The following is a 57,671-nucleotide window of genomic DNA, read 5'->3' as shown; positions in this document are numbered from 1 at the left end:
GGTCTGGGAATGACCAGCAACTGATAGAGTTTTACAAAGCAAATTTAAAGCTTGAACCAATCTACAAAGCAAAACTGGTTAATCTTTATTTGACGCAAAAAGACATAAAGTCCGCAGAACTCTATAGAAATACCTATTCTGAGAGTGATTTGGAGCAGCCAGAATTCATATTGACCAATGCGCGCCTCGATTATCAAAAGAAAAACTACATTCAAGCATTAGAAAATCTCGATTTGTACTTGGACGAAGGCGGTGAAGAGGGACAATTCCACTTGTTAAAAGGGAAAATTCTCGCCCAGCAGAAACGTTTTCCAGAAGCCATCGAGCAGTTCGAAGAAAGCCGGAAGCAAGGCGCTTCTGACAGAGAAGCGGGCAACAATATTGCCGTGGTTAAGATGATGCAGTCCGATTACCTTGGAGCAACAGATACTTTATACGACTTGTACTTAGCCAGCCCTAGCGATAAGAAAGTGCGATCGAACCTGATTATTTCTTCGGTAAACGCTGACCGTCCTGACATTGCGTTAGAAGTACTTCGACATACCAACAGTGATGAACAGGCGCGAAAGCAACTTGCAGCATTAATGCGCTCTATCAAAAAGAACAAAAGGAGCGAAAGTTCAGTGAGACAGTCAACAGCAAAATCGTCATTTAACTCAAGAGGGGCTGGTGCTAGTTTCGTTGCACCAACGACAAAGGTTAGTCGCCTTGCTACCGGTAACGAGTTTCAACAGGCGAAAAATAGCCTTGATGGTTCAGAACTTGACCCAAAGAAATTGAAACCAGGAGTATTGCCAACTTATCGTGTCCAAGTGTTAGCGACTTATACTGCAATCCCCTCTGATTTTCTGAATTATCTAAAGACCAATTATGGAACCGTCTATTCATACACACACGGCTTATGGAAGCGTTATTGTATCGGCGAGTTCAATGATCTAGATGAAGCCAAGACCTTTCTTTCTCGCTTAGATATCAAAGGCGCATTCGTCGTTGATTACACGAAGAAAAGGTACGTTAGACTATGAATCGCTCAAAACAAAAAGGCTCGTTGACGATAGAGGCTGCGATGGGCATTCCCTTGTTTCTGGCGATTATTTTTGGCTGGGTCGAGATTTGTATCCTGACATTTAATATGAGCATGACTGACCATGCATTGACCACTGCAGTAATGCGTACCAAAAAAGCAGGTGATTCAAGCAATAGCAACACGGTTAACTATGGTCAAATGATCAAAGATGAAATGAACAAAGCCGGAGGCGCATTGTGGAGCAATGGTGTAAAGCCTGGCAGTGTCAAAATTCGGGTTGATTACTTCAAAGACTATGATGGATTCTTAAAGTGCACCGACGCGTATCAATCTTCTAAAGAGTGCCCTGAAAAAAAAGACCAACCGGAAGACATGGCACTGGCAGTGTATAACCTTGAATATACCTATGATCCTTTAGTATCAATTTGGTTTCCAGACATGGTCATTAGAAGAGAAGTGATCACCATTCAGGAGTACGAGCGTTGTTCGTTCAAGATTGGGCAGGGGGCTGGTTGTGCGAGTTAAACAAACAGGTTCTTTTGCTGTGGAGTTGGCGTTAGTCCTAGTGTTCGCTTCTGGTTTGTTTTTAGTTGTCGTGAATTACATGTTGGCTATCAACAAAAAAGGTCAGTTGGACAGAGCTTCATATTCTCTTACGACGATTCTATCTGAAAGAAAACAATTGTTTAGTTCGGATCTGGACATATGTGCAGGGAATTGCCGTAAAACAGAGCAAACCACGTATTCAATTGCTTCAGCATCGATGAAACGCATGATACCAAACTTTGACAAATCTAAGTTTGGTATGCGTATCGATGAGATTCGTTTAGAAGAGACACTGTTGCCTAGTGGTAAAACTCATTACAAACGCGTCCAAAAAACGCTGACTAAAGGGGCAATTCATGGCTGCGATTTTCCAAATATGAGCGACATAACCAAAGATAAGGCGATTGAATTATTACCAATAACCTCTCGTGGTCGGAGATTGCCTTTGTATCAAGTGTCATTGTGCTATGAGATTCCGGTGAATCTATTGGGTGTAGCTAATGGTGAGGTTCTACGCCTGTTAAGCACTTCTTATTCGTTCGCGAGGGTCTAGGATGAGAACAATTAAGAAACAGAATGGTGTGGCAGGAATCCTTTTTATAGGTTTGCTGCCCATCATGGTCATCTTTATGGCTTTTTCGATGCAAATGGCGCAACAAATGTTGGCCCATGCTCGTGTCTTGGAAGCGGCGGAAGTGTCAAGCTTAGCTTTAATTGCAAGTCCAAAAGAAACGGAAGACGACAACGTTAAATACGCACGTCAGTTAGTGGATCGATATGTCGTTGACAACATTAATGATGTCGACGTTGAAGTGTACACACGTAAATGCGAATACAAAGATGGCTGTGTTCAGGCGAGTGGGGAGTTGGCACCGTTTAGTGACTTTGTTGTCAGTGCAAAAGCGGAACACAAATCATGGATCGCTTATGAAGAAGCAGACTTGAAGCCTGAGTTTGAAGTCGCTGGTCAATCGGTGACTCGAAAATATCTTCCACAGCCAGTAGATGTTTACTTTATCGCTGATTTCAGTGGTTCGATGAAGCATCACTGGAAAGGGGGAAAATCAAAGCTAGATGTTGTTAAACAAACGATCGAGCGAGTGGTTGAAGATATTGAAAACTTCAACACCGAAGAGAAAAGTCGAATTGCGTTAATGGGGTACAACCCAATGCACGTCAAGCAGACTGGAACGGTATATTTGAATGCTTACGGTTATCGCAGGTCGTGGCCTCGGAAAGTTGCCTACAATTTTGCACGAAACACAGCTGGTCAAACAGTTGCCAAGATGTTCGACCAGCCAATCGTTTACTCAAAGGTACAAGAGTATGTGTCTGGAATGTCACGCATAGAAGTTAATTCTCTTGTGCAGAATAACGATCGGTTTGTGGACTATTACAAGTTTTACGATATTCCACTTACTGAAGATTACTCCAATTTTAAGAGAAGACTATCAAACACATCTCTAGGTGCTGAAGGTGGTACTTCTTCTTGGAATGGGATTATCGCTGCTGCACAAGAAGCGAATCGAGCAACAAATATTAACCCAGAGCAGGTATTTATCGTTTTATCTGATGGTGCCGATAATGACGAAGGCTATCTACAACGATTGGTCAACCAAGGTCTATGCAAAAAGCTACGCTCAACTATATCTGCTAAAAGGAATCGATTCCAAAGCAAAACAGGTAGTGCGGGCAAAACCAAAGTCACCATGGGAGTAATTGGCGTGGACTACCGAGTTAAAGAGTCGGATGGATTTGGTGATTGTTTTGGTCGGAAAAACATTTACCACGCCAGAGATGGTGACGACGTTTACAAATATATTTTAAACCTAATCAACGAAGAAACAGGAAGACTTAAGGATTAACATGAAATACCCAGTAATTATTACTTCAATCTTACTATCGCCGCTGGGTTATGCGAACTGCTTGGGTAGTGTCGATGAATTTATAACATCAACTACCTTAGTCTCTTCTCATATAGTCAAAACTCAGGTTTCTGGCCATTTAACTCAGCGTGAACAAATGCTTGAAAATACTGTATTGAACAGCAATCGCGATGTGGTTCATGTTGAAGCTAGAGATGAACTGTGTTTTTACGACAAAGAGACACAATCTTTAGTACTTAACTACGGTATTGATATTTACAGGCTGTCGCCTAGCCATAAGCAGGTACTAGAGCAGTATTTAGGATTGGTTAGTGACAAAGCACAGATCTATATCGAAGGGCATGCAGACAGTTTAGGTGGTGAGGTTTACAATAAAGCGCTGTCTGCTCGACGAGCTAAACAGGTAGCAAAGTATCTAAAAAACGATTTAAATCAGGGTAACAGAATTGTGGAACATGCTTTTGGAGAAAGCTCTCCCATTTGTAACCTTACTGAAAATTCGGTGACTGGCTGCAATCGTCGTGTAGTGATAACCGTTAAATCGTGATGCGCTGTCTAATCTTTGCTTGTTTGTGTATTTTGTGGGCGTCGGCGATGAGTGGATTACTTTAAACAAAAGAGCCAGCATAGAGTGCTGGCTTTTTTTCATCTATAGAAACTCAGCGTTCAACGAATTGCCAAACTTATTTACTGTTAATCGGCAGGGATGGTTCGGCTCCCCATTCAGTCCATGAACCATCATATACTGCGAGATTTTGATAGCCGCACAAATGGGCCGCTAATAGGACGATACAAGCTGTGACACCTGAACCGCAACTAAACAGAGTTTGATTTGCTTGTTGCGACAGTGAGCTTCCCAAGATTGTTTGCAACTCTTCAATAGGCTTAACCTTATGTCCGTCCATGAGTTCAGCAAATGGTTGACAGACAGAGTTAGGAATATGACCGCTTCGAATGCCCGGCCTTGGTTCAGCGACTTCACTGTTAAAGCGAGCTCTAGAACGTGCGTCGACAGTTAGGCTTTGGCTATTGTCAATTTGTTCGAGTACGTAGTTGGCATCAACAAAGTATCTTGGATTGAGCTTGCCTGAGAAATCACCAGTGGATTCACTTTTTCGATACGTTTTTGTGACTGGCAGACCCCCGGACTTCCATTCTGTTAAACCGCCATCAAGGATATAGACTTGCTGATGACCCATTGCGCGGAACATCCACCATGCTCTTGGTGAAGCGAAGGTGCCGCTGTTGTCATATATAACAATGATGGAGTCGTTGTTGATACCCAGACCTTGCGCCAAGGTATTGAATCGCTCTTCAGTTGGCATCATATGTGGTAAAGAAGCGTTTGGGTCACAAAACTCTTTGTCGTAATCGAATCTTAAGCTGTTTGGAATGAGGTGAGTTTTATCTTTTTCTACTTCGCCGGGAATCTGAAAATCAATACTGGCATCTAAAATTACCAGCTTCTCGTCGTCCATTAACTTATTGAGATCATTAGGGGTAATCAGTGGTGACATTGGCTATCCTTATGTTTTTGAAAGGCATAAGGATTAAGCTACACGACCACTCTATCACAAGCAACCGTGTAGACCTTGAAACTGAATTGTACGCTAAGCGATTTTAAATCGCTTCATCTGCAAATCGAGATACTGCGCGACTTCAGCGAGCTCGTGTGCAGAGTCGGCGACATGTTTGACCGTCTCACTGTTTTCCCTAGTGATGTTATAGGTTTCAGTAATGTTCTCGCTAACCGTCGTCGTCACCATACACTGTTCTTCTACGGCGGCAGCTATTTGCGTGTTAGTGTCACCGAGTTCATCAATAGTGCTGTGTATTGCGGAAATATTCTCTGATGCTGATTTAGCCTGTACCGCTGCCTTGGTTACGGTTTCGTGACTTGAATCAATGGATTGCCTTGCAGAGTCGGCACCAGATTGGAGTGAATGAATCATTGAATCAATCTGACCTGTAGCTTCTTGGGTTCTTTTCGCCAACGAACGCACTTCATCGGCGACCACCGCGAAGCCTCGACCTTGATCACCTGCGCGCGCTGCCTCAATTGCTGCATTGAGGGCAAGTAGGTTGGTTTGCTCTGCTACGCCTTGTATCACTTCCAAAATACTACCGATATTCATCGATTCATCGTACAGTTCACCTACTTGAGTTGAACCAACTTTCATCGCTTTCTCGGCGTTTTCTATTGCCTCAAGCGTGCTCTCTACTTCTTTAAGGCTGCTATTGACGTTGGTCGTCGCTGATTGAGTGAATGAGGCAGCGTCTGAAGCACTTTGTGAAATCTCTGCAGTGCTAGTTGAAAGCTGTTGAACAGAAGACGAAATCTGCTCCATTTCATGGCTAAGCTGATTTGATGATTGATTGGTGGTGTGAGTTATAGCTGAAAGCTCTTCTGACATCTGTCCAACTTTAATACAAGAATCGTTTACCTTTCCGACGATATCGCGTAACGAAAGAATCGTGGTGCGCATGTTTTTGAGAAGTTCAGCTATTTCATCTTTGCCTTTAATCTCGACATCATTAGAAAGGTCGCCCTCTGCTAGTTGAGAGGAAATCTGTTTAACTTTATCTATCCCAATACGGATTGAGCGGGTAATTGCAAGAGCAGTGACTATCCCTACAATGAACGCAAGGATCGCGAGCGAGATGATAATTTCTATAGTGTCATTTTTTGCTTCCAACAGGTCGTTAGAAAGTACGTGTTGCTCTTCGACAGATTCTAACTTTATCAGCTCTAGTTCTTTTGAGATATCAAGCCCGAGTGCCAACATTTCTTTCTCAGCAATATGTTGTGTTTCTCGAAGTTTAACAACCTCTTCAAACCCAGTAGCGTAGGCAATACGTTGTTCAAGGAATTCATTTAGCAATTCGGTATCTCGACTACTGGTGATGTAGTTGCGGAACTTATCTTCAAGTGCTGGCAACTCGGAACCAAAATAGTTTCTCACTTCAGCCGCAACTTCCGCTTTCTCATTGTGCAGATAGTTCAATACTGCGATATTGGCGAGCAAGAACTTCTCCATGATCAAAGACGAATAGTATTCAATATCTGCATTAGACGCATCGTGTGCAGCTTCAATCATCTGCTCTAGATCGTAAATGGCCTTTTTCTCCAATTCGACCATTTCAACATAAACTTTATGTTCTACTGCCTCAGTTGATTGCTTAACGATTTGAAATGATTCGTCAAATAAATTGACCTCTTTGAAGACGGTTTCTAAATGTTTTTTACGTAGAGGGTCTGTGGTGGCTTTCAAATCATCAGAGACCATTTTACGCAATTTAGAGAGACGACTTTCGTAAATAGAGAGCTGCTGTTGAGACAATGTGTTGGCGTATTGAAGGGCACTTAGACGGACTTTGAGAAAATTAGCTTGTATTTCCCCAGCCAAAGCGGTTTCTGTGGAAAGTTCTCCATAATGCTCAAAGTTATGTGCGGCTGTTACCATACCCTTGTAGCTATAGAGAATTGCCACGAGGAAAAACAAAAGACAGACAGCAAAACCAAGGCGTATTTTATTGGCAATAGTAAGATTCAACATAAGCGTCCCTGCCCGTATAGTGTGCTAAATGACCTACTGGTACTTTAAATAAGCTTATACGCAAATTGATATTTATCTAATTTGTGCACCACGTTACTCATAACGAGGTAGACAGGACGAGAAGCGATAGTTGCTACTTTTGCTAATTACATTTTGTTCTTTGAGTAGGGATATGACTGAGCCTTTAGGGCATGGAGTAGAGGTTGGGGCGGTGACGAGTACGGTGTCGCCGTTGTCCAGCTGAACATTTAAATAGCGACGCTGGCCATCTAAAGATTGAGTGAGAGTCTGAGAAACGACAACACCATTAATGGACCTATTTTGAGTGGGTGGTAGAAGGTAGATCAGCAGGATTAAAGCTAGTGACAGGGTAACTAAAGCAGTAAGGAAAATTTTGGGATTGTTCATCAACAAGTCTTCGTTCCTTACTGCTTACAAAGTTAACCACAAACAGGGCAATTTGGCATTTTCATTAAGTTCATTTCACGCCAAGACATGCTCATTGCGTCAAGCATCAGGATCTTACCTTGTTTTGGCGTTCCATAATTGGCAATTACCTTTATCGCTTCCATGGCTTGTACTGCGCCAATGATGCCAACGACGGGGGACATAACTCCGGCTTCAACACAGCTTAAGGCGGCGTTACCAAATAGTGCACTTAAACACTGATAGCAAGGCTGGCTGTCATCTTGGTAAATAAAGACACTGACTTGACCTTCCATTCGGATAGCAGCTCCGGACACTAATGGTGTTTTTAGAGCATAGCAAAGCTTGTTAAGTTGATTTCTGGTTTCAACATTGTCTGAGGCATCGAGAACCAAGCTGTGATTTGCTATCAGTACGGAAAGCTCTTCATCAGTTAGCCTTTTATCGATCGTTTCAACTTGAAGGTGCGGGTTCAGCTGTTTGAGCGAGTTAGACGCAGATAAAACCTTCTTAGTCCCAACATCAGCATCGTGATGTAATACTTGTCGTTGAAGGTTAGAAAGCTCAACCACATCATCATCAATCAGGGTGAGTTTTCCGATGCCTGCGGTTGCCAAGTACTGACTAGAGGCGCAGCCCAAGCCGCCAGCTCCCAATATCAACACTGAGGCTTGTTTCAATGCTTCTTGACCGTCAAAGTCAAACTGCTTAAGAATGATTTGACGGTTGTATCGTAGCATTTCTTGATCAGATAAGATCTCCAAACGTCACCTCTAGTATAGGGTCGGGTTGAACAGCTGAATGTTGACTGTCTCACCGACTTCAACACTGCCACGCTCACGCTCAAGAACGACAAAGCAGTTAGCTAAGCTCATAGAACGGAATGCGCCTGAACTTTGGTTGCCAGTGGTTTCGACAACAAATTTGCCATCTTCGATTGAGTAGATGCCACGTTGATAGTCTGTACGACCAGGTGCTTTTTTAAATGCGCTGCGTGTCGTCGCAGGAATAGACTCAGGCGCTGCCCACTCCGTATGTCCAGCTAATTTAGCCAGTAGTGGCTGTACTAGCACATACATGGTTAATACGGCTGATACAGGGTTACCAGGCAAACCACAGAACCAAGCAGTAGATAGTTTGCCGAATGCGAAAGGTTTACCCGGTTTAATTGCCAGTTTCCAAAAACCGATTTGCCCAAGTTCTTCAAGAATGTCTTTAGTGTAATCGGCTTCACCGACGCTAACGCCGCCCGAAGTCACCACCACATCCGCGAGAGTTTGCGCTTTTTCAAACGTCGCTTTGAGGGTTTCAGGACAATCAGGAATAATTCCAAGATCAATGGCTTCACAACCAAAGTTTTCAATCAGTGGCTTAATACCGTAACGGTTACTGTCGTAGATCTGACCTTCAGCTAATGGTTCACCGAGTGGTTTCAGCTCATCACCTGTCGAGAAAAAGGCAACGCGCGGTTTACGTACAACGGTTACATGGCTGATGCCCAAAGTAGCAATCATAGGGATATCACGAGAGGTGAGACGAAAGCCTTTGTTAAGAACAACGTCACCTTGCTTGATATCGTCACCTATAGGTCGGATGTTGTTCTGCGGTTTAACGTCGCTCTGATTGAACTGGATCCCTTGTTCGAGTACTTCGGTGTTCTCTTGCATAATCACTGCATCACAACCGTCTGGAATCTTTGCTCCGGTCATAATACGAATACATGTTCCTTGCGGCCATTCACCATCAAACGGTTGACCTGCAAAAGACTTTCCAACCAGTGGCATAACATTGTTTTGTGCGAGATCCGCTAGGCGAAGCGCGTAGCCATCCATTGCTGAATTATCAAAAGGAGGGACAAAAATAGGAGAAAGAATGTCTTCTGCTAAGACAAAACCAATAGCTTCAGCAAGTGGGAGTTGTAAGGTCGTTTGGATAGGTTTGATTGGCGACAGCATTTTATCCATCGCTTCTTCGATTGGCATCAAGCCAGGTGCGTCACAGCATCCCATAAATAATCCTACTCTTTTATTATTGTTAGCTAATCAGGTCACTCTACCACAGAAAGCCTTGTGCAATAATGACCTCCGATAAAATATGGGTGTAATTATTCAAAAATCCGAGTATCCTTGTCAGCCATCCTAAAGGGGTAAATGAGAGGAAGTGGTATGTCAGGTCTTAGCGAATCCGCAAAGTTGGTAAAAGATGCGCTAGAACGTCGAGGATTAGAGACGCCAATGGCTCCTAATCAGTTCAATCGAGAAGAGAAAAAAGAGAAAATTCAGCACCATATGCGTGAAATTCTCTCTCTACTAGAGCTTGACCTTACCGATGACAGTCTTGAAGAAACACCGCATCGTATTGCGAAGATGTATGTGGATGAAATCTTCTCTGGTTTAGACTATTCAAACTTCCCTAAAATCACGGTGATCGAAAACAAAATGGACGTGAGCGAAATGGTTCGCGTCAAAGATATTACCGTGACAAGTACCTGTGAGCATCACCTTGTAACGATTGATGGGCGAGCGGCGGTCGCTTACATCCCTCGCGGTAAGATCATCGGTCTTTCGAAAATTAATCGCATTGTTCGCTTTTTCGCGCAGCGCCCACAAGTTCAAGAACGTATGACGCAGCAGATTTTGGTAGCTCTACAAACTCTATTAGAATCGGATGATGTGGCGGTAACAATCGATGCAACGCATTACTGCGTTAAGTCGCGTGGCGTTATGGATGCGACTAGCGAAACAACCACGACTGCTTTAGGCGGCATTTTTAAATCTAATCCGGCAACAAGACACGAGTTTCTTCACGGGATTCGATAGGGCAGCGATTAGGTTATCGGCTTATTCAAAACCGCTTCTATTGAGGCGGTTTTTACTTTTTTAAATCGAGGGTAATACCAATCAGAACAAATATCTGGTCATTCTTGCTAGTTAAAATCGCTGATAGCTGCGTTATAGATTTTATAGGTAGATCAACTAGCTATCTGCAATCTATGCCTTGCTCTAAGCGATTTTTCCTGCGCAATTATCTGAGCAGCTATTTATCCCGATTGGTATAAGATACTTTCGATAAACCACTAAGGTTAATATTGTGACGACTTCATTCAAGACGCTTGGTCTTCGTAGCGAACTGCTAGAAACACTCGATAGCTTGGGCTACACCCAAATGACGCCTATTCAGCAGCAGGCTCTACCAATGGTATTGGCAGGCAAAGATGTGATTGGTCAGGGAAAAACAGGTTCAGGTAAGACAGCGACGTTTTCATTGGGCTTATTGAGCAACCTAAACGTACAACGATTCCGAGTTCAGACCTTGGTACTTTGTCCGACTCGTGAGCTTGCTGACCAAGTGGCGAAAGAGATTCGTACCTTAGCGCGTGGCATTCATAACATTAAGGTTCTGACCCTATGTGGCGGGATGCCAATGGGCCCCCAAATTGGTTCATTAGAGCATGGCGCACATATTTTGGTGGGTACGCCAGGTCGAATCCTAGACCATATGTCAAAAGGTCGAATTAGCCTTGATGAGCTCAATACTCTTGTGCTTGATGAAGCAGACCGAATGCTTGAGATGGGTTTTGAAGAGGCGATCGATACCATTATCGAAGTAGCACCGAGCAAGCGTCAAACACTTCTGTTCAGTGCGACTTTCCCAGATAATATTGAATCACTTTCCGCCAAGGTAATGGTTAACCCAGAAATGGTAAAAGTGGAATCGACGCATCAAAAGAGCACTATTGAGCAGAGTTTCTTCAAGCTAGATACAACCGAAGTACGTGACGACGCGTTAGAAACGCTATTGCTGACTCATAAACCTGAATCTTCAGTGGTGTTCTGTAACACTAAGAAAGAAGTTCAGAACGTGACTGATGAGTTAAGCCATCGAGGCTTTAGCGTGGTTGAGCTGCATGGTGATATGGAGCAACGTGAACGCGAACAGGCGTTAACCATGTTTGCCAACAAAAGTATTTCAATTCTGGTTGCGACGGACGTTGCGGCGCGTGGCTTGGACGTTGACAACCTTGATGCCGTATTTAACTTTGAGCTATCACGTGACCCTGAGGTGCATGTTCACCGTATTGGCCGTACAGGGCGCGCAGGCTCAAAAGGGATGGCATTTAGTTTCTATAGTGAGAAAGAAGAGTATCGTGTGGCTCGTATCGATGAGTACATGGATATTGCCATCACACCTTCACAATTGCCTGAAAAGCCAGTTGAGCGTCCTTTTTATCCTAAGATGCAAACCATACAAATCCTGGGTGGCAAAAAGCAGAAAGTACGCGCAGGGGACATCTTAGGAGCACTGACCAAGCAAGCGGGGCTCGATGGTAAGAAGATCGGTAAGATCAACATTTTGCCTATGGTCTCTTATGTCGCCGTTGAACATAACATTGTTAAACCTGCCCTTAAACAGCTTCAGACCGGTAAAATGAAAGGTCGTAACTTCAAAGCCCGAGTTATGAAATAAAAGCCGCAATAGTTAAAACCCCAGTAGGCGAAGAGCCACTGGGGTTTTATTTTTTCTTCGGCAAGATTTGTTAGCCGTTAATCAGTAAACTTATAGACGAAACCAAGACTTGCTACCCAACCTAAGTCACGCTGCACCAGTGGGCTATTTGAGTCGTGGTGTTGTAGCTCAAGCTTAGCTAAGCCAAGCCAATCTGGTGTGAGGGTATAGATACCAATCAAACCTGCTTGATAAACCCAAGATTGCTTCGCTTCAAATGCACTGAATCGAGACTGACTCGCTTCGAGAGGGCTAACGTTATAAAGGTGCTGTGAGAGTTTTTTGTCACGGTAGTCGACCTCAACATATGGGGTGAGAGTAAAGTTGTCGAAAGGCAAATCTAACGTTCGACCCAGGTGAAGTTGAACTTCATAGCCTTTATGCTCACTTGTGACATCATGAAGAAAGGTTAATCGCGCACCCACCGTACCGATTGTAACACCCAGCTCGCCATTGCCATCGCGATCTTGAATGCCACTTGGAAGGTCATCAAAATCGTTAGATACTTCTGAAAATCGCCATTGACCTGAAATACCAAGATACGGCAACACGGAAACGTTAACTAAGCTGCCATCAATGAAGCCATATTTGCCGTTATAAAATAGATTCGGTTCTGCAGAGGCTTGTCCCTTATCACCGTCAGTAAATACAGATTGGCCGAAAGTGCCGCTCGCTCCAACAAAACCAAAATCATAGTACTGCTCGTTAGCGTTTGCATGAGCATTGGTAACGCCAAAGGTAGTCGCGAGTACTCCTAATGTAACTGCTTTGATATTTAAACTCATTGTGATTCTCCTTATCTTCACAAATAGGAGAAAGGGTATTGAGCTAATAAATTGCATCAAAACAGAAAAAACAATAAATAACTTTGATGTAAGACTAGATAAGAAAAGAGCCAATCCGGATGGGAATTGGCTCCTTGGTCGACGTTTGGATGGATTAACTGTCGAATAAGTATAGGTACTCTGCGTAGCCTTCTTTTTCTAACTCTGAAACAGGGATGAATTTCATCGCCGCAGAGTTCATACAGTAGCGCAGGCCTGTTGGCGCAGGGCCGTCTTTAAATACATGACCTAAGTGAGAATCAGCAAAGCGGCTTCTGACTTCAGTTCTTGGATAAAGCAGGTGATAGTCTGTTTTAGTGACAATGTAACCTTCATTAATCGGCTTGGTAAAACTCGGCCAACCTGTACCTGACTTATATTTATCCGTCGATGAGAATAGTGGCTCGCCAGAAACGATATCGACGTAAATGCCCGCCTCTTTGTTATCCCAGTATTCATTGTTGAAGGCACGCTCTGTCCCTTCTTTCTGAGTGACATAGTACTGTAAATCGGTCAGCTTCGCCTTGATCTGCTTATCTGAAGGCTTATTGTACGCTTTGATGTTGGCGACAGCATTTTTCTCATCAATCAATTGGCGCAATGTGACCGGATTTTCTTCGCGATCATCACCAAAGATTTCATCAAGATACTGGTCACGACCCGAAGCATATCGATAGTAGTTGTAACGAACTTTATTACGCTTGTAATAGTCTTGGTGGTAGTTCTCTGCCGGCCAGAACTTTTCGAATTTAATCAGTTCTGTTTTTAATGGTTTCTTGAAGATACCTACTGCATCGATCTCTGCCATAAACTGCTCAGCGATCATTTTTTGTTCATCGTTATGATAAAAGATCGCAGGTCGATAGTGACGCCCGCGGTCGACAAATGAACCTTTATTGTCCGTAGGATCGATATGGCGGAAGAACTGGTCGAGAATCTGTTCATAGCTAACCGCTTTTGGATCATATTTTACTTCTATGACTTCAATATGGCCGGATTTTCCTGACGATACTTGCTTATAGGTTGGGTTTTGTAAATCGCCACCTGAATACCCAGAAACAACGTCCAATACGCCATTAAACTTTTCTAGGTCTGACTCTGTACACCAAAAACAGCCTCCTGCGAGTGTGGCAACTTCGTATCCTTTTGAAGTTGTGGTTTTTTGCATGTCACTTTCTGCGGTACCTACAAAAGAGGCAAGGGCAGCTACGGCTGCGAGAGCGGATAGGACAAACTTAAACTTCACTTTCATATCAACCTCATCGATTGTTTTCGTTATCGATTAATAAGAACGGGTTAAGCAGTAAAAAATTACCAAATAGATACAAGTTTTATCCATATTCGCTGAAAAGGGATCAAAAAAAGACGCCAATATAGGCGTCTTTGTATGATTTCTTGGTTGTACTGACAAGGGTTATCCTAAAGCGGGTAGGAAACCTGCTGTGATAAGAATCTGTGCGCCGATGATCAGGACGCCCACAGTACTTCCAACCGCGAGACCTAGATTACCACCAAGCACCTGATAGTGCTCTGAATCAGATTGAGCACGCGCCTTCTTTACCATCAATATTGGTAAAAAGATTGCGAGAACGACAAGTGCAATAGCGGCATAACCAAGCGCCATGATAAAGCCCTGCGGGTAGAAGAGAGCAAATCCCATTGGAGGAAGGAAAGTAATTATACCAACCAGAGCGCGTGAGTTGCCTTTTCCCTGCTTCTTCAGGGTATCACCTAAGAATTCAAACAAGCCTAAACTTACACCCAAGAAAGAGGTCAGTAGGGCTAAGTCGGCGAAAATACCAATAGTTTGGCCTAGGTTAGAAGCGTGCACTGTTGTTGCAAGGGTTGAAATTAATGCACTAAGACCTTGGTTTTCAAGCAACGTAGATTGGTTAACAACGCCAAGCGTTACCACTTGCCAAAATACATAAATAATTAGAGGGATAGCAGAACCGACCAAAATCGCTTTACGTAGTGAAGGGGTATGACCATCAAGGTAATTCACAATGGCAGGAATGCTGCCGTGAAATCCAAATGAAGTGAAGATCACAGGAATGGCTGCGATGACCAATCCTTGTTCTACAGGCATGCTCAAAAGGTAAGACTCTGTGACGTTTGGCGCTAAGAAAGTGAGTACCATCGCCATGGCGACAATCTTAACCAAAAATAGCACTCTGTTCACTTTATCTACCGTAGCGGTGCCAATAGTCACAACAGACGCAACGATGAGGGTGAAAATTAAAGTCGATGTCGTGTTCGAAACTTCTATGTTGGTGAAACCGGCAATACGGTCAGCAAATTGAGCACCGCCCCCAGCAATGTAGGCAGCACACAGGGCATAGAATAAGAACATCATGGCAAAACTCGCAACCCACTTGCCTTTGGTGCCAAGAAACTGCTTGGCTAACGTATGCAAGGTCGCATTTTGTTCAGCATGCTGGTGGACTTCAATCATTAACAGCGCGGTGTAAGCCATTAGGGCCCACAATGAGATCATGATCATTAGAGATGTAGAGAAACCGATTCCGGCGGATGCGAGTGGCAGTACCAGCATGCCTGCACCAATAGTGGTGCCTGCAATGATCAAAGTACTACCCAATACCTTTGATTTTGTCATTGTATAATAATCTTTACGTTGTAATGTACTTTTGTAGCTATATAGGCTAATAAATATTCAGGGCATGGTATTAATAACTACCAATGGTGCGATTGTGTAAAATAATTCAAACGTAATCAAGCTTTTTGTACAGTTAAATTACCATTGGTGTAAACAATATTGTACGTAGTGGCATTAGCCTGCGACGTAATCGTTTACTTGGGATTGGTTTCAAATCGTGGTCAAAATTTACTTTTCCCTTTCAAAAAACTGTCATATAAGTGGTTTAAAAAGGAACAATGGAACCACATATTCAAGTAGAGACTTGTTTATGGGTCTTAAGAAGTGTTTTTATTAAGGAGGTCAGAATGAGTGACCAATCAGTAAACGAAGAATGCCTTGAGCTATTAGATGCGATGGAAATTGGCTTTGAGCTCTCAGACTACGAGCAGTCAATTGAAGAACTCGCAGAAGAAATCTTCAAATAACAATTCTTCAACGATGATATTGCTACTAATGTAGCCGACAGAAAGAGCCAGTGCATTTGCGCTGGCTTTGTGCTTTTATTGAAGAGGTAGACATTATTGCAAGGCTATTCGATTGAACTATCTCGCCCATTTACATATTGCAGATCATTGCGACTCGAACTTACTCGGCAACTTGTTGGGTGACTTTGTAAAAGGTAATCCTGACTCTCAGTTCCCTAACAATGTTTCCCAAGGCGTGCGCCTGCACCGATATGTCGATTCATTCACAGACCATCATGAGAACGTTCTCGAAGTAAAAGGCTTGTTTCCCAATGGAGTAAGGCGCTTTTCAGGTATCGCTTTGGATATGTTTTGGGACCACTGCTTAGCGAATCAATGGAGTCAGTTCCACTCAAGCACACTGAATGAGTTTTGCCAACAAGCAGAGCATCGAGTGTCTCTCGACAGCCACAATGAACTGCCAGAACGGTTTTTACGTGTCTCCACTGCGATGTGGCAAGGACGCTGGTTGGAGTCTTATCAACATCTAGACAATATTGAATATGCTTTGCAACGAATGTCTGCTCGTTCCCCGAGAATGTCACGGTTGAGTGACTGTTTTCCCCATATTGAGCGAAATTATGACCACTTGGTTGAGACATTCTCCACCTTCTACCCTGATGTGCTAACTGCGAGCAAAAGTTTTTGATAGAATCGTCCGCCTTGCAATTAAAGGTTACGCGCATGTCGACACAATTTGAAGCACTAGGGCTTTGCTCAACACTTACCCAAACCACTGACAAACTCGGTTTTAGCCAACCAACCGAAGTACAGGCTCAGGCTATTCCACATGTTCTTGAGGGTGCAGATGTCCTTGCTGGTGCTCAGACCGGAACGGGTAAAACCGCGGCCTTTGGCCTGCCAATATTGCACAAGCTACTCGCGTCCGATGTGAAGCGCGATCCTCAAAGCAACGATGTTCTCGCTCTGGTCCTTGTCCCTACCCGTGAGTTAGCTCAACAGGTGTACGATAACTTAGTTCAATATGCCCAAGAGACGACAATAAAAATCGTCACTGCCTACGGTGGTACGAGCATGAACGTACAAACTCGTAACCTAAGCGAGGGTTGCGATATTCTGATTGCTACACCTGGGCGTCTGCTCGATCATATGTTCTGCAAAAACATCAACTTGTTCAAAACGCTATACTTGGTACTGGATGAAGCAGACCGAATGTTGGATATGGGCTTTATGCCAGATATCAAACGCATCCTTAAGCGCTGCAATGAAGACCGTCAAACTCTGTTCTTTTCTGCAACCTTTGATAAACGTATCAAAACTATCGCTTATAAAATACTGAATGAGCCGGTAGAAGTTCAAGTTACACCTTCAAACAGTACTGCTGAAACGGTGAAGCAGATGGTGTATCCGGTTGATAAAAAGCGCAAAGCGGAACTATTGGCATACCTGATTGGCTCAAGAAATTGGCAACAAGTGTTGGTGTTCACCAAAACTAAGCAAGGGAGTGATGCACTCGCGAAGGAGCTTAAACTTGATGGGATCAAAGCAGCTTCAATTAATGGAGATAAAAGCCAAGGAGCGCGCCAGAAAGCGCTGGATGACTTCAAGTCAGGCCAAATTCGAGCGCTAATTGCAACCGATGTGGCCGCTCGTGGTCTCGATATTCAGCAGCTTGAACAGGTTGTTAACTTCGATATGCCATACAAAGCGGAGGACTACGTTCATCGTATCGGTCGAACTGGTCGCGCCGGAAAAGAAGGATTCGCGGTATCGCTAATGAGCCGCGATGAAGAGTACCTTCTTGAAGCAATAGAACGCTTATTGGACAGCAAACTACCTCAAGAATGGCTTCAAGGCTTTGAACCAAGTTTGATTGAAGAAGTAGAAACTGAAAAAACGCCACGTCGTAAAGGTCGTAACTCAGACAAGCGCAAAATGAAGGCGAAACTTAAGATTCACGCCAATCGAGGTAAAAGAAAATAGCGCAAAAAAGAGGGCTCTGGTTGGTAACAACAGAGCCTTTTTATTATGGAATTAATATTTAGGGACGAGTTAGTGAAATTGTCACTCATTACATTAAAAGACGCTGAAGCCTTACTGGAGTTTGAGTTGGAAAACAAAACTTGGTTCGAGGAGTTCATTCCTCCACGCGAAGAAGGTTTCTATTCAATACAAGGTGTACAGCAACATATCCGGGAGTTCTTACTCGACTATCAATGTAATGAAATGATCCCGTTGCTGATTAAGAGTCTTGATAACCAAATCATCGGCAGAATCAATTTGACCAATCTCGACTCGGCGCGTCGCAGTGCACATCTGGGGTATCGCGTTGGAAAAGCGTCAACTAATCAAGGAGTAGCGAAGTGGGCAGTGTCGGAAGTGACGAAATTGGTCAAAGATAAAGGATTAAAAAAAGTTTTTGCGTATGCAGCATTAGAAAACCCTGCATCACAAAAGGTGCTCACAAATAATGGCTTTAAGCCCGTCAAAGTTGTTCATGACTATGCAGAATTGCATGGTTCACCTATCGACTGTATCGAGTTTAAACTTGTGGTTGAGTAAGTTTGGTCGAGTTAAACAAAATACGATTAAAACAATCTCATACATATATTTTTCTTTATTATCAATGAACTAAAGTACTAATTTACTCAAAAGTGAGCGGTGTGGTTGGAGTCACTTTCTTGACTTAACCTTCGCATAGACTATTACTTAGCGATAGTACAAAGGTTTATCTATAGATTCATGGGGGCTATGATGAGATTACTTTTGATATTGCTTACTACACTGTCGCTGTCGAGTGTTGTGGTCGCTAAAACAGATATTACTGTTTACGGTGACGATACTTACCCGCCTTATTCCTATGTTGAAAGTGGTAGGTTAACCGGAATTTATACCGTTATCCTAGAAAACATTTTCGCCAAAATGCCTGATTACAACGTTACCTTGAAAGGGACACCTTGGAAGCGAGGTTTATCCCAAATTGAAGGGAGCAAAATATTCGCACTTTACCCACCCTATAAACGCCCAGAGCAAAGACCCTATATGGAATACGATGTTCCGATCTTAGACGAGAAACTGGTTGTCGTATGTCAAAAATCTGTTTTAAGCAGTCCTAAGCCAAATTGGCCTGGGGATTATATGGGCCTCACTATTGGCAATAATGCGGGTTTTTCGGCTGGTGGGGATGAGTTTTGGTCAGCAGTAAAAGCAGGGAAGATTAAGGTAACCGAAACAAAGGGTACGCCTAAAAATCTACTTAAGCTGATCGCTGGTCGCATTGACTGCTACATGAATGATGCTCTGTCCATTCAGTGGGAACTTAAAAAGCTGCAAAATGAAGGTAAGTATGATGGTCAAAGTGTAGTTGAAGGTGCAACTATAAGTTCCGAGCAAGGCTTCTTAGGTATTGTTACCAACGGGGCTGCTTTTCCTTACAAAGAAAGTTTCAAAACTGAATATCACAAAATACTATCTGAAATGAAACAAAGTGGTGAAATAGATAGAATCGTAAATGACTTCATCAAGTAAACGGATTAGGAAAAAAACGGAAGCCTCGGCTTCCGTTTTTTATTTTAGGCGTATTGAGCAACCATGATTTCCCAACTCTTCCTTTGCGTCGCAAGTTCTTGTTTCATTTGCTGGTAGCGAAGTTTAAGCAGAGACTTCTCGTATTTTTTTGCAAGATCATTTCTTTTCGCTTCCAACACTTGCTTCTTTACATCATAGTAATCGGACATTTTGCCCATTAGCGCTTCAAACTCTTTATTTAGTGCGTCATTAAGCAGTGCGGCGTTTGGCAGCTTACTAATATTGCGAGAGGCAGTGCTTAGCGCTTGCTTGGCACGCGCTTTTTCAATTTTAAGTTTGGGCGTAACACGAAGCTTTTTTGTAAGCCCAAGCCAAGAGCAAGATTTGATTAACCATTTGGTTGGATCATATTGCCACCAGTAGATGCCATTTCGGTAGTCGTTCTCAAAAATGTGGTGGTAGTTGTGGTAACCCTCACCAAACGTAAATACAGCAAGCACAGCATTATCACGAGCGGTATTCTTGTCTGTATAGGGCTGGCTGCCCCAAATGTGGGCCAAAGAGTTTATAAAAAACGTTGAGTGATGGCTAAGTACCAACCTCAAAGCGCCAACAATTAGTAGCATACCTAAGATATCGCCGTGCAATAATCCAAGAGCGATAGGAATACCAAAGTTAGTCGCAATGGCTAAAGGTACATAGTACTTATGCTGCCACATAACAATTTTGTCTTTCTGTAAATCTCTGCAGTTGCTGTAATTATCATACGTGTTCGCGTTGTACTCACGCAGCATCCAGCCTATATGAGAAAACCAAAAACCACGTTTCGCAGAGTACGGGTCTTTATCGTTATTATCGACGTGTTTATGGTGAATACGATGGTCAGAGGTCCAATGTAGCGCACTGTTTTGTAAAGCGAACGCGCCGCCTAAGGCGAAAAGGAAGCGTAGAGACCAATGAGCTTCGTAGGTTTTGTGTGACCACAGCCGATGGTAACCAGCGGTAATAGAGAGATTACTAAAAGAAAACGCGACTAAAAACCAAACGAGATGCTCGAGGCCATAACCCGATGTCACGCCATACCAAGGAACGATAGCAACAGCGACAATAAAAGAGGATAAAAAGATAAATATGTTTAACCAAATCAGAGGTGGTTTGCTTGAGCCCGACATGGTGATTTCCTTTCAGCTAACAGTTGTTCGCTAGAATATCAGCGTACATGTGTAAGTCAAACGAAATTAGAGAGTTTGATGTCTAACTCACGCCTTAGGTGAATATATTATGTAACCAAATTTGTAGCTGCTAATTATCCTAAATAACGATGCATTTTGTTACGCGATCTGTTTCAGAACGTTTGGCTTTTAGTTAAATGTTTTATAGTATGAAGAGGTAAGCAATCCTTACAGGAAGTAATAAGGAACTATAAATGGAATTAAAAGTAGCTGAATATAGCGACTTTGAACGCATTGCTACTCTGCATGCACAAAGCTGGAAGCAATTTTACCAAGGAATTTTAGGCAAAGACTTTCTAGAGAACGAAGTGCTCGATGAAAGAGTGGCTATATGGCAAACACGTCTTATTAATCCTCCCTTTAACCAACATGTCCTTCTAATTGAAGAAGGTGGGTTACTATGCGGTTTTATCTGCGCGTTTGGTAATCACGACTTTGAGAAAGGCACCATAATTGACGCATTGCATGTCGACCCTTCTTATAGAGGGAGAGGTGTTGGGGTTAAACTACTTTCGGAAATGGCGAAGTGGATCGCACAATACTTCCCCGATAACGGCGTTTACCTTGAAGTTATGAAAGACAACAAACAAGCTGTGGACTTCTATGAACACCTCGGCGGTGACTGTCATCTAGAGCGATTATGGAATGCTCCGTGTGGTAATAAAGTTCCAGAGTTAGTCTATACATGGGAATCAGGAAATGATTTGGCGCGCAGCGTTGAATCTCACATAAAGTTAGACGTTGTAACATGTTGAAACAAATAAGCCTATAACCCTGATATTTCTCGGACATTTGCTTTATGGCCGTTAGGTAGTTTTAGATAAGCCCATTTTTTAATTACCTAACGGTCTATTCATGAAAAAAACGATACTCTTCACAGCGCTCAGTAGTGCGCTATTTCTCGTAGGATGCGGCGAAACTACACAAGGAAAAAACCAAGTTCCAGCGCAATTGGTTGTTGCTGAACAAGCGACATCTACCTCTCATCAACAAAGCAAATCGTATATCGGTCGTGTCGAGGCGGTTGAAGATACCAACATCACAGCACAAATCACCGGCTACTTGAAGTCTCGTCATTTCGAAGAAGGTCAGATGGTCGAACAAGGACAGCTTCTTTACACCATTGAGCCGTCTTCTTTCGAAGCGCAGTTAGCGAGTGCAAAAGCTGAATTAGCTCAAGCAAAAGCGAATCTTAAAAAAGCTGAACTTGATTTTAAGCGTGGTGAAAACCTGTTACCTAAAGGCAGTATTTCACAGTCTGAATTCGACAACCTAAACGCTGCATTGCTTGGTGCTAAGGCTCAAGTAGAAGCGGGTAAAGCACAATTGCATTTGGCTGAAGTCAACCTTTCATATACCCAGATCAAAGCCCCATTCTCAGGCCGAATTGCACAAAGCAAAGTGAGCACTGGTGATCTCGTTTCTCCGCAGTCAGGTATTCTCACCACGCTAGTTAGCTTAGATCCAATCCATACAGCCTTCAGTGTTAGTGAGCGCGAGCGTCTTGATCTGGGAATGGACAGAATTAAAGGGGATGGCGATGTTGATCTAGTCGAAGTGCAAGTTGTACTTGAAAACGGTCAACCTTATGAATATCTAGGTCAGCTTGATTTTCTTGGAAATCGTATTGACCTTAATACTGGCACACTTGCTATGCGTGCCGTAGTAAACAACCCAGACTATCGTTTACTTCCAGGGCAACATATACGTGTTGAGTTGCGTGAGAAAGAAGCGACTGATGTGGTAGTTGTGCCACGTCGTGCAGTACAAACGGACCTAGAAGGTAACTTTGTCATGGTCGTTGCAGAAGGTAATGTCGCTGAGCGAAGAAATGTTGAATTGGGTCGACAGCTTGAGCAGGGAATTATTGTTCAAAGTGGTATTAGCGCAGATGAACAAGTAATTACCCAGGGACTACAACGTATCCGAAATGGCGTTCCTGTGCGTTTTGACGAAAAGTCTGCAGCTGAATAACGAGGTCTAAATGTTGAGTCGCTTCTTTATCCAGCGTCCTAAGTTCGCGCTGGTCATTTCAATAATACTTACGCTCGCAGGTGCAATCTCGCTAATGATTTTGCCCGTTGCTGAGTACCCAAAAATCAGCCCTCCATCGGTTAACGTTTCTGCCTACTACACAGGTGCTAGTGCAGAAGTCGTTGAACAGGCCATAGCCGATCCTATAGAAACTTCCGTTAATGGCGTTGAGAACATGATTTATATGTCCTCGAAAAGCGCGAATGACGGTTCGTATAGCTTAAATGTCACCTTTGATGTTGGTACAGACCCTGATATGGCTCAGGTAAACGTGCAAAACCGAGTGTCACAGATTGAGTCTAAGCTGCCGCAAGAAGTACGTATGGTTGGCGTGACAGTTCAGAAGCAGTCGCCAGATATGTTGATGGTTTTGAATTTTTACTCGCCAGATGGCAAGTATGATGACAAGTTCCTAATTAACTACATTAACCTCAACGTTAAGGATCAGTTGGCGCGGGTGAAAGGCATCAGTAATGTAAACGTTATTGGTGGTGGCGAGTACGCGATGCGTGTTTGGTTAGATCCTGAAAAAATGGCTAACCTAAACCTGACTACAAGTGACGTTTACGCTGCACTTGCCGAGCAAAATGTTCAGGTTGCTGCTGGCCGTGTCGGCGCAGCGCCATATAGCAGCGCGCAAGAGGTTCAGTTTAACCTCGTAACCAAAGGTCGATTAGAAACGGTAGACGAATTTGAAAATGTGGTACTGCGTGCAAATAGTGACGGTTCTACGGTCTATTTGAAAGACGTTGCTCGCGTTGAACTTGGTAAAAAGTTCTACGACGGCACCGGTAAGTTCCGCGGTCAAGATGCTTCAATCGTAGTACTTTCTCTACAATCAGATGCGAACGCATTGGAAAGTGGCGCGGCAGTAATGGAGTTGCTTGAAAAGCTTAGCACCAACTTCCCTGACGGAATGATTTACGAGACCAGCTATGACACAACACTGTTTGTATCAGAATCGATTAAAGGTGTAGTAAAGACGTTAATCGAAGCGATTTTGTTAGTTATTGCAGTTACTTACTTATTCCTAGGCAGTGCACGTGCGACTCTGATTCCTGTCGTAGCGATTCCCGTATCTTTGATTGGTACCTTTGCCATTATGCAGGCGACGGGCTTTACGATTAACACGGTAACCTTGTTTGGTCTTATTCTCGCCATTGGTATTGTTGTTGATGACGCCATATTGGTCATCGAAAACGTCGATACAACTATGGCGAAAGATCCTTCAATTAGCCCTAGAAAGGCGACGTTGATTGCGATGAAGGAAGTAACAGGGCCAATCATTACCTCGACATTGGTATTGCTCGCTGTATTCCTACCCGTTGCGATGTTACCTGGTATTACAGGGATCATGTACAGACAGTTCGCGCTTACGATCTGTATCTCTGTAGTAATCTCTTCGATCAACGCATTAACTTTATCTCCTGCCTTGTGTTCACTTGTTCTAAAGCAAGGGGGCGGCAATACAGCACGTTGGTTCACGGCGTTTAACGCTGGGCTAGAAAAAGTAACTGCTCGTTATGGTCAAATTGCGGGATTCCTAGTTAAGAAGAGTATTCTTTTAGTAACTTTCTTCGTTGTAGCAGTTGCTGCAGTGAGCTTCTTTGCAAAAACGACCTCTACGGCATTTGTTCCACAAGAAGATAAAGGTATCTTGCTGGTTAATGTTCAATTACCGGATGCGGCTTCGTTGTCGCGAACTGAAGAGGTAACAGAACAACTTATAGAGATTGTTGAGCAAGAACCAGGTGTAGAGGGAGTAACGGTTGCAAACGGTTATGCGTTTATGACTGGAGCATCGGCTTCTAATGGTGCGTCACTGTTTATAAAACTGCATGACTGGGACACGCGAAAGGCGTTAGAAGGGGAACACTCAGCTGATGCAATAGGACAACGAATTAATGCTCGGGCCGCGAACGAGTTACCGCAGGCAATTGTCTTTGCAATGGGGGCACCAGCTGTGCCAGGTATGGGAGCTGCTTCCGGATTTGAGTTCGTGCTTGAAGATAGCCTAGGCAGAAGCCGTACAGACCTAGAGATGGTGATGGGGCAAATGATCGAAGAGGCAAATAAACAGCCAGAAATCGCATTTACTTTCAGCACATTCCGCGCAAGTGTACCTCACTATTATGTTGATATTGATCGAGAGAAGGCTCAACAACTTGGCGTTCCACTCTCTAGCGTTTTTCAGACGCTACAGGGTAACTTAGGTTCGTTGTATGTAAATGACTTCAACATGTTCGGTAAGAACTTCCAAGTGACTATGCAAGCCGACGGCGAACACCGCCGCGGTATGGAAGATCTGGAGCGATTCCATGTTCGCTCGGCAAGTGGAGAAATGATTCCTTTAAGCACTCTAGTTAGCTATGACCAGGTCTTTGAACCCGATGTAGCATGGCGATACAACATGTACCGCAGTGCAGTTATTCAGGGACAGCCTGCACCTGGCTATTCGAGTGGTGATGCCATTGCAGCGATGGAACGCGTTGCTGCTGAAGTGCTACCGCAGGGCTACCAATATGAATGGACTGGTATGGCATACCAAGAAGTACTTGCTGGAAACCAAGCGATATTCGCATTTGCTCTAGCGCTCATCTTCATCTATTTATTCATGGTGGCACAGTATGAAAGCTGGACAATTCCATTAGCAATTATATTGGTTGTGCCAATCGCAACACTGGGTTCATTCCTTGCGTTGAACTTAACCGGAACTCCGCTGAACTTGTATGCGCAAATCGGTTTAGTTCTACTCATAGCGTTAGCAGCGAAAAATGCAATTCTGATTGTAGAGTTTGCTAAAGTAGAGCGAGAAGAGAAGGATGTTCCAATCAATGATGCGGCTGTAGAAGGTGGTAAGCTGCGTTTCAGAGCGGTAAACATGACGTCGTGGTCATTTATCTTAGGTATATTCCCTCTGATATTTGCATCAGGCGCGGGACATGTAAGTCAAAACTCACTCGGAATCTCGTTGATTGGTGGTCTACTGTGTGTGCTATTGGCAGGTACGTTCTTAATTCCTGGCTTCTATGCCTTCGTTCAGCGCAGACGAGAAAAGGCACATGGTGGTAACACCAAGCTGATTCCTTTAGATGACGAGTAACGTCTGGTAAAGTAAAAATCCCCTTAGCTCTTCGGCAAGGGGATTTTTTATATCTGTATGGGAGAGTATGGATGAGGGTATTTTTCAACGTATTCGGTAAGAGTATGTCTGTGGAACGCAGAGAAGGTGAGTGGTTATTGTATCAAGAGTCGGAAACTTCAATTCGGCGAAGGGTTTACGATATCTATATTCCAAATGATGTTGAGTGTCGCCATCTCGCTCAGTACTTGGCGGATATGTATCATGAAAACGCCACAGAAAGATTCCCTTCGGTACAGATAATAAAAAGCCCTAGCCAATAGACTAGGGCTTGCAGATTATAGGTTCTGTTAAGACGTTTTGAACTCGGCTACAGCCTTATCCATATCAGTGGCTTGAGCAGAGACACGATCAACTTCAGTCAAACATTGTTGAGCAGATCCCATATTGCCTTCTGAGATAGTGTTCAACTCGGTAATCGATTCACTGACTTGGTTCATCACGATGCCTTGTTCTTCAATCGCCGAGGCAATACGTTCCGAGTTCGCTTGAATGTTGGTCATATCATCAATGATTTGTGTCAGGCTACTATCAAGCGTACGTGACGCGTCTAGCGTCTGAGAGCCTTGTTCATTACATTGATCGATATTGGTGACTACTTGCGACATTTGAGACTGAATAGCCGTAACCACCTTGGTGATCTCTTCTGTGGATTGATGAGTTCGGCTAGCTAATGCACGAACTTCATCGGCAACCACCGCAAACCCTCGGCCTTGCTCACCGGCGCGCGCTGCCTCAATAGCGGCGTTAAGAGCTAACAAGTTAGTTTGTTCTGCGATTTCTTGAATGATATTTACAGCATCACCAATTTTATCAACGTGATTATTTAGGTCACTGATGGATTCTTGGCTACTTCCTAAGATAGAAGATAACTGGTCTATGTTTTGAACAGTGGTTTCAACAACTTTACGGCCGTTCTGCGCATTGACAGAGGCTTGCTGAACACCTTCAACTGCAACAGCGGTGCTTTCCGAAATCTCACTGATAGTAGAGACCATCTCTTGAACAGAAGTGGCCATAGTACTGGTATGGTCTGCTTGGGTGTGGAACTGCTCAATGACATTTTGTAGTTCATTGTGCATATTGGAGGTACTGTGTGATAACTCAGCAGACTTAGCTTGAGTACCCGATATAAGCTTTTCGAACTCATCTAATAGACGGTTAAAGTAATTTCCTATAACACCTAACTCATCGTCTTTAACTAGGTTCGCGCGTAGTGAAACGTTGTTGGTACGTGCGATCTCTTGGATTGCCGTAAGTAACGAGGCAACTTGGTTGTTGATGGTACGAGAGATTTGAAAAATAAATCCAAAAATAACTAAAATGACCAACGTTGTAAAACCAGTTTTAAACGTTGTGAGTCGCTCTGTTGTTGCTGATGACTCGTCGTTTAACAAAGACGAGAACGATTTAAATTGTTCTTCTACAGTGTGGGATAGATTGCGAGTAACACCGAGTAGCCCTTCGTTGTATTTGAGACCGATACGTGTACTTTGGTCGATATACGCTTGAGCTGCTGCTTTAAGAGATGAAGCGGTTGTAGGAATTAAAGACGTGTCTAACTTACCTTTTAACACTTGTTTATTGAACTCGAATAGTTCAACAAGTTCGTCGCTAGAGAGAGAGGGCTTAATCCCGGTAAGCTCGGAATTGAAACGTCCGATTAGCTTTTCCTCGGGTTTTAAACCACGTTGATCAAACGCTTGAACTAAAGCATTAAACCCAGTTTGATATTTGAGAATATCTTGTTTAAGTTGGCTGCTTGAAGGTAAAGAGTGTTGGGTTAATAGCGTTGATAACTCGGACTCAATCGCCAAAAAAGTATCCATGTTTTTGTTAAACTTATCCAGATATTTCATATCTTTACGGAGTAGGAAATCTTTTTCATTACGACGAAGGTTTAGAAGTCGAATCTCGAGTTTGGCAACTAATAAACTTGCGTGATTGAGTTCTGAGGTAGATTGGGCAAAATGAGTAGAGGTTAATAGTACTGAAACAACCCCTAAAATGGCGACAGCACCCAATGAATACAGTTTATTCTTGATATTCATGAGATTACCTTATTTTGTTAAACAATTTGATTTACAGGTAGTTAATGTGATGTTAGTTGCTATTCGTAAATATATCAATTAGCGCTAACATCTTAGGTTTATATGTTGCGACTATGGTTCTGGTTTTTATTGATAAGAGAAGTAAATGTTTGAAAGCATAGAGAAATATCAAGCCCTCATATTTGACATGGATGGTACCATAATTGATACCATGCCGGCACATTTAAAAGCGTGGCAGCAAACAGCGGACCATTTTGCATTCCCGTTTTGCGAGCAATGGCTACATAGTTTGGGCGGAATGCCAAGTTATAAGATCGCAGCTGAAGTCAATAAGAAGCATGACTTGGCATTGGAACCTATGGAAGTCTCACGCTATAAAATGGCTGCGTTTGCTTCCCTTGATGAACATGGAGAGCCGATTGTTTGTACGGTGAATGTTCTTAACCACTTCTTTGGAAAGAAAAAACTTGCCGTAGGCACAGGAAGTCAACGAGAGAGCGCGATGAGGTTGCTGACTAAAGCGAGACTGATAGATAAGTTAGATGCGGTTGTTACAGCGACAGATGTTATCAATCACAAACCGAATCCGGACACTTTCTTGCAAGCGGCAGAAAAGGTGAGCGTATTACCTGAAAACTGCCTCGTGTTTGAGGACACGAAACTGGGCCTTCAGGCTGCACATGCAGCAAAAATGGATTGTATGATGGTGGTAGGTGGTGAGCTTGTGTTTTATCCATTCTCTGAATAACAAAAGAGCCGCTAAATTAGCGGCTCTGACATTTTATCTGTCCCAGTAGGCTTCTTCTAAGCTGTCTTCCCTTTCAGGAAGCGCCCGCGCTAAGCGAGGTGAGTGCTGAGTTAACACTTCATAGCTCACACGGTTTGCATACTTACAAATCTGCGACAGTGAAGAATAAGTTAAGTAAGGCTGATCATGCTTCGATGAATTTGGTACATTGACCTGATGGTGGCTATTCGCAGCCATATCATGCAGCAGTGCCGACAGAGCAGCATCACCAGCACCGTTAGTATTTTTGATCTCAAGCGGACCACCTAGATACGGACCAATATGAGAGTACACTTTTACTGGATTCTGACAGTCTGATTTACGCATTGCGCGGCTGAACTCGTATTTATTGAACTCAGGGATATTACCCGGCAATAGCGGCAATTCTGTTTCGCGCTTAACAGATTCTTCAGTGTAACCTGCCATGTAAAGACCAACAGGGCCAGCGGTACACAGAACCACATCAACCCATTCCAATGCTTTGTCAGCTGCGAGAAGAGGGTCTTTTTCACCGGTCAGGGCTTCGCCTTCTTCTTCATTCATCGCAACTATGGCGATGTTCTCCTTGATATAGTCTTGCCACCACTTCGCATTGCCTTCAATAACCCATTTCGTTCCTAATGTAAGGACAACAGGTACATTCTTAGATTTAGCAATCTCGATAGCACGAGCTACAGCTTGAGGCATTGGATCTTCAGGCTTACCGCGCATTAAATATGAAGAAACCACAAGAGCAGAGGCTTTATCAAACACATCTTCAGGAATGCTGTCAGGACGCAGTTGGTTCATGTGACCTTCATTAATCGCGAAGGTACGTTCACCATTTTCAGAAATTAAGGTATAGCAACGACCGATTGAGCCTTCGACCATTTGCAAATGATTGAGGTTCATTCGTGACGAGGTTCTACACAAATAGCGGTAGGCGAAAGAGCCTACTTCAATATTACGTGACATTACGCCGAGTAATACTGATTTACTGTCAGCAAGTACAGAGTAGTTGTGTAGCGTATTGCCAATCGTATCACCAGGGTATTGGTGAGTGATTAGCTCGCGTTCCATTAACTCTTCGTACAAAGCATCCGCTTTCGCTTCCTCTAAAACCAGTGAGTGTCCTTTACTCAAGTCATATTTCGCGAGAAATTCGTCATCGACCCTGGCTTCAATATCAACGATTGTCTGACCAACACCCACCACGATTGGGCGGTAGAGTTTTGGTGTCTGTTTCATCTGATTGACGAGTGGATCACGGGCGTGAGTTGGAAAGTAGTGCTTAGATTTGCGCTGTCCGGGAAACTTCATGGTAAAAGTAATGTTGGAAATTTTCCCGGATGATATCACACTTTTTTGTTTATGCTTTCATATTTATTGCATCATAAGGTGTTGACCACTAGTGAAGATGCTGAGACTTCACGATCGTAATAACTATTGAAGTCGTAGTCGTTGAGTAACGATAGGGTGAAATGGGTCGATTATATTATCAGCAACAAAATCAATTACATATCTCTTTGTGACTTAGCATGTTTAAGTAAGTATTGGCGATTCAAATTTGTTAGTTTGTGTAGATCATAAAGGATTAACAATACGACGCATCGAATGGCGTAGCGACATCGTAACGTACGTACGGAATTTAAGGATAAGAACATGCGATTTCTACATATAGCAGCAATAACACTATTGCTCGCAGGATGTAACAGTATCCCTACGGTCTTTCCACCGGCACATAAGGTGATGGTCTCGGGCAACACACTAATTTACGATGGAATGATCACTGGTGACGCCGTGCTAGAAGCGATGCGCGTGGTTCGTGAACGTAAAACACCTATTAATAAGCTTAAAATCACCAGCTCTGGCGGGGACATGGCGGTAGGCATAGAGTTTGGCTACTTCATCAAAGAGAATAACCTTGATGTAGAAGTAAGTAAGCTCTGTTTCTCCGCATGCGCCAACTATATTCTCCCTGCAGCAAAGAGCGTAGTGATTAACCCAGAGTCTCTGGTAGGATGGCATGGTGGTGCCAAACAAGCTGATGCACTTTGGATGCATAGTATGGCGAGCAAAGATAAAAAGCAGTTTATGGAATATTTAAATCGGCTGCGTATAAAAGAGACAGCTTTCTTTGGGGTTATTGGCGTTGATCAGAGAATAACAACTTATGGACAGACGAACGAAGCTAGCTGCCAGAAAAGCCAGAATACCGATGGTTGGTACTACTCAATAACAGATCTGGAACGAATGGGCATCAAAAATATAAAGGTTAAAGGACCGGGCTTGGTCGAACAGATAGACTTCAAACCGGAGAACGTTAAAATGGACACGACAAACATGGATCCTACGAAAATCACCGTATGCTTACTCGAAAATGTATTCGATAGCTAGGTAAAAATAGAGTTAAGCAGCCCTCAGGTTTGGACTGCTTAATCACTGACTACTTTTGCTCAGTTGGTTCAACATACGCCGATGTGCCCCAAAGTGGGACTGTCGATAAGCTGTGCTTGAAACTGCCATCTGTTTCTTTGGTTGTGTATGAGAGGTAGAGGAGAGTCTGATTTTCAGCATCGTAGATACGTCTAACCTTCATCGACTTAAAAAAGATACTTTTCGATTTCTTGAGTACGACTTCACCAGATTTGCTCTTGTCGATCTGGGCGATCATTTCTGGTGTGATATCACCTGTTTGGCGGCACGAGATAGAGCTATCGCTCGGGTCTGCAAGGCTAAAATCCGCTTCAATTGAAGCGATGTGGCACGTTACGCCTGTTACAACATCATCTTTTAGGTTTTCGATCTTAATGTCTTTCAATGTAAAAACGCCAAGTGAAACATCGCCAACTTCGTTGTCAGAACAACCCGCTAATAGTCCTGTTAAAACCAATGCGGTGAGCAGTTTTTTCATTCTAAATCCTTGCTATTGTTTAGTTATCTGAATCTTTCGCTAAGATATCTACTGCACTTTTGAAGCCACAAAGGTATATACCCTTACCGATGATTCAAAAATGACTAGCACTAAGCTTAAAGAGACTAAATTCAAATAGAGTACTGATAGCATATCAGGTTTTTGTATAGTTTACTGAATCTCGTTTTAAAAGACTTGAGAGGTCAAGGTGTTATCTAGTAAGCTTCTGCCTAACTTCCTAAAGTGAGTACAGGTCTAACCGACGTTATGACGATACCTAAGATTGCTGAAATCAAAAATGAATGGCTTTATCAACAAGTCGATGTTGAATACCCAACTAAAGAGAGTATCGCCGGCCTATCCCTGTACAAAGAGAAGGTCGCTTTGTGCCAATATCACCAGTTAGAGCAAGTACCGCCAGAATCGAGTGAATTTGCAAAAGATGATATTTTCTTGGTCGATTTTCATCGTTTAACGGTCATGTTTGCCTTGCTGCAAGCACGTCGCTGGAACGACCAAGCCGACAAGGACCTGATTTTAGAGTTCCTTTCGCAAATTATTTACTCTGAGCCGTGCAGTTTGTATTTAGGCTTCAAGGCAGGAGAGGCTGTGGCAGCTGCAATAGTGACAGAAAGCGAAGACGCTTCACTGATTTCAGATATCGTAATTAAAGACGTCTCTGATCAGTTAAACAAACAAGATTTTGTTGCGGGCTTGTGCGCTAAATTAGGTATCTCTAATGATAATGGTCTTAGCTTGTTTCTTGAAAGCTGATTGAGCTTCCAGACAACGAGTCGCGATGGTTCTTAAACTAAGTTTATGTATTTTGCGTTACTCCTAACACCATTTTTGTCTTAATAGCAGTAAATGGTGATACGCTTTAAACTTCTGATTATAAATCTCTAATAAACCAGCGAAATGTTAAGCTGGTCATTTCAAATCTCACTATCTGTCTTATTATTTCTCGTAGAAAATTAATAGGGTAGTGATATGGCAAAGCCTCAAGCTCAATGTGTAATTTTTGATTGTGATGGTACTTTGGTCGATAGCGAAAGGCTGTGCTGCCAAGCATTGTGCGAGACGTTTAACCACTTTGGCGCTTCGTTAACTATGGATGAAGCGGTTAGTCATTTTGAGGGAGGCAAGCTTGCAGACATCTTAGCTGCAACCAAACAAAGACTAAATGTCAATGTTTCTATCGATCGGCTAGAACCTATCTATCGTGAAAAGTTAGACCTGTTGTTTGAAGAACAGTTACAGCCAATGGAAGGGGTATTCGAGGTTTTGGATTACCTCAATAAAAGTAGCGTTGAATACTGTGTGGCTTCCAACGGGCCGAGAGATAAAATCGAGCGCTGCTTAGAGTTAACGGGGCTGCTACCGTTTTTTAAAGGAAAAATATTCTCCGCATTTGATACCAATAGTTGGAAACCCGAACCAGACCTTATCCTTTACAGTGCGATGAATATGGGTTTTAAACTCGAGGACTGTATTTACGTTGACGATACGCCAAAAGGTCTTGAAGCTGGAGTAAGAGCTGGCGTGCAAACTGTTCATTTAACAGGGTTAAACAACAAGCATCACACGCTAGATTTGAAAAAAATAAGCCACTTAAGGGAGCTTGAAGAGATCCTTTAGTGTGTTGCAGTGCGGGAAACTGATGGGAGTGTGCCTACTTTATACAGTAACGCGTGAGTGGGGGTAAGTTGTGTGACGTTTTCAAAAAAAGACCCGCATTCTGCACAGAGCATGTTGTTGTTATCAGACAGCAAGTACTCCTCGCTTCCGCATAACGGACAGCACAGAACATCGTTGAGCATTTCATCTTTATTCATAGGGGAATCTCCCGGCAGCGACAATAGAAACATTATATTTTTTAATTTGTTATGTTCTTCGACAGGATAACTGCGTGTAAGTTTCCTGACAATTCCATTTTAGTCGAATGGATCGCTGTATTGGCTAAGAAATGGAATTATCCATAAATATTGAGAAGCATTTCATATATTGAAAAGATAATAGCAGAATCAGATTTGATAAAAGCTCGCAACTTTGCGAGCTTTTTGTCTATTTTATTAAGTTCTATTGGCGAGATACGCTTCGTAGTCAGGGATTTCAATATCCACTTCTTGCTCGATAAGCTCTGACTCAATGATGAACTTAGCCGTTGCACGATTTGTTGCAACAGGGATATTCCATACACTCGCAATACGTAGTAGAGCTTTTACATCTGGGTCATGCGGAACCGCGTTGAGGGGATCCCAAAAGAAGATCAGCACATCTATCTTTCCTTCAGAAATTAGAGCACCTAGTTGCTGGTCTCCGCCCATAGGGCCGCTGATCATGCTCTTAATCGCTAAACCAGTATCTTTGCTCAACATTGAGCCCGTAGTTCCTGTTGCGTAGAGAAAGTGACGTTGTAGCTTTTCTTTGTTTTCTTTCACCCAACGTAGTAACTCAGGTTTGCAGTTGTCATGTGCGACAAGTGCGACGTGTTTGTGTGCAGGCAAGGTACGCGTCGTTTTTTCCATTTAGACTTCCTAATTGTTTTCGTTATATACGTAAAATGTTGGTCGATACTCTGAAGGGGATAGAGATTGCGCTATCACTTCAGGGTTCAAGTTATCTGGTGTTAGTGGCTCAATAATAGGCGCTTCAATTTTGTTATAGTTTTCACCACGTAAATAGTGAATAGCTTGCTGAATCGATAGGCGACCTTGCAGTACCATTTTATCTGTTGGGGCAAATTCAACTCTGTTCCTCAACAGCCCTCGGTATACACCATGGCTTAAATAGGTTGAAACGAGTCCAATCTCTTCAGACCTATTTGCGCTGCGTAGCTCACTAATAGCCGCTTCGATCGCGACTGCGCTACCTACTATATAATTAATATTTTTGTTATCAATGGCTTTTTGAACTAGGTTGCGTTGCAGTTCTTTGTCGTTGTCTGCCCAGTATGTTTCTACAACGTTAATATCGCTTCCTTTAATCGCAGAATAGAAGCCCTGAATAACTGGCTTAGTGCCACCGCTAGATTGAGGGCCAGGTAATAGTGCGATATTGGTTTTTCCAGAGCCTGCGGGGTGCTTAGATTTCAGGTAGTCACCAACGTAATAACCCATCCAATACCAATCGACGCCAACTTCTCCTTTTAACGCGGACTGGTTTTGTGAATCGACCACGAGTTTGTTTACTGTCGCAAAGACAGGAACCGACGAAGCCGCGGAACTGAGCGATGAATAAAATAGGTCGGGTGCTACCGTACCTAAAATGATTGCGTCGGCACCCCATTTTACGCACAACGCCATATGTTCACGTTGCTTTTCTAAATTGAGATAACCACCTGCTTCGAGAACTCTAAGGTCAACGTCTTGTTTTTCGGCTTCATCAACCATGCCGTAATTGACCGACAGCCAATATGAATCTTTAAGATGAGGGTAGATGGCACAAATTCGAGCGGCCTGAGCTGCAGAGGTACTTGCAGAAAACAGAAAGAAAGTGAGCAGTATCGACGTAGTTATTGTTTTAGGTGTTTTGATTGCGGAGATCAAAGACATGCAGCATTTCGTTGGTAATGGGCGAATAAACACTGCAAAATATAACGCATTATAGAAGAGTTAAGAAGTGAAGATTCTCAATGTTACTTGCTAAAGCGAGTATTGGCCGTAAATTGCTGCTGTCATTTTTGGCCATGGCGATGCTAGTTTTAATATCTGCTCTTATCGGTATGTTCGGATTTTCGTCTGTAGCGAAAACCGAGCGCAATGTTGTTAACTCTGCCATTCCATCGATGATTGAAGCGCGTCAGGTCTCGGAGCTTAGTTCACGAATCATATCCTCAGTTCAGACACTCTCGAATGCGAAAACTGAGGCTGAACGTCAAGAGTCGGGTAAAGAGCTGTTTTCGCAATTAGAAACCTTACTGACGCATATAAAGCAGTTGGGTTCGGATTCTTTTGACTCTTCATTGCTTGATCGACTCGAATCAGACGTACAAGGGGTTATCGATACACTCGCTAAACTGGGAATAGTAGTCGAAAGAAGACTGTTTCTTAGTGATGACCTAGCAATAAGAACTCAAGAACTAAGAAAATTGGCGAGAGAGTTAGAGCAGCTTACTCGTACTCAAGTTGCAAATACATCGACTATTGCTGTAGCGAATGTTACGCATATCTATGCGTTGTTAGAAAAAAACAAAAAAGATCAAGCTTATCAGGCGCTTGATACCTTAGTCGAAGTCGATCTTGATCTAGCAGAACGTTTACACGAACTTCACTTGTTGGCTTTTAAGCTCCTCAACCACATTGAAGAAACGCGCACCATTTCTGATATTGATCGTATTCGCACTATACGGCAAGAGTTTAACAACAACTTAAGTATAATGAAGCGCCGAGTTCAAGCGGTGGAGGATCCAACTCGCTCTACGCAAATGACCGCATTGCTCGCTAAGTTAGAGCAAAGAGAAGTGGTGTTTGATGTTCTTACCCAACGTTATGAGAACGAGGAGTTAGCTCAGCAGTTGATGCAAGATACTCTAACTCAATTCTCGACTCTAAACGCCACGGTGAACAAGCTTGTTGATGACTCGAATGCGACAACGACCCGCGCGGTAGCTGAGCTAAAAACCACACTTGATTACGCTCAATTAACCCTAACCATTATCACAATACTGGGTATGTTGATTGTGGTCATTATCGTGTGGAAAGTTGTTTATATCTCGGTCGTTAAACGACTAGCAGAGTACTCGTCAGCGCTACTTTCGATTGCAAAAGGACAGCTTGAAGTTGACTTGAAAGTGAGAGGAAGTGATGAGCTCGCTAACATGGGACAAGCAATTATTACTGCGCGCAATACTGCTAAAGCGCTAAAGGTTGTTGCAGAGAGTGAAGCAGCAGCCAAACGTGAACTGGAAGAGCACAAAGGTCACCTTGAAGAGCTGGTAACTGAGCGAACACATCAGCTACAAAATGCCAATACGCGTTTAAATGAGGAAGTGGAAAACCATGCCAGAGCTCGTCAGGAAGCTGAGCAAGCCAGCCGTGCTAAATCTGCATTCTTAGCCACAATGAGCCATGAAATTCGCACACCAATGAACGGTGTATTGGGAACAGCTCGGTTGTTAAAAGATGCGGGGCTCAACACTACCCAAGCGCATTATGTCGATGTGATTAATCGCAGTGGTACAACACTGTTGGCGATTCTAAACGATGTATTGGATTACTCAAAAATTGAGGCGGGGCACCTTGAGATTCGCCCCGTTGATTTTAATCTTCCTGCGATGGTCGATGATACCAAACAGCTGCTGCTCGGTAGAGCAAAGGAAAAGTCTTTGCAGCTTGAATACTGTATCGAAAGCGATGTAGGTAAATATTGGTTTGGTGATGTCACTCGTATCAGTCAGGTTCTAAACAATCTGGTTGGAAACGCGATTAAGTTTACCGAGCAAGGTAATGTAGATATCTATGTTTCACTTGACCCAGATACGCCAGAGCACATTACGTTTGAGGTTTCTGATACTGGAGTAGGAATCAGTGCAGACGAACAGTTGACCTTGTTTGACGCGTTCACCCAAGCTACTGGTGGTATGGGGGCTAAAGGCGGAACGGGCTTAGGCTTAGCGATCAGCAAGCGAATTGTTGAAGTAATGGGTGGGCAATTGTTTGTCGACTCAAGCGTCGGTGAAGGTAGCTGCTTTTGGTTCTCTATCCCGCTTACTGTGGGTCAGGAGTTTGAAGAGTCAGAAGTGACCACCGATTGTCGAATCAAAGCTAAGGTCTTGCTGGTCGAAGATAACCCGGTGAACTGCATGGTTGCGGAAGGTTTCTTGAAAAGTATGAATCACGAAGTACATACCGCAGTAACGGGTGAGAAGGCCTTCTCTCTGTTTAAGCAAGAGCAATTCGATTTGGTGCTGATGGATATTAATCTCCCGGATTGTAACGGGGCCGAATTACTTAAAGACTTTAAGTCATATCAACTAAGCCAAGGTGCCATAAGCGATATCCCGATGATTGCTGTATCGGCACACGTATACAATGAAGAAGTTGAAAGTTACCTAGCAGCAGGATTTGATGGTTACCTACCTAAACCATTGGACAAAGATCAATTATGCCAAGTGATTCAAAATAGTTTAGAAGGGAAGCCTCTGTTGCTTGCCCAAAGTGATAGTGATGATGTAGAAATAGGCATGCAAAATCGGTTAATTATTAATCCGAATGTTATTCTGGCTGATATGGAAGTATTGGGCAGAGATAAAATGAAAGAAATCAGTATGATGTTTAACAAGGGTGCTGATGAAATACTTGAACAACTCGATGCAGCTGCTAAACAAGAGAATCAGCATAACACGGTACAGTTAGCGCATAAGTTAAAAGGTTCCGCAGGCAGCTTAGGCTTGGATTCTTTATATGATCTTTGCTTGGAGATAGAAAAGTCGCCAAACCCTTTAGAGTGTTATCAACAACACAAAACAGGGCTAACTTTACTTGTTTCGCAATCGAAATATGCACTGAAAGAATTATTAGATTAGAGAGTTTATGAACCAAATTGAATCACAACAACTTTCCATGGCTCAAATAACTGAAAATGATTGGGCGCTGTTTGAACGATTGAATCAAGATGAAGACGTGATTCGCTATGCTTTCGATAAACCGTCTACTGAGCAAATCCGAGAGCGTTTTACATCGCGATTACCGACTTGGAACTGGCCTGATAGCCATTGGTTGTGTTTGGTGATTCGAGAGAAACAGTCCGGTGATGCTATTGGTGTCACAGGTTTATGTGTCTCAGAACAAAGCAAAGATGAAGTAGAAGTTGGTTACCTTTTACTTCCAGAATTTCACGGTAAAGGCTATGGAACGGAGTCATTAGTTGCCTTGATTGATCATGCCACGAGTGAATTTCCGATTAAAACAGTTAATGCTATTGTGACCGATGGAAACATTGCCTCATGCAAAGTTCTTGAGAAAGCAGGGTTTACCTTAGCTGAACGTGAGAAAGATGCCTATCTTCTGGGCGGTAAATACTACGACGACTTGATCTATCGTTTTCAGGTTCCGGCCTAAGACGCGACGACGGATAAAGTGAGCAATGTTTGCGCCGTGTAATAGGTGATCATCACTACGTGACGAGAGTAAGCTGAGTGGCTGCGAAAGCGATCCACTGCAAGTACAACATCCGACACGATGAAAATGAATGCGCCTAACACGGCATAGCCTGCTCCGGAGCCTAAAGATGAGTTCCAATGCTCAATTGTGCCCCAAGCCATCATCACTATCCCTAAGCTATAGACTGCTATAGGAAGCTTCCAATTGCCTAGGCTCGGTAATAACAACAGATACACTAGCGTTCCAATGGCGAGTAGTGTTAAGAATATCCAAACGTTAACCTGCATGTCTATAGCACTGAAAAAAGCGATGCTATACGCAAAGTGAGCAAACAAAAAAACGCCTAGACCTTGGATAAACTTATCTTTTGGGTGCATTAGAAAAATGTCGCCGATGCAAGATAAAATCAACCCTATACCAATCCACAAAGTATAGGTTGTCGGTGCGTGTTGATTTGTGAAGACAATAAGTGCCATAAGAAAGATCGGCGTGGGCTTTGATAGGTAAAAAATCCAACGTTTGCTTTGGTTAATACTCCAAACGTGTATGGCGCACGTTAGGGCAATGAATAGCCACATAAATCCTTCTTATACAAAAAAAGCAGCGAATGCTGCTTTTTAGATTAATAACTTAGCTGAATTTACGCAATAGCAAGGTCAAGGATCTTACGGCTTTGCTCTAAGTTGATCGCTTGGTTTTCACCGAGTGCAACCATGCCGTGTTGTGTAAGTTGACTAATCACAGACTCAACGGCTTGTTCTTTATCGGATTCGTACTCGCTAAATTGAGTGGCGACACCTAGTGAGTGGTAGAAGGACTCGATAGCAATAATGGTCTGCTCTGCTAGATCATCTGTCGCATCGAGACCGAATACGTTGACACCCATCTGCTCTAGTTTTGTCTTCTTAACCGCAAATTGATTACGTAGCAAAGAAGGCTGAACTATAGCGAGTGAACGCGCATGATCAACACCCCAAAGCGCCGTAAACTCGTGACCGATCATATGCGTCGCCCAATCTTGCGGAACGCCAGAACCAATCAATCCGTTAAGTGCTTGGTTCGCTGTCCACATCAAGTTTGCACGCCACTGATCATTGTCACGCTCAGCGAATTCAGCGCCTAACATTTTTAAGTTCTTAAGTAACGCTTCCGCGTAGCCATCTTGAACCATTGCGCCGTGTTGGTTGGTTAAGTACTGCTCGCAGACATGAACCCATGCGTCGACAATGCCATTAATTAATTGCTTCTCAGGAAGAGTTTTCATGACATCTGGATCCATCACCGCAAATTTAGGCTGAACATGAGGTGTCATGAATGGGAGTTTGTCATGCGTTTCTGCTTTTGTAATCACAGCCCCCATGTTTGATTCCGAACCGGTAGCAGGTAAGGTTAGAATTGCACCGATTGGTACGGCTTCTGTGACTTGATGTTTGCCAACCATAATGTCCCAACCATCACCATCATATTTCGCAGCGGCTGCGACATACTTCGAGCCATCTATCACTGAACCGCCGCCTACTGCTAGTATGAAGTCAATGCCTTCTCGCTTAACAAGTGCGACAGCTTTATCAAGTGTTTCTTTTGTTGGGTTTGGCTCCACGCCAGAAAATTCGCTCCAAGTATGGTTACTCAGAGCCTGCGATACTTGATCATACACTCCGTTACGTTTTATTGAACCGCCACCGAATATAACGAGTACTTTTTGATCGGCAGGGATGATCGATTGAATACTTTGGATCTGGCCTTGACCAAACTGAATTTGAGTCGGGTTGACGTAAGAAAATTGCATCGTGTTATGCCTCTTGCTTCCAATTATGGATTGTAATCTTTGTCGTTAGTATGCATATTAGTATTGAAAAGTGGCTTATTAAAGGCCAAATACTCCAAAAAATATGCCTATTTCTCTAAAGATGATTTTAGTGGAGGAACAATGTCACTCGCCGAACTTATGCAGCACTACGTAGATTTAAAGGGGTTAAGTCAACTCGAAGGAATTGCGAAAACAGAAATTGAAGGTCTCTACTTTTACCGAAGTAGCCAGGGAAACACGCGAAGACCTTTTGTTTATCAATCTGGCGTGATTGTGCTAGGGCAAGGCAAGAAGAATATCTATCTTGGTAACGAGCCTGTTCAGTATGGTCCTGATGACTATCTTGTTGTGGGGGTCCCAATGCCACTAGAGTGTGAAGCGATTTCTGTAGATGGTGAGCCACTTTTAGGATTAAGTATCGATATCGATCCGCAAGTACTTCACCGACTCGTGAATAAACTGGAATCGATGAACTGTTACAAGCCGTGCGTTGAAGGCAGTGTGCGCTCCGGTCTTAAATCTGTTGCGATGGATGGTGATATGCTTGGTGTTTGCAAAAGGCTTATGAAGGCGTTATGTGACCCGATTGAGTTAGCAGTGTTAGGTGAGAGCTTGATGGAAGAACTAGCCTTTAGAGCGTTAATGAGCAAAGAAGGCCATGTTTTATTTGATCTCGCTCGGCATGAGGGTCACTACGCTAGGGTGGCTAAAGCGTTGGATTACTTACACCAGAACTACACGGCCTCGGTAACTGTGCAAGATCTTGCTGAGCAAGCAAACATGAGCATTTCTGCTTTTCACCAAGCCTTTAGAAGCGTCACATTAGCCACTCCAATCCAGTATATTAAAAAGGTAAGATTGGATAAGGCTCGCGAGCTTATACAGTTAGAGGGTGTTAAAGTCGGAGAAGCGGCTCGCTTAGTCGGGTATAACAGTACTTCCCAGTTCTCAAGGGAATTTAAACGCCACTTTAATGAAACGCCCAAAGCGAAACTTGTTACCTGACTGTAAAAAGGGGAAATCAGGTTTTACAAATTTACAGTGTTTTTTAACTCAAGTTTGAGTAATATTATTGAAACAAAGCGAATTATTCTCGTTTCCCTATAGGAGATCTAGTCAATCTTCTGTGATAAGCCCCTTTTTCAGTGATGATGAAGGGGCTTATTTTTTATCAAGACCAACGAAAACTAGTTCTTGATGCAAAATAAGTGTTGGTTTGTTGCATTCATGATGCGATTAATTGCGAGTCATTTTGGAGTATAACGAAATACTTCGTGTTATTTTTCCAATCTTATCTACGGTTATTTTACGCAGAAATATAAGTATTCAACATTGATAAAGTTGAAGTTTAATCACGTGTAAACAATAACTTAAGGATAAATGAAATGCACAAACCAACGTCAGAAACGGCTAGAAGAGTCTTTACCCTAAGTACTCTTAGTGCGTCATGTTTAATCGCATTTAACAGTTACGCCGCGGTAGATTGTACCCCTTTAGCAAACTGGGACTCATCGACCATCTATAACGGTGGAGAACAAGTACAGCATTTAGGCTCTGGTTATAAAGCAAACTTTTGGACACAAGGGAATGATCCCGCCCAAACATCAGGGGAGTGGAGGCATTGGAAACATCTGGGGACATGTGACGCAGCAGGAGGAAATGAGCCGCCAACGGTATCAGTTACGTCTCCTCTTGCTTCTGATGCCATTATCCAAGGTGACGCTGTCACTATTTCTGCAAGCGCGTTAGATGCAGATGGAACGGTTGCCAAGGTGGAGTTCTCTGTTGATGGCGTTATGGTTGGTCAAGCAACACAAGCTCCTTATAGTATGGCTTGGATTGCTACCGTTGGCAGTCATCAAATCAGTGCGGTTTCTTATGATGATGCGGGGGCTCAGAGTACAGTCAGTAGCGTGACAATAAATGTCGCCTCTTCAAATCCTGACAACATTGCACCAACAGTCGATGTCGTACTATCTACCAACTCGGTAGATGTAGGAAGCGCAGTAACACTTACGGCGAATGCCTCAGATGCGGATGGGTCAGTTGATAAAGTCGACTTTTATGTTGGTGGTAGTTTGGTGGGTACTGCCGCTACTGCGCCTTACACTTTGAATTACACAACGGTAAAAGCTGGAGATTTGGCGGTATATGCGGTTGCAACAGACAATCTTGGGGCAAGTACCAATTCGACGTCTGTGACTTTAGTTGTTAATGGCGTACCACCAGTCGCTAGCTGTCGTCCAGACGGTTTGTACCAGACTGAGGGGATTAATGTTCCTTACTGTACAGTCTATGATGCGGAAGGTCGCGAACAGATGGGCGCTGATCATCCACGTAGGGTGATCGGATACTTCACAAGTTGGCGTGCAGGTGACGATCCACAAGCGTCATACCTCGTTAAAGATATTCCTTGGGAGCAACTGACCCATATTAATTACGCCTTTGTTGGTATTGGATCGGATGGCAAAGTGAATCTAGGTGACGTCAACGATCCAAACAATGCTGCGACCAACAAAGAGTGGCCAGGGGTGGATATAGACCCGGCACTAGGCTTTAAAGGCCACTTTGGTGCACTAGCAACTTACAAACAGCGCTATGGTGTTAAGACATTAATTTCGATAGGCGGTTGGGCTGAAACAGGTGGTCATTTTGATGAGAACGGTAATCGTGTAGCCGATGGTGGTTTCTACACTATGACGACGAACGCCGATGGATCAATAAACCACGCAGGAATTGAAAAATTCGCTGCTTCAGCGGTTGAAATGATGCGCAACTATAAGTTTGATGGTCTGGATATTGATTACGAATATCCTACGTCAATGGCTGGCGCAGGTAATCCTTATGACAAAGCATTTATGGAGCCACGTCGTCCTTACTTGTGGGCTTCTTACCAAGAGTTAATGAAAGTTCTACGTGAAAAACTTGATGCGGCTTCAGCGCAAGATGGTGTTCACTACATGCTCACTATAGCGGCGCCTTCGTCGGGCTATCTGTTACGTGGTATGGAAACTTTTGATGTCACTAAATACCTCGATTATGTCAATATCATGTCCTACGACCTTCATGGAGCATGGAATGATCATGTAGGACACAATGCCGCTCTTTACGATACCGGAGAAGACTCAGAGTTAGCTCAATGGAATGTTTATAACACAGCTGCCTATGGGGGCATTGGCTATCTAAACACTGACTGGGCTTACCACTATTTCCGTGGTTCGCTGCCAGCAGGTCGAATCAATATTGGTGTACCTTACTACACACGTGGTTGGCAAGATGTCGCGGGCGGTACAAATGGCCTTTGGGGGCGCGCAGCTTTACCGAACCAAGCACAATGCCCTGAAGGAACAGGGGAAGGTGAGAAGAACAACTGTGGTAACGGTGCAATGGGCATCGATAACATGTGGCACGATAAAGATCCTCAAGGCAACGAAATGGGGGCGGGCTCAGGTCCAATGTGGCATGCCAAAAACCTAGAGAAGGGCATATGGGGTACATACAGCGCTGCTTATGGATTAGATCCCGTTAATGATCCGAGCGACCAACTAGTTGGCACCTATACAAGGCATTATGACAGCGTTGCCGTAGCACCGTGGTTATGGAATGCACAGAAGAATGTTTTCCTTTCCACTGAAGATGAGGCATCGGTCTCTGTGAAGGCAGATTACGTCATCAACAAAGAGATCGGTGGGATTATGTTCTGGGAGCTAGCAGGGGACTACAACTGTTATGTGCTTGAGAATGGCCAACGTACCTCTGTCGATTTGACTGAGCAGGCGTGTAGCAATGGTGCTGGTGAATATCATATGGGTAACACTATGACTAAAGCTATCTACGATAAATTTAAGTCTGCGACACCATATGGAAATAAGGTTTCATCTGGAGTAACTCCTTCCGAAACTGTTGATATCACAGTGACAGTAGGTGGGTTTAAAGTCGGTGATCAAAACTACCCGATCAATCCTAAAGTAACCTTCACTAACAATACTGGACATACGATTCCCGGTGGTACTGAGTTCCAATTCGATATCCCAGTATCGGCGCCAGATAATGCCAAAGATCAATCTGGTGGCGGCTTGAAAGTCATCGCGTCTGGTCATACTAGAGCGAATAACATTGGTGGTCTTGATGGCCCGATGCATCGAGCCGCGTTTAGCTTGCCTAGCTGGAAAGAACTGGCTGCTGGTGGGACTTATGAGCTAGACATGGTTTACTACTTACCGATCTCTGGACCTGCAAATTACACTGTAAATCTGAATGGAGTTGATTACGCATTTAAATTTGAGCAACCAGACTTGCCACTCGCTGATTTGTCTAACGGAGGAAACAACGGCGGCGATAACGGTGGGAATAATGGAGGTAACACCGGCACAGTAACAGCTTGGGAGCCAGGTGTGACCCAAGCAGTCAATGGTGACACCTATTCTTACAATGGAAAATGTTTCGTTGCGAAGAATAACCCTGCTACATGGGAATCGCCAACTCAGTCTAATTGGTTTTGGGATGAGGTAGCTTGCCCTCAGTAAGTGAGCTTTTTAGTAGAAGGCCTTGGCTACGCGCCAAGGCCTTTTTGTTGCTAATGAACTGACATAAATTAAAATTTGTAGCTTTCGGGCACAACGACGACACCATTCTCGGAAATGTGGAATCTTTTTGCATCTTCCATGGCATTTAATCCGATTGAAGTGTTCGCGGGGATTGTAACGTGTTTATCAATGATGCAGTTGACAAGCTTACATCCTTCACCGACTTCAACATCATCAAATAAAATGCTGTCTACTATGGTCGCGCTGTCATTGATACGTACATTAGAGGAAATAATGGAGTGTTGTACGGAGCCGCCGGAATTAATCACGCCATTCGCAATGATTGAGTTGATAAATATCCCTTCATTGCCAGTTGCTGATGAAACCGTTCTTGCGGGTGGCAGTTGTGGCTCATAAGTACGAACGCCCCAGTTTGGTTGGTACAGGTTCATGGGTGGAATCGGCTCAAGTAAATCCATGTTTGCCTGATAAAAAGAATCTATTGTCCCTACATCACGCCAATAGCAATCGCGAGCAACGCGGCCGCGATCGGAGCAAAAGTTGTAAGCATAAACACATTGCTCATCGATTAATTGAGGGATAATGTCGTTACCGAAATCGTGCGATGAGAATTCATTATCGGCATCGTCACGAAGTACACGCTGAAGTGTTTCCATTTCGAATATGTAAATGCCCATAGACGCTAAACTACGATCTGGTTTGCTAGGCATACATTGCGGGTCTGCTGGTTTCTCTGAGAAGGTTTCGACTAATCCTTGATCATTGACAGACAGGACGCCGAATGCAGACGCATCTTTTCGCGCGACATCCATAGAGGCTATGGTAAGTTTCGCGCCATTTTCGATATGATCTTTCAGCATTTCTGCATAGTCCATGCGATAAATGTGATCACCTGATAAAACGATAACGTGTTTCGCGTCGCTTCGTTCTAACAGCCACAGGTTGTGGTAGATAGCATCCGCTGTACCTTCATACCATTTACCTTTACCGCGCATCTGTGGTGGGACGACAGAAACAAATTCGCCTAGCTCTGGGTTAAACAATGACCACCCATCTCGCAGATGTTTTTGCAACGAGTGCGATTTATACTGCGTTAGCACTAAGATTTTACGAAGCCCAGAATGAAGGCAATTGGTTAAGGTAAAGTCAATAATTCGATACTTGCCTCCGAAAGGTACGGCTGGTTTAGCGCGGTCATCCGTGAGAGGGCTCAAACGAGAGCCCATCCCCCCAGCTAAGATAACGGTAAGGGTATCTTGCATGTTTCTATCTCCATATAGCGCAACAAACGACATATGAAGGTTAGTTCAAGATCTGCGCCAACTAGCAAACAGCGTACTAATAAGGCTTGTTGCAAACGTCTGCACGAAAAATGTGTGAACTTGGTGCATATAAATTGAATATTGCACCAAAATTAAGCAATCGAGTGAGTTTCGCTTACCGAAAGGACTGACACTTGATTGCGACCAAGTGATTTTGACTCATAGAGTGCAATGTCTGCACGTTTATAGGTCTCTTCAGGTTTGGCAGAGATTTCGGTTGCACCAGCACTTACAGTAATGTTTAGCTCGCTTTCTAGATTGATTGCTGTTCTTACTCGGTTGAGCACCATTTCGGCTTCGCGTAGATCGGTATGTGGCATAATGATAGCGAATTCTTCGCCCCCAATTCGAGCGATAACGTCGGTTTCACGCAAGTGGTGGGTTAGGCTACCCGCTACATCTTTAATCACCTCATCACCGCGATCATGTCCATATTTATCATTAACGCGTTTGAAATGGTCAATATCAATCAATGCTAATGTGGCGGACTCATGATCAGAGTAACGTTTTGTACGCATTGCTTGATTTTGCATCTCGCTATCGAACTTTCGACGATTCCAAAGCGAAGTCATCGGGTCTTTTTCACTAAGTTCTCTTAGGCGGTCTTCTAACTCTTTTCTATGTGAAATATCGACAAATGACGCGACATAGAACTGAATGACGCCAAAACGGTCTTTGACCGTCTGTATGCGCAGAATTTCGGTAATTAATGAACCATCTCGACGCTTATTGACGACTTCGCCTTCCCATAAGCCTTTTTCTTCAAGAATCTTCCACATATTCATGTAAAACTCTTGCAGATGCTTTCCTGAAGCAAACAATGAAGGTGGGCGGCCTTTTACGTCTTCTAACGTATAGCCACTAATCCTTGTGAACTCGCTGTTCACTTGGATGATTCTGTTGTTTCGATCAGTAATAACGACTGCTGACATCCCGTTCATCGCTGCGCGCGCTATCTTACTATCTAAGCTGTTTTTTTCATGGTTATGATTCCATGTCACAAAGGTGAATGTGAGCAAGAATAAAATGATAAGAATGAATGCTGCTTGGATATAGAGATCATGTCGCGCATCGTCAGTGAACGCATGAGCTTCATCAAAGGAGGTTTTGATAAAAAAGATCAGTTGGTCAACGTGTTCGACTTCATTAAGCTCGGTAGATGTATAAGAAATCCAGTAATCACGCTCTTTAACAGTGCCAAACTTACCAAACTGTAGTGATCGCCATAGCTGAGGGAACTGCCGAGAAAGGTTGGACTCTCGGTGTTCATCTACCAAATTACCTAAAATCTTTTCACCATTCGTCGACATTAAATAAAACCCGTCGCCCGTCGCGACAATGGGTAGATTTAACTGATTACGCTTGTACGCCAAGCCATAGTACAAACGATTTAGATCAAGGTTTGCGACAAAGTAACCTTTGCGTTCACCATTAAGTGTTATGGGGTATATTACGCGGTAAGCCGGCTGATAAGGCTTAACTAGTTTGTTATTTTCGACTTCTAGGTCAATGCCAAAACTACCCGTATCGTGATCACCTAAGGTTTTGGCAAAAGCAAAGTAGTCACGGTCGCCTTTATACTGTAAACGTTCTGGTTCAACAATCTCAATAAATCGCTCGCCGCTGTTTATGCGAACAATCTCCATACCATCTTTGTCAATAAAGCGTAATTGAGAGTAATAACCCTGTGTTCGAGCAATGAGTAGCCAAAACTCTTCTAAAGCATCAAGGTTTTGGCGGGATGGGTTCAAGATAGCTTGGTTTAATACGCCATTATTTGATAGATAGCGAAGTGATGACGATATCTTTTGCAACGAAGTTTGTAGCTCTACTTTTGAGTACTCAAGCTTATTGCGATTGAGTTGTTCGACATACTGCTGGGTTTGCTGGTCTACTTGTGAAAGCTGAGTATAAAAATAGAGGAAAGGGACAAACGACAGCGCAAAGAAAACAACGATAAATTGAAAGAAGATTTTGGAACCACGTTTGCGCATTTAACTATTCTAATTATCAAGTTAGTCAGTAAGGGTTAAATCATACTACGATATCATTACACTTACTGTGAGCGTGGTTGAATATTAATTATGAATATATGTGCTAATAAGAATAAATAGGCATTGGTACACCTAACCAGCGAATCATGTCGACGATAAAGGGTCGTTTCAAATAAAAAAAGCACCTCTAAGGAGAGGTGCTTTTGCCATCTATCGGGGGAGTGGCAAGAAACGTTTAAGCAGTTGCAGTTTCTTGCTTTGCTTCTGCTTTGTTTTTTAGGAATGCGTAAGTGAAACCTGTTACCGCTGTACCTGCCGCAATAGCAACCAAGTACATTAGCACTGGAGTGATTGCGTTAGGGATCAATAGTACGAACAGTCCGCCATGTGGAGCCATTAACTTAGCACCGAAGAGCATAGACAGAGCACCTGTTAGCGCGCCGCCAGCCATACATGCTGGGATAACACGCATTGGGTCTTTCGCAGCGAATGGAATGGCACCTTCAGAAATAAAGCACAGACCAAGCACGAATGACGCTTTACCTGCTTCACGTTCGCTTTGCTCGAACTTGTTCTTAGCAATAAATGTCGCTAGTCCCATACCTAGAGCTGGTGTCATACCCGCAGCCATGATAGCGGCCATTGGCGCGTATGTTTGTGAAGCAAGCAGGCCAACTCCAAATGCGTATGCCGCTTTGTTTACCGGCCCACCTAAGTCGAAACACATCATCGCACCTAGGATAATACCGAGTAGCACAGCACTGTCAGAGCCCATGTTATTTAGGAAGTCTGTCAAGCCATTCATGATGCCAGATACTGGGCCGCCTACGATGTAAATCATCACAAGGCCTGTGAACAGGGTAGCCACGAATGGGATGATCAGGATTGGTTTAAGAGCTTCCATCGATTGTGGAAGTGATACTTTGTCGGCTAGGAGTTTGGCTGCATAACCTGCGATGAAACCTGCAGCGATACCACCAAGGAAGCCTGCACCAGTTGAGCTTGCCAGCATACCGCCAACAAGACCCGGAGCTAGACCTGGACGGTCAGCAATAGAAAATGCGATGTAACCTGCAAGAACAGGAATCATCAAAGCAAATGCCGAGCCGCCACCAATGGTCATCAATGCAGCAGCAAGTGTGCCTTCTTCTTTAAATGCCTCGATACCAAAAACGAAGGATAGGGCGATGATCAAACCACCAGCAACGACCACAGGAAGCATGTGAGATACACCTGTCATCAGATGTTTGTATGCGCCTTTCTTCTCTTCTGTTGCGGAAGCGCTATTTGAAGAACCTGAGTGTTGGTATACGTTTGCTTGCTCAAACGCTTTGTCCATTTCTTCAGCAGTTTTCTTAAGAGCTGGTCCGGTTTTGGTGCGATACATCATCTTGCCGTTGAATCGGTCAAGTGGTACCTCGATATCAGCCGCGATGATGACTAGGTCGGCATCAGCGATTTCTTGGTCGGTCAGCTGGTTTTTCGCGCCTACTGAGCCACGTGTTTCCACTTTGATTTGGTGGCCGCGGCGTTTACCTTCTTCTTCAAGTGCTTCAGCTGCCATGAACGTATGCGCTACACCTGTTGGGCATGCTGTAATAGCAACAATCTTCTTAGTTGCTGATGTATTTTCTGCTGGGGCTGCGACTGTGGTTGCTTGCTCTAGAATGGCTGCATTTTCAACGGCAGTTTGTAAGAACGTCGATGCATCCTTTGCTACTGTGCTGATATCAGCTTGGTAAACTTTCTTACCTACAAAACGAGAAGTATCAACCGGAGTATTAGCCGCAATGATAACGACGTCTGCTTGTTGAATGTCCGAATCAACAAGCAGTGTTGATTCAATCACGCTAGATTGGCACTCAATTTTCGCATTCCATCCTAGTTTAGCGGCGGCTTGTTCTAGTAGACCTGCCGCAATGATGCTGTTTGCAACACCACTCGGACAAGCTGTAATAATGGCAATATTCATACTGATAACCTTCTGTTCCTTAGTTGTTGTCTAAGTTCGTATTAGGGTAGAGCTCGCTTACTTGTGTTTGGAGCTTGATGTTATCCAGTTCTTCCTGACTGGTAATTCCAACGCCAACCTGGCTTACTGCTTGGGCAGAGAGAGCGGTGGCGAAGCGTAATAAATTTTCTTTGGGCATGAGTTGCATGTGACCCCAGCACAATCCAGCGACAAGCGTATCGCCGGCGCCAACTGTGCTGACAACATTCATACGTGGTGGCTTGGCATGTAACCATTGACCTTGGTTAAGCCACATCACGCCGTCAGAACCCATTGAAACGACAATATTGGCAATGCCCTTGTCGCTTAGCGTTTGTGCCGCTGATTGGCATTGTTCTGGTGTTGAAAGATGATCACCAATTAGATCACTGAGCTCTTCATCATTGGGTTTGATCAGCCAAGGTTGAGCCTCAATGCCTGCACGCAATGCTGTTTTGCTGCTATCAAACAACACCTTTTTGCCGAGTTGATGGAGCTTTTCTATCCAAGCTGCGCATTGCTCTGCGCTGACACCACCCGGAAGGCTGCCTGCAAGTACGAAGTAGTCGTGAGTTTCTGCTAGGCGAAATAGGGTTTGTTCAAATCGCTCTAATTCTTCTTTGGTGACTTGAACACCGGGGAAGTTAATATCGCTGACTTGACCATTGGCTTCGACGAGCTTGACGTTAATACGAGTTGCGCCTTGCACCTCTACAAACTCATTGTTGACTTGGATATCGTCAAATAGCTGATGGAAAAGCTCCGGGTTATCTTTACCAAGAAAGCCGGTTACCGTGACGTCTGCGCCAAGATTACTCAGTACTTTGGCGACGTTCACGCCTTTGCCCGCGGCATGTAGGTTACTCTTTCCAACTAGGCTTACTGAGCCTACTAAGAGCGAGTCCAATGAGCCTGTTAGGTCAAGAGCTGGGTTTAGCGTGATGGTAACGACTTTATTCGTTTTAAATGCAGACATGGTCATGTTCCTTAACCTTCACCTAGGCCAGAAGCAATCGCTTTACCAATAGATTCAAGTGCTAGCTCAGCATCTGGGCCTTCGGCAGAAAATTGAAGTTGATGGCCGTGTTTGACACCTAGCGCGATAACCTTCATGAGGCTCTTTGCATTAACGGCTTTGCTGTCACCATTAAGGTTAACAACGCGAATGTTTGATTCGAATTTTTTCGCTTCCGCAACCAGCATTGCACCCGGGCGAGCATGTAATCCGTGTGCGTTTTTGATCTTGAACGTGGCAGTATTACCCGCTTCATCGCGTTCATTAGTGACTTCTTCGCCTTTCAAAAGCGCTAGTATCTGCTCTACGGTTGCATCCAGTAACTTGTTGTGCTCGTTGTTAAACACAAGCGTTGCAATCGTCTTGAGAATAGGCTGATGAGCGTTGTTACAAGCAGCGAAAGCGACGAGAACACGAACTGTTTCGCCTTCAAACTCACAATCATTGGCGGTGGAAACAAAAGAAACGCCAGTACGTGTTACTTGCTTATCACTACCTACAAGCCAGAGACCTTGACCAAGGTGTGTAGGTGTTTTCGTTACGATATCGGCAACGAATTCTGCGCCTGCACAACCTGTATTTTTAAGAAGGCCTGCCGCAACCGCGCTCATTTGTACCATGTCACTCGCTGGAAACTTTAACTGAACATGTGCCGCATCGAAGTTTGCTTCTAATTGAACATCGCCATTGAGTAGGGCGATGATGTCCAGTTCAGTTTTAGCATTACGTAAACGTTCTTCAACGCCATCAGCAGCTAAAACTTTTGTTAGTTGTTTAAGGATGCCTAAGTGCTCATCGGATTTAGCCGCGATACCAATTGCGACAAACACCTTGTTGTCATCTCCCCACTCAACACCGTTAGGGAAATGATGAATAGAAACGCCAGTCGTTTTGACCATAGATCGTGTGTCGGTCGTACCATGTGGGATCGCAATACCGTTCCCCAAGAAAGTCGAGTTTTGCTTCTCTCGGTTTAGCATGCCTTCAACATAACCTTGTTCAACAAGGCCTTTCTCCGTTAGAGCCTGCGCAATGCTTTTTATCGCATCAAACTTATCGGTCGCATTTTGGGAAAGGGTGATGTCACTTTTCACTAACTTAAGCATGGTGCTTCTCCAGCCTTAAGGGATTTAAACTTTTAATCGAGTCTTCATTTTCAATGGCTTTTTGCTTAACTGAATCGATTCAGCAAAAAGGTAAAAAATATTGGTTCAGCGTCAACGGGTCTAACTTATTGATAAAAGGCTGCTACTTAGAACAAACACTCAAAAAATAAGTGACTTTACTCACTTTATAGACCTTGCTGAATCCTTTCAGCTTTAATACTGAATCGTTTCAGCATATAATTCAACTCATCGTAAGATCATTTATAAAGTATTATGATCCGGCGCACAGAACAAAGGTTGTGGATATGACACTAGATGAGATAGCAAAACTTGCCGGGGTTTCGAAGACAACCGCGAGTTATGTGATCAATGGTAAAGCTCAAAAATATCGAATTAGCGAGAAAACTCAGCGAAAAGTGATGGACGTGGTGAATGAACACAATTACCGACCTGATCTCGCTGCAAGCACCTTAAGAGCTGGGCAGAGCCGCTCATTTGGACTCATTATTCCAGATCTAGAAAACACCAGTTACGCGAGGTTAGCCAAACTGCTTGAACAGAATTCTCGTTCGGCAGGCTATCAGATTTTAATAGCCTGCTCTGACGATGAACCAGAAACAGAAAAAAACGTTGTTCAAGCACTGGTTAGCCGTAAAGTTGATGCACTTTTTGTGGCTAGTGTAATACCCAATGCAAGTGAATTTTATCTGGAGCTTAAAGCGAAAGGGACACCAGTCATTGCACTTGACCGTCCCCTTGATGACGAGCACTTTTCTTGTGTCATCAGTGAAGATTTTGGCGGCGCTTTTGAACTAACCCAGTCGGTAATTAGTGACAATGTAACAAGTATTGGTCTTATTGGGGCATTACCTGAGCTAAATATATCTCGTGAGCGCGAGCTTGGGTTCATTTTAGCGGCAAAACAGCATAAGGTAAAACCCGTTGTCGGCTATGGAGAACACTTCAATCGCAAAGATGGACAACAAGTACTTAACGCTTGGTGCAAAGCAGATAAGGTGCCGGACGCTATCGTCACTACCTCTTATACCTTATTAGAAGGGGTGTTGGATGTACTGTTGGAAAATCCAGATTTGGCAAATAAGGTTAAGATAGCGACATTTGGTGATAATCGTCTATTGGATTTCCTACCTATGAAAATCAACTCGTTACCACAGCAGTTTGAACTCATTGCTGATAGTGCGATGGAGCTGGCGCTTAATGCTGCAGCCAAACGATATCAAGCTGGCGTTGAGTTAGTACCGAGAAAAATCGTTGTTAGATAAAATTAAGCCCCGTAAATAACAGGGCTTAGTTTTTTGTTTGGTTGATTAGTATTGGAATCGAACCGACATAGTCACTTGCGGGCCATAAAGACCGTTGTTGCGAGTTTCTGCTGAAAGAGAAAGTTGTTGCGTTGAGTGGAAACGCACACCAGCATGGAATACAGACGCATCATCATTACGACCGAGGCGTCCCGTAGCTTCGATTTGATCGGTTAGCCACAGGCGCAGACCTACGTTGATCTCTGCTTGGGTATCACTTTCACCGCCGGCTTCTTCTGTGTATTTAACTTGGTGGATAAGTAACTGTCCGTAAACGTCGGCGAACTGACTGATAGGGCCGTTAAATCCGATACCGCCAGCAAGGTCGTAGTCTTTGTCAAACTGAGTGTCTGCGCGAAGAATAAAGTGCGAGTTTTCAGTAAAGAATGTACTAAACTCGGCACCTGTCATTTCAGGGCCAATAGCTGTTCGAACTTCGAAAAAGTTATAGTTAAAATTGTTCGCTTGGGCGCTTGCGCTGATGCCAGCAATCGCTAGGGCACTGGCCAAAATGATTTTTTTCAAAAGTAGTCTCCGACTAACAACAATAAATTGACTAAAAAGAATGGCTTGCAATAAGCAAGCCAAATCATAGCCTAATCAGAGAACTAATTCAGTGGATTTATAGAATCTGAATACGATCTACTTCAATTTCTGGTATGTTTCCACCTTCGTACTCACCAAAAAGACGAACTTTTGTCGTATGATCAATTGTCTGTGTCATATGAATGTCGTCGTCCAGCTCTACTTGAATCTCTCCCTTACCGTCAGAGAATATGAAAGTATCGCCTTTAACTTGTCGTAAAAGATTCCCCTCAACGACAACGTTCTTTTCTGTGAACATACTCGTGTCAGCTAGCAGGGTATCGACAGTAGTAAGCTCTACAGGGCCGCTATATTGAATACCAGTCCCTTTTTCATGGTGACCATCTTTTGCTAGGGCGAAGGTTGGAGCAAGGATTAGTGTCGCAGCAGTAGCAAGAATTACTTTTTTCATCATGTTTTCCTTTTTAATGTAAGGCAGTGTTTGTTTGATGGTGCTATTAAAACAAACCCAATTTGAATCCATGCTGAGTGTCAGATTCATATTCCATTCATATTGTTGAGGAAATTGGCCGAATACCGTTATTATTAGCGTTACTCCAATAGATCGAATAAGTATCAATAGTTCATGCAATCCACATTGAAAGCACTAATGGTTCAAGGCACGACTTCAGACGCTGGTAAAAGTGTTCTAGTGGCAGGTTTGTGCCGCGTCTTAGCGCGAAGAAAGATTAATGTCGCCCCGTTTAAGCCTCAAAATATGGCGCTCAATAGTGCCGTTACCCCAGACGGAGGAGAGATAGGCCGAGCGCAAGCTGTTCAAGCGCTTGCCTGTAACATTGAATCTAGCGTCCATATGAATCCGGTGTTGCTTAAACCAAATTCGGATATGGGTGCTCAGGTCATTTTTCAGGGTAAGGCCACTACGACGGTCGACGCTATTGGTTACCAAAGTTACAAAAAGGTCGCTCTGCCAGTAGTAATGGAATCTTTTTCTCTCCTTCAGTCTCAATATGAGTCGGTTTTGATTGAAGGTGCGGGAAGTCCAGCAGAAATCAATCTAAGAGCCAATGACATCGCAAATATGGGGTTTGCAGAAGAGGCAGATGTTCCCGTAATCATTGTGGCAGATATCGATCGTGGTGGTGTATTTGCCCATCTTTACGGTACGTTAGCATTGCTGTCTGATAGTGAACAGGCGAGAGTAAAAGGCTTTGTCATTAACCGCTTTCGAGGCGACATATCCCTATTAGAGCCAGGACTTGATTGGTTAGAAGAAAAAACAGGTAAACCCGTGATTGGGGTCTTACCTTACTTACATGGCTTTGACTTAGAGGCCGAGGATGCGATCAATACGCAACAAGTGAGCGGTGAACAGACAAAGCTCAACGTTGTTGTTCCCGTATTTCCACGAATTAGTAACCATACAGATTTTGATACGCTGAGACTCAACCCAGATTTAAACCTGAGATACGTCGGTAAGGGTGAGCGCTTATCTGACGCTGATTTAATCATCTTGCCCGGTTCAAAATCAGTACGGAATGATCTTGATTATCTTCGTAGTCAAGGATGGGATAAAGATATCAATAGACACCTTAGGTTAGGTGGTAAAGTCATGGGCATTTGTGGAGGGTACCAGATGCTTGGTTCGATGATTCATGACCCAATGGGTATTGAAAGTGCCCCGGGATCAAGTCAGGGGTTGGGGCATTTATGCGTAGAGACTGAACTTAAGGAAAGTAAAACGCTAACCAATGTGAGCGGTATAATGACACTAGAAGGAAATAAGATTGCTGTCAGTGGATATGAAATTCACGCTGGTGTTAGTGATGTGTCTTCGAATCACCTCATTGAACTGGAAAATAAGCAGTTTGATGGCACGATTAGTGATTGCAATCAAGTGCTTGGTACTTACCTCCATGGTATCTTTGATAATGCTGACGCGGTATCAGCCATTTGTAAGTGGGCTGGAGTTGAAAACGTAGCGAAAATAGATCATCAACTAAATCAACAAAAGGCCATTGATAGAATTGCTGATGCGATAGAACAGCATCTTGATCTGAAAAAACTCTGGCCTGAATTATAACCAACGTGACTATGACCAGTTTAAAACAATCTCTTTTAGCCTTTATTGCATGTGCTAGCTTTAGTGCTCACTCTGAGTCGTTGCGTATTTACGCCGCTTCATCAATGACCAACGTCGTCAATGATCTGGTCGAGCAGTATGAAGAATCAAATGATGTTTCGGTGACAACCGTATATGGTGGAAGTGCATCGTTGGCGCGTCAATTGGCCCAAGGAGCTCCTGCTGATATCTATATATCTGCGAATCAAAAGTGGATGAATTACCTTGTTGATCAGAGTGTTGTTTCAGGTGACGCTGTCACTAATGTCGCGGCGAATAGCTTAGTCGCCATTGCTCCAAAAGGTAGTCTTCTTCAGTTGGATGTAAATTCGGGAGAGTCATGGATGTCAGCATTAGAGGGAATTCGCCTCGCGATTGGACAAACTAATGCAGTACCTGCTGGTATCTATGCCAAAGAAGCGCTAATTAACTTAGGGGTTTGGGGTGAAGTAAAAACGCATCTCGCTCCGACAAACAATGTACGTATCGCTTTAACGTTAGTGGAAAGAGGCGAATCCGCTCTTGGTATCGTCTACAAAACAGATGCGTTGTTAAGTGACAAGGTCGAGGTTGTGGCGTCTTTACCCAATAATTCACACACTCACATTGTTTATCCGATGGCACCGCTCAATGACAAGTTAGAGGCTCAACGCTTTGTTAAGTTTATACATAGTCAACAAGCTCAAAGTGTGTTTAAACAGTATGGTTTTACTGAGGTAGTGGAATAGAGGTGAGTTTGCTAACCGATTACGAGTATCAAGCGTTACTATTAAGTTTAAAAGTTGCATTCTTTGCGATTGTTTGGTTGATTCCGTTAGGGGTTGGTCTTGCATGGCTGTTAGCGAGAAAACAGTTTTTTGGAAAAAGCTTGTTGGATTCATTGATTCATCTCCCTTTGGTTTTGCCACCAGTAGTGATTGGTTATTTGCTGCTTATTTCAATGGGTAGGCAAGGCGTTCTTGGCAACTGGCTAGATGAGCATTTTGGTTTAGTCTTTTCTTTCAGTTGGAAAGGAGCAGTGCTGGCCTGTATCGTTGTCGCGCTTCCGCTTATGGTGCGCTCTATAAGACTCAGCTTAGAGAACGTTGATGGTCGATTAGAGCAAGCGGCAGCTACGTTAGGCGCCTCTCCAATTAAGATCTTTTTCACTATAACCTTGCCGCTCACGATCCCCGGGATCATTACCGGTACCATGCTTTCATTTGCGCGAAGCTTGGGAGAGTTTGGGGCGACAATCAGCTTCGTCTCAAATATCCCGGGTGAAACTCAAA

The 57,671-nt window shown here is 43.6% G+C and carries 50 protein-coding genes (2 of these 50 running past the window's edge); 27 read left to right on the top strand and 23 right to left on the bottom strand.

Annotated elements, in window-relative coordinates; translation table 11 throughout:
• The 5 genes in view from AC6R00_RS16200 to AC6R00_RS16180 are tightly spaced (at most 1 nt apart) and all read left to right on the top strand, a layout consistent with a single transcriptional unit that may run on beyond the window.
• Window positions 1–1,025: the 3' portion of a tetratricopeptide repeat protein gene (locus AC6R00_RS16200; RefSeq protein ID WP_500641147.1), read on the top strand. Its footprint begins 100 nt before the window's first position; only the last 1,025 of its 1,125 coding nucleotides appear in the window; its start codon lies beyond the left edge, outside the window; it ends in the stop codon at window positions 1,023–1,025.
• Window positions 1,022–1,552 carry a TadE family protein gene (locus tag AC6R00_RS16195; RefSeq protein ID WP_500641146.1) on the top strand — a complete coding sequence of 177 codons (531 nt, stop codon included), beginning with the start codon at window positions 1,022–1,024 and terminating at the stop codon, window positions 1,550–1,552. The genes AC6R00_RS16200 and AC6R00_RS16195 overlap by 4 nt, the downstream gene beginning before the upstream one ends.
• Window positions 1,542–2,126 (top strand): tight adherence pilus pseudopilin TadF, encoded by a 585-nt coding sequence (tadF, locus tag AC6R00_RS16190; protein ID WP_004746854.1) that lies wholly within the window; start codon window positions 1,542–1,544, stop codon window positions 2,124–2,126. The genes AC6R00_RS16195 and tadF overlap by 11 nt, the downstream gene beginning before the upstream one ends.
• Window position 2,127: 1 nt before the next feature.
• A complete protein-coding gene (locus AC6R00_RS16185) occupies window positions 2,128–3,438 on the top strand; it encodes a TadE/TadG family type IV pilus assembly protein (protein WP_500641145.1) in 1,311 nt (436 codons plus the stop codon).
• A gap of 1 nt (window position 3,439) precedes the next feature.
• Window positions 3,440–4,006, top strand: a complete 567-nt coding sequence (locus AC6R00_RS16180; RefSeq protein ID WP_500641144.1) for an OmpA family protein — start codon at window positions 3,440–3,442, stop codon at window positions 4,004–4,006.
• Window positions 4,007–4,142: 136 nt separating this feature from the next.
• Here AC6R00_RS16180 and AC6R00_RS16175 read toward each other — a convergent pair whose 3' ends face one another.
• From AC6R00_RS16175 to moeA, 5 genes are all read right to left on the bottom strand, one after another.
• Window positions 4,143–4,976 (bottom strand): sulfurtransferase, encoded by an 834-nt coding sequence (locus AC6R00_RS16175; RefSeq protein ID WP_500641143.1) that lies wholly within the window; start codon window positions 4,974–4,976, stop codon window positions 4,143–4,145.
• Window positions 4,977–5,069: 93 nt separating this feature from the next.
• Window positions 5,070–7,016: a methyl-accepting chemotaxis protein gene (locus AC6R00_RS16170; protein WP_500641142.1), complete on the bottom strand. Its 1,947-nt coding sequence runs from the start codon at window positions 7,014–7,016 to the stop codon at window positions 5,070–5,072.
• Window positions 7,017–7,109: 93 nt separating this feature from the next.
• Window positions 7,110–7,424, bottom strand: coding sequence for a hypothetical protein (locus tag AC6R00_RS16165; RefSeq protein WP_500641141.1), 315 nt, complete (start codon window positions 7,422–7,424; stop codon window positions 7,110–7,112).
• Window positions 7,425–7,456: 32 nt separating this feature from the next.
• The gene (gene moeB, locus AC6R00_RS16160; protein ID WP_500641140.1) at window positions 7,457–8,206 is read right to left on the bottom strand and encodes a molybdopterin-synthase adenylyltransferase MoeB; all 750 of its coding nucleotides are present in this window, start codon (window positions 8,204–8,206) and stop codon (window positions 7,457–7,459) included.
• A gap of 9 nt (window positions 8,207–8,215) precedes the next feature.
• Window positions 8,216–9,451 (bottom strand): molybdopterin molybdotransferase MoeA, encoded by a 1,236-nt coding sequence (gene moeA / locus AC6R00_RS16155; RefSeq protein WP_500641139.1) that lies wholly within the window; start codon window positions 9,449–9,451, stop codon window positions 8,216–8,218.
• A 156-nt stretch (window positions 9,452–9,607) separates the two neighbouring features.
• On the opposite strand from moeA, the gene folE reads away from it, so the two are divergent.
• Together folE and dbpA are read left to right on the top strand one after the other, a co-directional pair.
• Window positions 9,608–10,261 carry a GTP cyclohydrolase I FolE gene (gene folE, locus AC6R00_RS16150; protein WP_004746842.1) on the top strand — a complete coding sequence of 218 codons (654 nt, stop codon included), beginning with the start codon at window positions 9,608–9,610 and terminating at the stop codon, window positions 10,259–10,261.
• A gap of 271 nt (window positions 10,262–10,532) precedes the next feature.
• Window positions 10,533–11,909 (top strand): ATP-dependent RNA helicase DbpA, encoded by a 1,377-nt coding sequence (gene dbpA / locus AC6R00_RS16145; protein ID WP_500641138.1) that lies wholly within the window; start codon window positions 10,533–10,535, stop codon window positions 11,907–11,909.
• A gap of 77 nt (window positions 11,910–11,986) precedes the next feature.
• Here dbpA and AC6R00_RS16140 read toward each other — a convergent pair whose 3' ends face one another.
• The 3 genes from AC6R00_RS16140 to AC6R00_RS16130 all read right to left on the bottom strand — a co-directional run bounded on the left by AC6R00_RS16140 (window position 11,987) and on the right by AC6R00_RS16130 (window position 15,389).
• On the bottom strand, window positions 11,987–12,733 hold the full coding sequence (locus AC6R00_RS16140) for a MipA/OmpV family protein (protein WP_500641137.1): 747 nt from the start codon (window positions 12,731–12,733) through the stop codon (window positions 11,987–11,989).
• A 154-nt stretch (window positions 12,734–12,887) separates the two neighbouring features.
• Window positions 12,888–14,024, bottom strand: a complete 1,137-nt coding sequence (gene msrB, locus AC6R00_RS16135) for a peptide-methionine (R)-S-oxide reductase MsrB (protein WP_500641136.1) — start codon at window positions 14,022–14,024, stop codon at window positions 12,888–12,890.
• Between the two features lie 162 nt (window positions 14,025–14,186).
• Window positions 14,187–15,389, bottom strand: a complete 1,203-nt coding sequence (locus AC6R00_RS16130) for an aromatic amino acid transport family protein (RefSeq protein ID WP_500641135.1) — start codon at window positions 15,387–15,389, stop codon at window positions 14,187–14,189.
• A gap of 579 nt (window positions 15,390–15,968) precedes the next feature.
• Between AC6R00_RS16130 and AC6R00_RS16125 the strand changes: the two genes are divergently transcribed.
• The 4 genes from AC6R00_RS16125 (at window position 15,969) to AC6R00_RS16110 (ending at window position 19,384) form a co-directional block, all read left to right on the top strand.
• Window positions 15,969–16,544 carry an acyl carrier protein phosphodiesterase gene (locus AC6R00_RS16125; RefSeq protein ID WP_500641134.1) on the top strand — a complete coding sequence of 192 codons (576 nt, stop codon included), beginning with the start codon at window positions 15,969–15,971 and terminating at the stop codon, window positions 16,542–16,544.
• Between the two features lie 35 nt (window positions 16,545–16,579).
• Window positions 16,580–17,839, top strand: coding sequence for a DEAD/DEAH box helicase (locus AC6R00_RS16120; RefSeq protein ID WP_500641133.1), 1,260 nt, complete (start codon window positions 16,580–16,582; stop codon window positions 17,837–17,839).
• A 72-nt stretch (window positions 17,840–17,911) separates the two neighbouring features.
• Entirely contained in the window at window positions 17,912–18,418 is a 507-nt protein-coding gene (locus AC6R00_RS16115; protein ID WP_500641132.1) for a GNAT family N-acetyltransferase, read from the top strand.
• A 192-nt stretch (window positions 18,419–18,610) separates the two neighbouring features.
• Window positions 18,611–19,384, top strand: coding sequence for a substrate-binding periplasmic protein (locus AC6R00_RS16110; RefSeq protein ID WP_500641440.1), 774 nt, complete (start codon window positions 18,611–18,613; stop codon window positions 19,382–19,384).
• A 44-nt stretch (window positions 19,385–19,428) separates the two neighbouring features.
• Here AC6R00_RS16110 and AC6R00_RS16105 read toward each other — a convergent pair whose 3' ends face one another.
• Window positions 19,429–20,556 carry an acyl-CoA desaturase gene (locus tag AC6R00_RS16105; RefSeq protein ID WP_500641131.1) on the bottom strand — a complete coding sequence of 376 codons (1,128 nt, stop codon included), beginning with the start codon at window positions 20,554–20,556 and terminating at the stop codon, window positions 19,429–19,431.
• A gap of 254 nt (window positions 20,557–20,810) precedes the next feature.
• Here AC6R00_RS16105 and AC6R00_RS16100 point away from each other — a divergent pair, with 254 nt between their 5' ends.
• The 4 genes from AC6R00_RS16100 to AC6R00_RS16085 all read left to right on the top strand — a co-directional run bounded on the left by AC6R00_RS16100 (window position 20,811) and on the right by AC6R00_RS16085 (window position 26,055).
• Window positions 20,811–21,371, top strand: coding sequence for a GNAT family N-acetyltransferase (locus AC6R00_RS16100; protein ID WP_500641130.1), 561 nt, complete (start codon window positions 20,811–20,813; stop codon window positions 21,369–21,371).
• Window positions 21,372–21,471: 100 nt separating this feature from the next.
• Complete coding sequence (locus tag AC6R00_RS16095) at window positions 21,472–22,590, top strand: efflux RND transporter periplasmic adaptor subunit (RefSeq protein ID WP_500641129.1); 1,119 nt, start codon at window positions 21,472–21,474, stop codon at window positions 22,588–22,590.
• A 10-nt stretch (window positions 22,591–22,600) separates the two neighbouring features.
• Complete coding sequence (locus AC6R00_RS16090; RefSeq protein WP_239855082.1) at window positions 22,601–25,753, top strand: efflux RND transporter permease subunit; 3,153 nt, start codon at window positions 22,601–22,603, stop codon at window positions 25,751–25,753.
• A 71-nt stretch (window positions 25,754–25,824) separates the two neighbouring features.
• Entirely contained in the window at window positions 25,825–26,055 is a 231-nt protein-coding gene (locus tag AC6R00_RS16085; protein ID WP_500641128.1) for a DUF7661 family protein, read from the top strand.
• Window positions 26,056–26,082: 27 nt separating this feature from the next.
• Here AC6R00_RS16085 and AC6R00_RS16080 read toward each other — a convergent pair whose 3' ends face one another.
• The gene (locus AC6R00_RS16080; protein WP_500641127.1) at window positions 26,083–27,843 is read right to left on the bottom strand and encodes a methyl-accepting chemotaxis protein; all 1,761 of its coding nucleotides are present in this window, start codon (window positions 27,841–27,843) and stop codon (window positions 26,083–26,085) included.
• Between the two features lie 145 nt (window positions 27,844–27,988).
• Between AC6R00_RS16080 and AC6R00_RS16075 the strand changes: the two genes are divergently transcribed.
• A complete protein-coding gene (locus AC6R00_RS16075) occupies window positions 27,989–28,591 on the top strand; it encodes a beta-phosphoglucomutase family hydrolase (protein ID WP_500641126.1) in 603 nt (200 codons plus the stop codon).
• A 33-nt stretch (window positions 28,592–28,624) separates the two neighbouring features.
• Here AC6R00_RS16075 and AC6R00_RS16070 read toward each other — a convergent pair whose 3' ends face one another.
• Window positions 28,625–29,929, bottom strand: a complete 1,305-nt coding sequence (locus AC6R00_RS16070; protein WP_500641125.1) for an inosine/guanosine kinase — start codon at window positions 29,927–29,929, stop codon at window positions 28,625–28,627.
• A gap of 342 nt (window positions 29,930–30,271) precedes the next feature.
• Between AC6R00_RS16070 and AC6R00_RS16065 the strand changes: the two genes are divergently transcribed.
• Entirely contained in the window at window positions 30,272–31,006 is a 735-nt protein-coding gene (locus AC6R00_RS16065; protein WP_500641124.1) for a hypothetical protein, read from the top strand.
• Between the two features lie 49 nt (window positions 31,007–31,055).
• On the opposite strand, the gene AC6R00_RS16060 is transcribed toward AC6R00_RS16065, so the two are convergent.
• The gene (locus tag AC6R00_RS16060; RefSeq protein ID WP_500641123.1) at window positions 31,056–31,523 is read right to left on the bottom strand and encodes a CreA family protein; all 468 of its coding nucleotides are present in this window, start codon (window positions 31,521–31,523) and stop codon (window positions 31,056–31,058) included.
• A gap of 267 nt (window positions 31,524–31,790) precedes the next feature.
• Between AC6R00_RS16060 and AC6R00_RS16055 the strand changes: the two genes are divergently transcribed.
• On the top strand, window positions 31,791–32,297 hold the full coding sequence (locus AC6R00_RS16055; protein WP_500641439.1) for a flavodoxin: 507 nt from the start codon (window positions 31,791–31,793) through the stop codon (window positions 32,295–32,297).
• A gap of 216 nt (window positions 32,298–32,513) precedes the next feature.
• Complete coding sequence (locus tag AC6R00_RS16050; protein ID WP_500641122.1) at window positions 32,514–33,161, top strand: HAD-IA family hydrolase; 648 nt, start codon at window positions 32,514–32,516, stop codon at window positions 33,159–33,161.
• Between the two features lie 434 nt (window positions 33,162–33,595).
• Here the strand turns inward: AC6R00_RS16050 and AC6R00_RS16045 are convergent, their stop codons facing one another.
• Both AC6R00_RS16045 and torT read right to left on the bottom strand, forming a co-directional pair.
• Window positions 33,596–34,051 (bottom strand): methylglyoxal synthase, encoded by a 456-nt coding sequence (locus AC6R00_RS16045; RefSeq protein WP_004743830.1) that lies wholly within the window; start codon window positions 34,049–34,051, stop codon window positions 33,596–33,598.
• Window positions 34,052–34,060: 9 nt separating this feature from the next.
• Window positions 34,061–35,077: a TMAO reductase system periplasmic protein TorT gene (gene torT, locus AC6R00_RS16040; protein WP_500641121.1), complete on the bottom strand. Its 1,017-nt coding sequence runs from the start codon at window positions 35,075–35,077 to the stop codon at window positions 34,061–34,063.
• An 80-nt stretch (window positions 35,078–35,157) separates the two neighbouring features.
• On the opposite strand from torT, the gene torS reads away from it, so the two are divergent.
• On the top strand, window positions 35,158–38,049 hold the full coding sequence (torS, locus tag AC6R00_RS16035) for a TMAO reductase system sensor histidine kinase/response regulator TorS (protein WP_500641120.1): 2,892 nt from the start codon (window positions 35,158–35,160) through the stop codon (window positions 38,047–38,049).
• A gap of 7 nt (window positions 38,050–38,056) precedes the next feature.
• Window positions 38,057–38,584, top strand: coding sequence for a GNAT family N-acetyltransferase (locus tag AC6R00_RS16030; protein WP_500641119.1), 528 nt, complete (start codon window positions 38,057–38,059; stop codon window positions 38,582–38,584).
• Here AC6R00_RS16030 and AC6R00_RS16025 read toward each other — a convergent pair.
• Both AC6R00_RS16025 and AC6R00_RS16020 read right to left on the bottom strand, forming a co-directional pair.
• A complete protein-coding gene (locus AC6R00_RS16025; RefSeq protein WP_500641118.1) occupies window positions 38,581–39,204 on the bottom strand; it encodes a lysoplasmalogenase in 624 nt (207 codons plus the stop codon). The two genes, AC6R00_RS16030 and AC6R00_RS16025, sit on opposite strands and share 4 nt — an antisense overlap.
• Before the next feature lie 62 nt (window positions 39,205–39,266).
• Window positions 39,267–40,415, bottom strand: coding sequence for an iron-containing alcohol dehydrogenase (locus AC6R00_RS16020; RefSeq protein WP_500641117.1), 1,149 nt, complete (start codon window positions 40,413–40,415; stop codon window positions 39,267–39,269).
• 141 nt (window positions 40,416–40,556) lie between these two features.
• Here AC6R00_RS16020 and AC6R00_RS16015 point away from each other — a divergent pair, with 141 nt between their 5' ends.
• Together AC6R00_RS16015 and AC6R00_RS16010 are read left to right on the top strand one after the other, a co-directional pair.
• Entirely contained in the window at window positions 40,557–41,441 is an 885-nt protein-coding gene (locus tag AC6R00_RS16015; protein ID WP_500641116.1) for an AraC family transcriptional regulator, read from the top strand.
• A gap of 380 nt (window positions 41,442–41,821) precedes the next feature.
• The gene (locus AC6R00_RS16010; protein WP_500641115.1) at window positions 41,822–44,962 is read left to right on the top strand and encodes a chitinase C-terminal domain-containing protein; all 3,141 of its coding nucleotides are present in this window, start codon (window positions 41,822–41,824) and stop codon (window positions 44,960–44,962) included.
• A gap of 68 nt (window positions 44,963–45,030) precedes the next feature.
• Here AC6R00_RS16010 and glgC read toward each other — a convergent pair whose 3' ends face one another.
• The 5 genes from glgC to fruB all read right to left on the bottom strand — a co-directional run bounded on the left by glgC (window position 45,031) and on the right by fruB (window position 52,410).
• The gene (glgC, locus tag AC6R00_RS16005; protein WP_500641114.1) at window positions 45,031–46,245 is read right to left on the bottom strand and encodes a glucose-1-phosphate adenylyltransferase; all 1,215 of its coding nucleotides are present in this window, start codon (window positions 46,243–46,245) and stop codon (window positions 45,031–45,033) included.
• A 152-nt stretch (window positions 46,246–46,397) separates the two neighbouring features.
• Window positions 46,398–48,299, bottom strand: coding sequence for a sensor domain-containing diguanylate cyclase (locus tag AC6R00_RS16000; RefSeq protein ID WP_500641113.1), 1,902 nt, complete (start codon window positions 48,297–48,299; stop codon window positions 46,398–46,400).
• 235 nt (window positions 48,300–48,534) lie between these two features.
• A complete protein-coding gene (fruA, locus tag AC6R00_RS15995; protein ID WP_500641112.1) occupies window positions 48,535–50,271 on the bottom strand; it encodes a PTS fructose transporter subunit IIBC in 1,737 nt (578 codons plus the stop codon).
• 19 nt (window positions 50,272–50,290) lie between these two features.
• Window positions 50,291–51,265: a 1-phosphofructokinase gene (gene pfkB, locus AC6R00_RS15990; protein ID WP_500641111.1), complete on the bottom strand. Its 975-nt coding sequence runs from the start codon at window positions 51,263–51,265 to the stop codon at window positions 50,291–50,293.
• Between the two features lie 11 nt (window positions 51,266–51,276).
• Window positions 51,277–52,410, bottom strand: a complete 1,134-nt coding sequence (gene fruB / locus AC6R00_RS15985) for a fused PTS fructose transporter subunit IIA/HPr protein (protein ID WP_500641110.1) — start codon at window positions 52,408–52,410, stop codon at window positions 51,277–51,279.
• A 305-nt stretch (window positions 52,411–52,715) separates the two neighbouring features.
• On the opposite strand from fruB, the gene cra reads away from it, so the two are divergent.
• Window positions 52,716–53,693 carry a catabolite repressor/activator gene (cra, locus tag AC6R00_RS15980; protein ID WP_500641109.1) on the top strand — a complete coding sequence of 326 codons (978 nt, stop codon included), beginning with the start codon at window positions 52,716–52,718 and terminating at the stop codon, window positions 53,691–53,693.
• A gap of 45 nt (window positions 53,694–53,738) precedes the next feature.
• Here the strand turns inward: cra and AC6R00_RS15975 are convergent, their stop codons facing one another.
• A complete protein-coding gene (locus AC6R00_RS15975) occupies window positions 53,739–54,257 on the bottom strand; it encodes a hypothetical protein (RefSeq protein ID WP_500641108.1) in 519 nt (172 codons plus the stop codon).
• Between the two features lie 97 nt (window positions 54,258–54,354).
• Complete coding sequence (locus AC6R00_RS15970) at window positions 54,355–54,729, bottom strand: YgiW/YdeI family stress tolerance OB fold protein (RefSeq protein WP_500641107.1); 375 nt, start codon at window positions 54,727–54,729, stop codon at window positions 54,355–54,357.
• A 174-nt stretch (window positions 54,730–54,903) separates the two neighbouring features.
• Here AC6R00_RS15970 and AC6R00_RS15965 point away from each other — a divergent pair, with 174 nt between their 5' ends.
• The 3 genes in view from AC6R00_RS15965 to modB are tightly spaced (at most 11 nt apart) and all read left to right on the top strand, a layout consistent with a single transcriptional unit that may run on beyond the window.
• Window positions 54,904–56,361 carry a cobyric acid synthase gene (locus AC6R00_RS15965; protein ID WP_500641106.1) on the top strand — a complete coding sequence of 486 codons (1,458 nt, stop codon included), beginning with the start codon at window positions 54,904–54,906 and terminating at the stop codon, window positions 56,359–56,361.
• 11 nt (window positions 56,362–56,372) lie between these two features.
• A complete protein-coding gene (gene modA / locus AC6R00_RS15960; RefSeq protein WP_500641105.1) occupies window positions 56,373–57,128 on the top strand; it encodes a molybdate ABC transporter substrate-binding protein in 756 nt (251 codons plus the stop codon).
• A 2-nt stretch (window positions 57,129–57,130) separates the two neighbouring features.
• Window positions 57,131–57,671: the 5' portion of a molybdate ABC transporter permease subunit gene (gene modB, locus AC6R00_RS15955; RefSeq protein WP_500641104.1), read on the top strand. Its footprint extends 158 nt past the window's final position; 541 of the gene's 699 nt are visible here — the first part of the coding sequence; it begins with the start codon at window positions 57,131–57,133; its stop codon lies off the right edge, out of view.

The sequence above is a fragment of the Vibrio sp. R10-SF1-ISO8 genome, from assembly GCF_059833805.1.
Note: the sequence above shows the minus strand (reverse complement) of the source record. Positions and strands in the feature narration are given on the sequence as shown.

Coding starts and splice junctions, on each gene's coding strand:
- moeA (WP_500641139.1), bottom strand. CDS start 9,451: ATGGGATGCTGTGACGCACCTGGCTTGATGCCAATCGAAGAAGCGATG.
- AC6R00_RS16060 (WP_500641123.1), bottom strand. CDS start 31,523: ATGAAAAAACTGCTCACCGCATTGGTTTTAACAGGACTATTAGCGGGT.
- torT (WP_500641121.1), bottom strand. CDS start 35,077: ATGTCTTTGATCTCCGCAATCAAAACACCTAAAACAATAACTACGTCG.
- AC6R00_RS16090 (WP_239855082.1), top strand. CDS start 22,601: ATGTTGAGTCGCTTCTTTATCCAGCGTCCTAAGTTCGCGCTGGTCATT.
- AC6R00_RS16070 (WP_500641125.1), bottom strand. CDS start 29,929: ATGAAGTTTCCCGGACAGCGCAAATCTAAGCACTACTTTCCAACTCAC.
- AC6R00_RS16020 (WP_500641117.1), bottom strand. CDS start 40,415: ATGCAATTTTCTTACGTCAACCCGACTCAAATTCAGTTTGGTCAAGGC.
- AC6R00_RS15970 (WP_500641107.1), bottom strand. CDS start 54,729: ATGAAAAAAGTAATTCTTGCTACTGCTGCGACACTAATCCTTGCTCCA.
- AC6R00_RS16015 (WP_500641116.1), top strand. CDS start 40,557: ATGTCACTCGCCGAACTTATGCAGCACTACGTAGATTTAAAGGGGTTA.
- AC6R00_RS16030 (WP_500641119.1), top strand. CDS start 38,057: ATGAACCAAATTGAATCACAACAACTTTCCATGGCTCAAATAACTGAA.
- AC6R00_RS16180 (WP_500641144.1), top strand. CDS start 3,440: ATGAAATACCCAGTAATTATTACTTCAATCTTACTATCGCCGCTGGGT.
- AC6R00_RS16025 (WP_500641118.1), bottom strand. CDS start 39,204: ATGTGGCTATTCATTGCCCTAACGTGCGCCATACACGTTTGGAGTATT.
- AC6R00_RS16095 (WP_500641129.1), top strand. CDS start 21,472: ATGAAAAAAACGATACTCTTCACAGCGCTCAGTAGTGCGCTATTTCTC.
- folE (WP_004746842.1), top strand. CDS start 9,608: ATGTCAGGTCTTAGCGAATCCGCAAAGTTGGTAAAAGATGCGCTAGAA.
- AC6R00_RS16110 (WP_500641440.1), top strand. CDS start 18,611: ATGAGATTACTTTTGATATTGCTTACTACACTGTCGCTGTCGAGTGTT.
- cra (WP_500641109.1), top strand. CDS start 52,716: ATGACACTAGATGAGATAGCAAAACTTGCCGGGGTTTCGAAGACAACC.
- AC6R00_RS16055 (WP_500641439.1), top strand. CDS start 31,791: ATGACGATACCTAAGATTGCTGAAATCAAAAATGAATGGCTTTATCAA.
- AC6R00_RS16075 (WP_500641126.1), top strand. CDS start 27,989: ATGTTTGAAAGCATAGAGAAATATCAAGCCCTCATATTTGACATGGAT.
- AC6R00_RS16010 (WP_500641115.1), top strand. CDS start 41,822: ATGCACAAACCAACGTCAGAAACGGCTAGAAGAGTCTTTACCCTAAGT.
- pfkB (WP_500641111.1), bottom strand. CDS start 51,265: ATGTCTGCATTTAAAACGAATAAAGTCGTTACCATCACGCTAAACCCA.
- fruA (WP_500641112.1), bottom strand. CDS start 50,271: ATGAATATTGCCATTATTACAGCTTGTCCGAGTGGTGTTGCAAACAGC.
- AC6R00_RS16195 (WP_500641146.1), top strand. CDS start 1,022: ATGAATCGCTCAAAACAAAAAGGCTCGTTGACGATAGAGGCTGCGATG.
- AC6R00_RS16105 (WP_500641131.1), bottom strand. CDS start 20,556: ATGTCGGGCTCAAGCAAACCACCTCTGATTTGGTTAAACATATTTATC.
- AC6R00_RS16100 (WP_500641130.1), top strand. CDS start 20,811: ATGGAATTAAAAGTAGCTGAATATAGCGACTTTGAACGCATTGCTACT.
- AC6R00_RS16130 (WP_500641135.1), bottom strand. CDS start 15,389: ATGACAAAATCAAAGGTATTGGGTAGTACTTTGATCATTGCAGGCACC.
- AC6R00_RS16045 (WP_004743830.1), bottom strand. CDS start 34,051: ATGGAAAAAACGACGCGTACCTTGCCTGCACACAAACACGTCGCACTT.
- AC6R00_RS16050 (WP_500641122.1), top strand. CDS start 32,514: ATGGCAAAGCCTCAAGCTCAATGTGTAATTTTTGATTGTGATGGTACT.
- AC6R00_RS15965 (WP_500641106.1), top strand. CDS start 54,904: ATGCAATCCACATTGAAAGCACTAATGGTTCAAGGCACGACTTCAGAC.
- fruB (WP_500641110.1), bottom strand. CDS start 52,410: ATGCTTAAGTTAGTGAAAAGTGACATCACCCTTTCCCAAAATGCGACC.
- AC6R00_RS16065 (WP_500641124.1), top strand. CDS start 30,272: ATGCGATTTCTACATATAGCAGCAATAACACTATTGCTCGCAGGATGT.
- AC6R00_RS16175 (WP_500641143.1), bottom strand. CDS start 4,976: ATGTCACCACTGATTACCCCTAATGATCTCAATAAGTTAATGGACGAC.
- glgC (WP_500641114.1), bottom strand. CDS start 46,245: ATGCAAGATACCCTTACCGTTATCTTAGCTGGGGGGATGGGCTCTCGT.
- AC6R00_RS16170 (WP_500641142.1), bottom strand. CDS start 7,016: ATGTTGAATCTTACTATTGCCAATAAAATACGCCTTGGTTTTGCTGTC.
- msrB (WP_500641136.1), bottom strand. CDS start 14,024: ATGAAAGTGAAGTTTAAGTTTGTCCTATCCGCTCTCGCAGCCGTAGCT.
- AC6R00_RS16185 (WP_500641145.1), top strand. CDS start 2,128: ATGAGAACAATTAAGAAACAGAATGGTGTGGCAGGAATCCTTTTTATA.
- torS (WP_500641120.1), top strand. CDS start 35,158: ATGTTACTTGCTAAAGCGAGTATTGGCCGTAAATTGCTGCTGTCATTT.
- AC6R00_RS16080 (WP_500641127.1), bottom strand. CDS start 27,843: ATGAATATCAAGAATAAACTGTATTCATTGGGTGCTGTCGCCATTTTA.
- AC6R00_RS16165 (WP_500641141.1), bottom strand. CDS start 7,424: ATGAACAATCCCAAAATTTTCCTTACTGCTTTAGTTACCCTGTCACTA.
- modA (WP_500641105.1), top strand. CDS start 56,373: ATGACCAGTTTAAAACAATCTCTTTTAGCCTTTATTGCATGTGCTAGC.
- AC6R00_RS16000 (WP_500641113.1), bottom strand. CDS start 48,299: ATGCGCAAACGTGGTTCCAAAATCTTCTTTCAATTTATCGTTGTTTTC.
- AC6R00_RS16120 (WP_500641133.1), top strand. CDS start 16,580: ATGTCGACACAATTTGAAGCACTAGGGCTTTGCTCAACACTTACCCAA.
- AC6R00_RS16085 (WP_500641128.1), top strand. CDS start 25,825: ATGAGGGTATTTTTCAACGTATTCGGTAAGAGTATGTCTGTGGAACGC.
- AC6R00_RS16140 (WP_500641137.1), bottom strand. CDS start 12,733: ATGAGTTTAAATATCAAAGCAGTTACATTAGGAGTACTCGCGACTACC.